At 55.2% G+C, this 56,400-nt stretch carries 55 protein-coding genes and 1 tRNA gene; 37 read left to right on the top strand and 19 right to left on the bottom strand.

Annotation, left to right across the window (positions count from 1 at the left end; genetic code table 11):
• The first annotated feature begins 39 nt into the window (after positions 1-39).
• Positions 40-657 (top strand): trimeric intracellular cation channel family protein, encoded by a 618-nt coding sequence (locus N037_RS22685; protein ID WP_023334014.1) that lies wholly within the window; start codon positions 40-42, stop codon positions 655-657.
• A 2-nt stretch (positions 658-659) separates the two neighbouring features.
• Here N037_RS22685 and ligB read toward each other — a convergent pair whose 3' ends face one another.
• Complete coding sequence (gene ligB / locus N037_RS22680) at positions 660-2,330, bottom strand: NAD-dependent DNA ligase LigB (RefSeq protein WP_032643720.1); 1,671 nt, start codon at positions 2,328-2,330, stop codon at positions 660-662.
• Positions 2,331-2,581: 251 nt separating this feature from the next.
• Between ligB and gmk the strand changes: the two genes are divergently transcribed.
• From gmk to recG, 5 genes are read left to right on the top strand one after another with little or no spacing between them, the layout of a single operon-like run.
• A complete protein-coding gene (gene gmk, locus N037_RS22675; protein WP_008502674.1) occupies positions 2,582-3,205 on the top strand; it encodes a guanylate kinase in 624 nt (207 codons plus the stop codon).
• Positions 3,206-3,259: 54 nt separating this feature from the next.
• Positions 3,260-3,535: a DNA-directed RNA polymerase subunit omega gene (gene rpoZ, locus N037_RS22670; protein ID WP_000135058.1), complete on the top strand. Its 276-nt coding sequence runs from the start codon at positions 3,260-3,262 to the stop codon at positions 3,533-3,535.
• Positions 3,536-3,554: 19 nt separating this feature from the next.
• Complete coding sequence (gene spoT / locus N037_RS22665; RefSeq protein ID WP_023309883.1) at positions 3,555-5,669, top strand: bifunctional GTP diphosphokinase/guanosine-3',5'-bis pyrophosphate 3'-pyrophosphohydrolase; 2,115 nt, start codon at positions 3,555-3,557, stop codon at positions 5,667-5,669.
• A 4-nt stretch (positions 5,670-5,673) separates the two neighbouring features.
• On the top strand, positions 5,674-6,363 hold the full coding sequence (gene trmH, locus N037_RS25005; protein WP_032643719.1) for a tRNA (guanosine(18)-2'-O)-methyltransferase TrmH: 690 nt from the start codon (positions 5,674-5,676) through the stop codon (positions 6,361-6,363).
• Positions 6,364-6,366: 3 nt separating this feature from the next.
• The gene (recG, locus tag N037_RS22655; RefSeq protein ID WP_032643718.1) at positions 6,367-8,448 is read left to right on the top strand and encodes an ATP-dependent DNA helicase RecG; all 2,082 of its coding nucleotides are present in this window, start codon (positions 6,367-6,369) and stop codon (positions 8,446-8,448) included.
• A 2-nt stretch (positions 8,449-8,450) separates the two neighbouring features.
• Here recG and gltS read toward each other — a convergent pair whose 3' ends face one another.
• Positions 8,451-9,653 carry a sodium/glutamate symporter gene (gene gltS / locus N037_RS22650; RefSeq protein WP_023334010.1) on the bottom strand — a complete coding sequence of 401 codons (1,203 nt, stop codon included), beginning with the start codon at positions 9,651-9,653 and terminating at the stop codon, positions 8,451-8,453.
• Positions 9,654-9,878: 225 nt separating this feature from the next.
• On the opposite strand from gltS, the gene xanP reads away from it, so the two are divergent.
• Entirely contained in the window at positions 9,879-11,270 is a 1,392-nt protein-coding gene (gene xanP / locus N037_RS22645; protein ID WP_032643717.1) for a xanthine/proton symporter XanP, read from the top strand.
• Between the two features lie 119 nt (positions 11,271-11,389).
• A complete protein-coding gene (locus tag N037_RS22640; protein ID WP_032643715.1) occupies positions 11,390-13,078 on the top strand; it encodes an AsmA family protein in 1,689 nt (562 codons plus the stop codon).
• 142 nt (positions 13,079-13,220) lie between these two features.
• Here N037_RS22640 and yicI read toward each other — a convergent pair whose 3' ends face one another.
• Positions 13,221-15,539 carry an alpha-xylosidase gene (yicI, locus tag N037_RS22635; RefSeq protein ID WP_032643713.1) on the bottom strand — a complete coding sequence of 773 codons (2,319 nt, stop codon included), beginning with the start codon at positions 15,537-15,539 and terminating at the stop codon, positions 13,221-13,223.
• Between the two features lie 12 nt (positions 15,540-15,551).
• Positions 15,552-16,943, bottom strand: coding sequence for a glycoside-pentoside-hexuronide family transporter (locus N037_RS22630; RefSeq protein WP_032643711.1), 1,392 nt, complete (start codon positions 16,941-16,943; stop codon positions 15,552-15,554).
• Positions 16,944-17,231: 288 nt separating this feature from the next.
• On the opposite strand from N037_RS22630, the gene N037_RS22625 reads away from it, so the two are divergent.
• The 4 genes from N037_RS22625 to N037_RS24490 all read left to right on the top strand — a co-directional run bounded on the left by N037_RS22625 (position 17,232) and on the right by N037_RS24490 (position 20,995).
• A tRNA-Sec gene (locus tag N037_RS22625) sits at positions 17,232-17,326 on the top strand.
• Positions 17,327-17,488: 162 nt separating this feature from the next.
• Entirely contained in the window at positions 17,489-18,664 is a 1,176-nt protein-coding gene (locus N037_RS22620; RefSeq protein WP_032643709.1) for a tyrosine-type recombinase/integrase, read from the top strand.
• A 117-nt stretch (positions 18,665-18,781) separates the two neighbouring features.
• Complete coding sequence (locus N037_RS22610; RefSeq protein WP_156369751.1) at positions 18,782-19,510, top strand: hypothetical protein; 729 nt, start codon at positions 18,782-18,784, stop codon at positions 19,508-19,510.
• Positions 19,511-20,995 (top strand): reverse transcriptase domain-containing protein, encoded by a 1,485-nt coding sequence (locus N037_RS24490; protein WP_072164046.1) that lies wholly within the window; start codon positions 19,511-19,513, stop codon positions 20,993-20,995. It abuts the gene before it with no gap.
• A gap of 203 nt (positions 20,996-21,198) precedes the next feature.
• Here the strand turns inward: N037_RS24490 and N037_RS22605 are convergent, their stop codons facing one another.
• Genes N037_RS22605 through N037_RS22595 form a run of 3 tightly spaced genes read right to left on the bottom strand, consistent with a single transcriptional unit; the run spans position 21,199 to position 22,755 of the window.
• Positions 21,199-21,762 carry a phage polarity suppression protein gene (locus N037_RS22605; protein WP_032643704.1) on the bottom strand — a complete coding sequence of 188 codons (564 nt, stop codon included), beginning with the start codon at positions 21,760-21,762 and terminating at the stop codon, positions 21,199-21,201.
• A 28-nt stretch (positions 21,763-21,790) separates the two neighbouring features.
• A complete protein-coding gene (locus N037_RS22600) occupies positions 21,791-22,009 on the bottom strand; it encodes an ogr/Delta-like zinc finger family protein (protein ID WP_032643703.1) in 219 nt (72 codons plus the stop codon).
• A gap of 2 nt (positions 22,010-22,011) precedes the next feature.
• Complete coding sequence (locus N037_RS22595) at positions 22,012-22,755, bottom strand: hypothetical protein (protein WP_032643702.1); 744 nt, start codon at positions 22,753-22,755, stop codon at positions 22,012-22,014.
• A gap of 537 nt (positions 22,756-23,292) precedes the next feature.
• Between N037_RS22595 and N037_RS22590 the strand changes: the two genes are divergently transcribed.
• The 6 genes from N037_RS22590 (at position 23,293) to N037_RS22565 (ending at position 28,070) form a co-directional block, all read left to right on the top strand.
• Positions 23,293-23,559, top strand: a complete 267-nt coding sequence (locus N037_RS22590) for a helix-turn-helix transcriptional regulator (protein ID WP_032643701.1) — start codon at positions 23,293-23,295, stop codon at positions 23,557-23,559.
• Complete coding sequence (locus N037_RS24475) at positions 23,556-24,104, top strand: host cell division inhibitor Icd-like protein (protein WP_082440910.1); 549 nt, start codon at positions 23,556-23,558, stop codon at positions 24,102-24,104. The genes N037_RS22590 and N037_RS24475 overlap by 4 nt, the downstream gene beginning before the upstream one ends.
• On the top strand, positions 24,101-24,328 hold the full coding sequence (locus N037_RS22580; RefSeq protein WP_032643700.1) for a hypothetical protein: 228 nt from the start codon (positions 24,101-24,103) through the stop codon (positions 24,326-24,328). The genes N037_RS24475 and N037_RS22580 overlap by 4 nt, the downstream gene beginning before the upstream one ends.
• Positions 24,325-24,645 carry a DUF5375 domain-containing protein gene (locus N037_RS22575; protein WP_001472077.1) on the top strand — a complete coding sequence of 107 codons (321 nt, stop codon included), beginning with the start codon at positions 24,325-24,327 and terminating at the stop codon, positions 24,643-24,645. The genes N037_RS22580 and N037_RS22575 overlap by 4 nt, the downstream gene beginning before the upstream one ends.
• Positions 24,646-24,659: 14 nt before the next feature.
• A complete protein-coding gene (locus tag N037_RS22570; RefSeq protein ID WP_032643699.1) occupies positions 24,660-26,993 on the top strand; it encodes a primase-helicase zinc-binding domain-containing protein in 2,334 nt (777 codons plus the stop codon).
• 378 nt (positions 26,994-27,371) lie between these two features.
• Entirely contained in the window at positions 27,372-28,070 is a 699-nt protein-coding gene (locus tag N037_RS22565; protein ID WP_032643698.1) for a hypothetical protein, read from the top strand.
• A gap of 166 nt (positions 28,071-28,236) precedes the next feature.
• On the opposite strand, the gene N037_RS25315 is transcribed toward N037_RS22565, so the two are convergent.
• The 3 genes from N037_RS25315 to N037_RS24465 form a co-directional block, all read right to left on the bottom strand.
• Complete coding sequence (locus N037_RS25315; protein WP_231686713.1) at positions 28,237-28,809, bottom strand: helix-hairpin-helix domain-containing protein; 573 nt, start codon at positions 28,807-28,809, stop codon at positions 28,237-28,239.
• Positions 28,810-29,048: 239 nt separating this feature from the next.
• Positions 29,049-29,420 (bottom strand): hypothetical protein, encoded by a 372-nt coding sequence (locus N037_RS25310; protein ID WP_231686712.1) that lies wholly within the window; start codon positions 29,418-29,420, stop codon positions 29,049-29,051.
• A gap of 33 nt (positions 29,421-29,453) precedes the next feature.
• On the bottom strand, positions 29,454-29,618 hold the full coding sequence (locus N037_RS24465) for a YlcI/YnfO family protein (protein ID WP_072164045.1): 165 nt from the start codon (positions 29,616-29,618) through the stop codon (positions 29,454-29,456).
• A 128-nt stretch (positions 29,619-29,746) separates the two neighbouring features.
• Here N037_RS24465 and N037_RS22555 point away from each other — a divergent pair, with 128 nt between their 5' ends.
• The 4 genes from N037_RS22555 (at position 29,747) to N037_RS22545 (ending at position 31,862) form a co-directional block, all read left to right on the top strand.
• Entirely contained in the window at positions 29,747-30,043 is a 297-nt protein-coding gene (locus N037_RS22555) for a SymE family type I addiction module toxin (protein ID WP_032643697.1), read from the top strand.
• A 374-nt stretch (positions 30,044-30,417) separates the two neighbouring features.
• Entirely contained in the window at positions 30,418-30,903 is a 486-nt protein-coding gene (gene tssD / locus N037_RS22550; RefSeq protein WP_032643696.1) for a type VI secretion system tube protein TssD, read from the top strand.
• A gap of 9 nt (positions 30,904-30,912) precedes the next feature.
• A complete protein-coding gene (locus tag N037_RS24460; RefSeq protein ID WP_072051083.1) occupies positions 30,913-31,278 on the top strand; it encodes a tlde1 domain-containing protein in 366 nt (121 codons plus the stop codon).
• Complete coding sequence (locus N037_RS22545; protein WP_231686711.1) at positions 31,275-31,862, top strand: hypothetical protein; 588 nt, start codon at positions 31,275-31,277, stop codon at positions 31,860-31,862. The genes N037_RS24460 and N037_RS22545 overlap by 4 nt, the downstream gene beginning before the upstream one ends.
• A gap of 32 nt (positions 31,863-31,894) precedes the next feature.
• Here N037_RS22545 and N037_RS22540 read toward each other — a convergent pair whose 3' ends face one another.
• The 3 genes from N037_RS22540 to N037_RS22530 all read right to left on the bottom strand — a co-directional run bounded on the left by N037_RS22540 (position 31,895) and on the right by N037_RS22530 (position 34,067).
• On the bottom strand, positions 31,895-32,338 hold the full coding sequence (locus tag N037_RS22540) for an acetyltransferase (protein ID WP_032643694.1): 444 nt from the start codon (positions 32,336-32,338) through the stop codon (positions 31,895-31,897).
• Between the two features lie 127 nt (positions 32,339-32,465).
• Entirely contained in the window at positions 32,466-33,464 is a 999-nt protein-coding gene (locus N037_RS22535) for a class I SAM-dependent methyltransferase (RefSeq protein ID WP_023333999.1), read from the bottom strand.
• Positions 33,465-33,542: 78 nt separating this feature from the next.
• A complete protein-coding gene (locus N037_RS22530) occupies positions 33,543-34,067 on the bottom strand; it encodes a lipocalin family protein (RefSeq protein WP_023333998.1) in 525 nt (174 codons plus the stop codon).
• A gap of 117 nt (positions 34,068-34,184) precedes the next feature.
• Here N037_RS22530 and N037_RS22525 point away from each other — a divergent pair, with 117 nt between their 5' ends.
• The 4 genes from N037_RS22525 (at position 34,185) to N037_RS22510 (ending at position 37,717) form a co-directional block, all read left to right on the top strand.
• Positions 34,185-34,910: a MerR family transcriptional regulator gene (locus N037_RS22525; RefSeq protein WP_029740778.1), complete on the top strand. Its 726-nt coding sequence runs from the start codon at positions 34,185-34,187 to the stop codon at positions 34,908-34,910.
• Between the two features lie 99 nt (positions 34,911-35,009).
• Positions 35,010-35,420: a hydroxyisourate hydrolase gene (gene uraH / locus N037_RS22520; protein ID WP_023333996.1), complete on the top strand. Its 411-nt coding sequence runs from the start codon at positions 35,010-35,012 to the stop codon at positions 35,418-35,420.
• Between the two features lie 102 nt (positions 35,421-35,522).
• Positions 35,523-36,482 (top strand): YbgA family protein, encoded by a 960-nt coding sequence (locus N037_RS22515; protein WP_023333995.1) that lies wholly within the window; start codon positions 35,523-35,525, stop codon positions 36,480-36,482.
• 146 nt (positions 36,483-36,628) lie between these two features.
• A complete protein-coding gene (locus N037_RS22510) occupies positions 36,629-37,717 on the top strand; it encodes an AAA family ATPase (RefSeq protein ID WP_023333994.1) in 1,089 nt (362 codons plus the stop codon).
• A gap of 28 nt (positions 37,718-37,745) precedes the next feature.
• Here the strand turns inward: N037_RS22510 and N037_RS22505 are convergent, their stop codons facing one another.
• From N037_RS22505 to N037_RS22490, 4 genes are all read right to left on the bottom strand, one after another.
• Complete coding sequence (locus N037_RS22505) at positions 37,746-38,699, bottom strand: GlxA family transcriptional regulator (RefSeq protein WP_032643691.1); 954 nt, start codon at positions 38,697-38,699, stop codon at positions 37,746-37,748.
• A gap of 26 nt (positions 38,700-38,725) precedes the next feature.
• Positions 38,726-39,505 (bottom strand): MBL fold metallo-hydrolase, encoded by a 780-nt coding sequence (locus N037_RS22500; RefSeq protein WP_032643689.1) that lies wholly within the window; start codon positions 39,503-39,505, stop codon positions 38,726-38,728.
• Positions 39,506-39,628: 123 nt separating this feature from the next.
• Positions 39,629-40,432 (bottom strand): lipoprotein NlpA, encoded by an 804-nt coding sequence (gene nlpA, locus N037_RS22495; protein ID WP_032643687.1) that lies wholly within the window; start codon positions 40,430-40,432, stop codon positions 39,629-39,631.
• A gap of 188 nt (positions 40,433-40,620) precedes the next feature.
• A complete protein-coding gene (locus N037_RS22490; protein ID WP_032643685.1) occupies positions 40,621-42,120 on the bottom strand; it encodes an MDR family MFS transporter in 1,500 nt (499 codons plus the stop codon).
• 78 nt (positions 42,121-42,198) lie between these two features.
• On the opposite strand from N037_RS22490, the gene N037_RS22485 reads away from it, so the two are divergent.
• Positions 42,199-42,846, top strand: coding sequence for a TetR/AcrR family transcriptional regulator (locus tag N037_RS22485; protein WP_032643683.1), 648 nt, complete (start codon positions 42,199-42,201; stop codon positions 42,844-42,846).
• Here N037_RS22485 and N037_RS22480 read toward each other — a convergent pair.
• On the bottom strand, positions 42,843-43,262 hold the full coding sequence (locus N037_RS22480; protein WP_023333988.1) for a GNAT family N-acetyltransferase: 420 nt from the start codon (positions 43,260-43,262) through the stop codon (positions 42,843-42,845). The genes N037_RS22485 and N037_RS22480 overlap by 4 nt on opposite strands.
• 186 nt (positions 43,263-43,448) lie before the next feature.
• Here N037_RS22480 and N037_RS22475 point away from each other — a divergent pair, with 186 nt between their 5' ends.
• The 5 genes from N037_RS22475 (at position 43,449) to N037_RS22455 (ending at position 50,180) form a co-directional block, all read left to right on the top strand.
• Entirely contained in the window at positions 43,449-44,018 is a 570-nt protein-coding gene (locus tag N037_RS22475) for a TetR/AcrR family transcriptional regulator (RefSeq protein ID WP_023333987.1), read from the top strand.
• 148 nt (positions 44,019-44,166) lie between these two features.
• A complete protein-coding gene (locus N037_RS22470) occupies positions 44,167-45,288 on the top strand; it encodes an efflux RND transporter periplasmic adaptor subunit (RefSeq protein WP_032643681.1) in 1,122 nt (373 codons plus the stop codon).
• The gene (locus N037_RS22465; protein ID WP_032643679.1) at positions 45,288-48,398 is read left to right on the top strand and encodes an efflux RND transporter permease subunit; all 3,111 of its coding nucleotides are present in this window, start codon (positions 45,288-45,290) and stop codon (positions 48,396-48,398) included. Before N037_RS22470 ends, N037_RS22465 begins: the two co-directional genes overlap by 1 nt.
• Entirely contained in the window at positions 48,398-49,762 is a 1,365-nt protein-coding gene (locus N037_RS22460) for an efflux transporter outer membrane subunit (RefSeq protein ID WP_032643677.1), read from the top strand. Before N037_RS22465 ends, N037_RS22460 begins: the two co-directional genes overlap by 1 nt.
• Before the next feature lie 121 nt (positions 49,763-49,883).
• The gene (locus N037_RS22455) at positions 49,884-50,180 is read left to right on the top strand and encodes a YicS family protein (RefSeq protein WP_023333976.1); all 297 of its coding nucleotides are present in this window, start codon (positions 49,884-49,886) and stop codon (positions 50,178-50,180) included.
• Between the two features lie 48 nt (positions 50,181-50,228).
• On the opposite strand, the gene N037_RS22450 is transcribed toward N037_RS22455, so the two are convergent.
• Positions 50,229-51,179, bottom strand: a complete 951-nt coding sequence (locus N037_RS22450) for a LacI family DNA-binding transcriptional regulator (protein WP_032643675.1) — start codon at positions 51,177-51,179, stop codon at positions 50,229-50,231.
• A gap of 293 nt (positions 51,180-51,472) precedes the next feature.
• On the opposite strand from N037_RS22450, the gene N037_RS22445 reads away from it, so the two are divergent.
• The 5 genes from N037_RS22445 (at position 51,473) to N037_RS22425 (ending at position 56,343) form a co-directional block, all read left to right on the top strand.
• Positions 51,473-51,787, top strand: coding sequence for a PTS sugar transporter subunit IIB (locus N037_RS22445; RefSeq protein ID WP_023333974.1), 315 nt, complete (start codon positions 51,473-51,475; stop codon positions 51,785-51,787).
• Positions 51,788-51,798: 11 nt separating this feature from the next.
• Entirely contained in the window at positions 51,799-53,124 is a 1,326-nt protein-coding gene (locus tag N037_RS22440) for a PTS cellobiose transporter subunit IIC (protein WP_010426512.1), read from the top strand.
• A 17-nt stretch (positions 53,125-53,141) separates the two neighbouring features.
• Positions 53,142-54,518, top strand: coding sequence for a glycoside hydrolase family 1 protein (locus tag N037_RS22435; protein WP_032643672.1), 1,377 nt, complete (start codon positions 53,142-53,144; stop codon positions 54,516-54,518).
• A 5-nt stretch (positions 54,519-54,523) separates the two neighbouring features.
• A complete protein-coding gene (locus N037_RS22430; RefSeq protein ID WP_010426515.1) occupies positions 54,524-54,826 on the top strand; it encodes a PTS lactose/cellobiose transporter subunit IIA in 303 nt (100 codons plus the stop codon).
• A 137-nt stretch (positions 54,827-54,963) separates the two neighbouring features.
• The gene (locus tag N037_RS22425; protein WP_032643670.1) at positions 54,964-56,343 is read left to right on the top strand and encodes a carbohydrate porin; all 1,380 of its coding nucleotides are present in this window, start codon (positions 54,964-54,966) and stop codon (positions 56,341-56,343) included.
• Positions 56,344-56,400 lie beyond the last annotated feature (57 nt).

Here is a 56,400-nt window from a genome sequence, read left to right as displayed (position 1 = left end):
CAAATCGCTAACCTCCCCCGCGTTCACACCGGAGGGTATATGCTGCTTCACATCCTTTATCTCATTGGCATCACCGCAGAAGCCATGACCGGCGCGCTTGCCGCCGGACGTCGTCGTATGGACACCTTCGGCGTGATCATTATTGCTACCGCGACCGCGCTGGGCGGCGGTTCCGTGCGGGATATCCTGCTTGGTCATTATCCACTCGGCTGGGTTAAACACCCTGAATACGTGATTATCGTGGCGACGGCTGCTGTATTAACCACCATCGTGGCGCCCGTTATGCCCCATCTTCGCCGCCTGTTCCTGGTGCTTGATGCGCTGGGGCTGATCGTCTTTTCGATCATCGGCGCGCAAATCGCGCTCGATATGGGGGAAGGACCGGTTATCGCCACTATTGCTGCCGTGGTCACGGGCGTATTCGGCGGTGTGCTGCGCGATATGTTCTGCAAACGCATCCCCCTGGTCTTTCAAAAAGAGCTGTATGCCGGCATCTCCTTTGCGGCAGCGGTGCTTTATATCGCGCTGCAGCATTACGTTTCGAACCATGATGTGGTGGTTATCTCCACGCTGCTGTTTGGCTTTACGGCCCGCATGCTGGCGCTGCGTCTGAAGCTCGGGCTACCCGTTTTTCATTACAAACACAGCGCGCACTAGCTTCAGAACCCGTTGATGTGCTGTTCAGCGAGCCATTTCGCCAGCACATCAATCTGAGGCGCGTGCATCCAGTTAACGATTTGTCGCGCTTTCTCCTCGCCCGTTCCCGGCAGGGTTTGCCAGTCCTTTGCGTTGCGCCCGCTCATCTCCTGCCATGATATGTTACCCATCGCCTTCAGCGAAGCCTGCGTCATTGGCACACCCAATGCCATGAGCCAGCGGATAAACGGCTTCTCGCGCACCAGATTAAATCGGTGCCAGAGCGCCAGCCCGCGAGCTGAGGAAAACCCCGGTGTAGACTGCAGCTGCGCCTGAGTTAATAACAGCCATGAAAAGAGATGTTCAAAACGATGCGCCTGCCAGAGGGTCCGCCAGCCTGACTCGCCTAATCCTTCAATATCGAATACCTGCTTTGAGCTGAGCCACGTCAGCCTGGCAAAGAACTGCTCCATACACTCCGGCGAAGCATAGAAGCAGCTAAGAGCATGATAGCGCGGGGCCGGAGGCTCTGGTTTATGTCTGTCCGTCCCGCGCCAGAGCACCTTATCAAACCGGGGGATACCCTGACCGGCCAGGCTGACCTGTATCTGATCCCCCGGGGCAATATCCAGCCTCTGCCAGCGCCCAACCGAGCCCAGACTCACCCGCTGCACCTGTTTATCATCCAGTTGCACGGGTTCCAGCGCTGCTACAACGGAAATTTTGCCCGTTCGCCCCACGGAAAAATGAATATCCCTCACCTCAGCGACCTGGGCTGCAGGAGAATATTTCCACGCGACAACCCAGCTACCTTCTCCCGGTAACCAGCTTTCGCCCGCGGGTTCATCCTGCGAACGCACCACAATGCCATCCGTGGCAAAGGGTAGTGCGGTCACGTGCCAGGCCGCGCGCTGTTTCTCGACGGCATCAACAGATTCGGCGGGAAGCGTGTACCGTGCCGACAGCGTAAAACCGGCCTGGGACAGTTCAGCTAAAGAGGTCTGCATATCTTTCGGTCCGTCCGGCCAGGCCCAGATGAATACGCCGATGTTGCTCAATAGCGCGTTATCCTTTTGCCGCATCATCGTCCCCGCCACCTTTGCGCGAGCGTTCATTCCGCCCATCTGCTGCTGAATGTGGTTGTCACGCAACCAGAAAAGCTCGCCCTGTAAGACGCTATTCGCCAGCGCGCCGGTGAGCTTTTGCGGAACAGTCGGGATTAAACGTACCTTCCCGGTCCAGTCTTCCCCTTTCAGGCCATCACCGCGACTGATAGCCTGGGCTAACTTTCCGTCACGATAGACCAGCGTCACCGCCACACCGTCAACTTTGGGTTGCAGCCACAGATGCTGTCGGGCACGCATCCACTGTCTCAGTTCCTCTTTGCTGGCCACTTTATGTACGCCCGTATGGGCAACAGGGTGTTTTACGCCCCCCGTCAGCGCCGGGAGTTTCTCTTCTGAAGGCTCACTGCCAAAACAGCGCTGCCACTGCGTTAACCGCCCGTGAAGCTGGTCGTAAGCCTCATCGTTGATCTCGCTCACGCCCTGCTTCCAGTAAGCCTCATCCCAGCGTTTGATTTGTGCGCTTAACGACGCCATCTCTTGCTCTGCTTTTGCCTGCGACCACACCGGGCACACCGCCGCGCCATAGCCACACCACAACAGCATTAACCCGCTTATCCATCGCCACATCGCTACCCCTCCTTTGCATTGCAGGAGGTATACCCGGATGCCTGAAACAACGCTAATGGCAACGTTTCACAATGCGAGACGCTATCCGGTATTTCTTTTGGTTGCTGAAAACCCCAGATAAAACCTGAAAACGGCACGCAAAATTCAATAATCCAGGGGAAAAAGTGTGACAAAGGCTACGTCACACAGCGGTGACGTGTATAATAAGCCCGTATGTAGGACTTCTTCGTTAACACATACAAAAGACTCTCATGGCTCAAGGCACGCTTTATATTGTTTCTGCCCCTAGTGGCGCGGGTAAATCCAGCCTTATTCAGGCACTGTTAAAAACCCAACCGTTGTACGACACACAGGTTTCTGTTTCTCACACCACGCGCCAGCCGCGTCCGGGTGAAGTGCACGGTGAACACTATTTCTTTGTGGATCACGACGAATTCAGAGCGATGATCGGCAGAGACGCGTTTCTTGAACACGCTGAAGTATTCGGTAATTACTACGGTACCTCGCGTGAAACCATTGAGCAGGTTCTGGCCACGGGCGTGAATGTGTTCCTGGATATCGACTGGCAGGGCGCACAGCAAATTCGCAAGAAAATGCCTGACTCGCGCAGTATCTTTATTTTACCGCCATCGAAAGATGAGCTCGATCGCCGCCTGCGTGGCCGCGGTCAGGACAGCGAAGAAGTGATCGCAAAGCGAATGGAACAGGCTGTTGCAGAAATGAGCCATTACGCGGAATATGATTACCTTATTGTGAATGATGATTTTGATGCCGCACTGAGCGATCTCAAAACCATTCTTCGTGCAGAACGTCTGCGTATGAGCCGCCAGAAGCAGCGACATGACGCATTAATCACCAAACTGTTGGCAGACTGAACCCACTTTCAGTATCATGCCCAGTCATTTCTTCACCTGTGGAGCATTTTAAGTATGGCACGCGTAACTGTTCAGGACGCTGTAGAGAAAATTGGTAACCGTTTTGACCTGGTGCTGGTCGCCGCGCGTCGCGCTCGTCAGATGCAGGTAGGCGGTAAAGATCCGCTGGTACCGGAAGAAAACGATAAAACCACCGTTATTGCACTTCGCGAAATCGAAGAAGGTCTGATCAACAACCAGATCCTCGACGTGCGTGAGCGCCAGGAGCAGCAAGAGCAGGAAGCCGCAGAACTGCAGGCCGTAACCGCTATTGCTGAAGGTCGTCGTTAATTAAACCTGCGGGTCGCCCTTGTATCTGTTTGAAAGCCTGAATCAACTGATTCAAACCTACCTGCCTGAAGACCAGATTAAGCGTCTTCAGCAGGCGTATCTCGTTGCACGTGACGCTCACGAGGGCCAGACACGTTCAAGCGGTGAACCCTATATCACGCACCCGGTTGCGGTGGCCTGTATTCTGGCCGAGATGAAACTCGACTACGAAACGCTGATGGCCGCTCTGCTGCACGACGTGATCGAAGATACCCCTGCCACCTATCAGGATATGGAACAGCTGTTTGGCAAAAGCGTTGCCGAACTGGTGGAAGGGGTCTCTAAGCTTGATAAGCTGAATTTCCGCGACAAGAAAGAGGCGCAAGCCGAAAACTTCCGCAAGATGATTATGGCGATGGTGCAGGATATCCGCGTCATTCTCATCAAACTCGCTGACCGTACCCACAACATGCGCACGCTGGGCTCACTTCGCCCGGATAAACGTCGCCGCATTGCCCGTGAAACCCTCGAAATCTACAGTCCGCTGGCGCACCGTTTAGGTATTCACCACATTAAAACCGAGCTGGAAGAGCTGGGTTTTGAAGCGTTGTACCCGAACCGCTATCGCGTGATTAAAGAGGTGGTGAAAGCCGCACGCGGTAACCGTAAAGAGATGATTCAAAAGATTCTCTCTGAAATCGAAGGGCGCTTACAGGAAGCGGGGATCCCGTGCCGCGTCAGCGGTCGCGAGAAACACCTGTACTCCATCTACTGCAAAATGGTGCTCAAAGAGCAGCGTTTTCACTCGATCATGGATATCTACGCCTTTCGCGTCATTGTCCATGACTCGGACACCTGCTATCGCGTGCTGGGGCAGATGCACAGCCTCTACAAACCGCGTCCGGGTCGCATGAAAGATTACATCGCCATTCCAAAAGCGAACGGCTATCAATCTTTGCACACCTCGATGATCGGGCCACACGGCGTGCCTGTTGAGGTGCAAATTCGCACCGAAGACATGGACCAGATGGCAGAGATGGGGGTTGCCGCTCACTGGGCGTATAAAGAGCACGGTGGCGAAAGCAGCACGACCGCACAAATCCGCGCCCAGCGCTGGATGCAGAGCCTGCTGGAGCTTCAGCAGAGTGCGGGTAGCTCGTTTGAATTTATCGAGAGCGTTAAATCCGATCTCTTCCCGGATGAGATTTACGTTTTCACCCCAGAAGGTCGCATTGTCGAACTGCCTGCGGGCGCAACGCCGGTCGACTTCGCTTACGCCGTGCATACCGACATCGGGCATGCCTGCGTCGGCGCGCGTGTCGACAGACAACCTTATCCGCTGTCTCAGCCGCTCTCCAGCGGCCAGACGGTAGAAATTATTACCGCGCCGGGCGCACGTCCAAACGCGGCCTGGCTGAACTTTGTCGTGAGCTCCAAAGCACGCGCCAAAATTCGCCAGCTGCTGAAAAACCTCAAGCGTGATGATTCCGTCAGCCTGGGGCGTCGTCTGCTCAACCACGCGTTGGGCGGCAGCCGTAAGCTGGCTGAAATTCCGCAGGAGAACGTCCAGCGCGAGCTGGAGCGCATGAAGCTCGCGTCGCTTGATGATCTGCTGGCAGAGATTGGCCTCGGCAACGCCATGAGCGTGGTGGTGGCGAAGAACCTGCAGCAAGGCGACACGACAGCTGTGCCGGCAACCACGCAAAGCCACGGACACCTGCCGATTAAAGGCGCGGACGGGGTGCTGATCACCTTCGCAAAATGCTGTCGTCCAATTCCTGGCGACCCGATTATTGCGCACGTCAGCCCGGGCAAAGGGCTGGTTATCCACCACGAGTCCTGTCGTAACATTCGCGGCTACCAGAAAGAAGCCGAGAAGTTTATGGCGGTCGAGTGGGATAAAGAGACCGCGCAGGAATTTATCACCGAAATTAAGGTGGATATGTTCAACCACCAGGGTGCCCTGGCGAACCTGACGGCAGCGATCAACACGGCTTCTTCCAACATTCAGAGCCTGAATACGGAAGAAAAAGATGGCCGCGTGTATAGCGCCTTTATTCGTCTGACCGCCCGCGACCGCGTGCATCTGGCGAATATTATGCGCAAGATCCGCGTCATGCCGGACGTGATTAAAGTCACCCGAAACCGAAACTAGGTTTATGAATTCACAACGTTATGCACGTATCTGCGAAATGCTCGCCAGGCGTCAGCCTGACCTGACGGTCTGCATGGAGCAGGTGCATAAACCTCATAACGTCTCTGCTATCGTTCGTACCGCAGATGCCGTCGGTGTGCATGAAGTGCACGCCGTCTGGCCGGATGGCCGCATGCGCAATACGGTCTCGGCGGCGGCAGGCAGCAACAGCTGGGTGTCTGTCAAAAATCATCGCACTATTGGTGAAGCCGTATCACACCTGAAAGGGCGCGGGATGCAGATCCTGGCCACTAACCTGTCCGCTAAAGCCGTAGATTTCCGCGAGATCGACTACACCCGTCCGACCTGCATTTTGATGGGTCAGGAGAAAACCGGGATCACCCGCGAAGCGCTGGATCTGGCAGATCGGGACATCATCATTCCGATGATCGGCATGGTGCAGTCTTTGAACGTCTCCGTGGCGTCCGCACTCATTCTGTATGAAGCGCAGCGTCAGCGTCAGAACGCCGGGATGTACGAGCGCAGCAACAGCATGCTGCCGGAAGATGAACAGCAGCGCCTGCTGTTTGAAGGTGGCTATCCGGTGCTGGCTCGCGTTGCGAAGCAGAAAAAATTGCCTTACCCCCACGTCAACGCGCAGGGCGAAATTGAAGCCGATGCCGAGTGGTGGGCCACCATGCAGTACGCCGGGTAAGCGATGAAAGGCCGCCTGCTGGATGCCATCCCGCTTAACAGCCTGACGGGCGTGGGCGCGGCGCAAAGCAATAAGCTGGCAAAAATTGGCCTGCACACCGTGCAGGATCTCCTGCTTCACCTCCCCCTGCGTTACGAAGACCGCACCCAGCTCTACAAGATTGGCGATCTCCTTCCCGCCATTTACGCCACCGTTGAAGGCGAAGTCCTGAACTGCAACATCACCTTCGGCGGACGCCGGATGATGACCTGCCAGATCAGCGACGGCACCGGCATTCTCACCATGCGTTTTTTCAACTTCAGCGCGGCGATGAAAAACAGCCTGGCGACGGGCCGCAGGGTGCTGGCCTATGGCGAAGCCAAACGCGGTAAATACGGCGCAGAGATGATCCACCCGGAGTACCGCGTGCAGGGCGATCTCAGCACGCCGGAAATGCAGGAGACGCTCACTCCGGTTTACCCAACGACCGAAGGCATCAAGCAGGCGACGTTGCGCAAGCTCACCGATCAGGCGCTGGAGCTGCTGGATACCTGCGCCATCACCGAGCTGCTGCCGCCCGAGCTGGCGCAGGGCATGATGAGCCTGCCCGAGGCGCTGCGCACCCTGCACCGCCCGCCGCCAACGCTACAGCTCAGCGATTTAGAAAGCGGCAAACACCCCGCCCAACGGCGTCTTATCCTTGAGGAATTACTGGCGCATAACCTGAGCATGCTGGCACTTCGCGCTGGCGCACAGCGTTTCCATGCCCAAGCATTAAGCCAGAATGATGAACTCAAAGATAAGCTGCTGGCCTCGCTGCCGTTTAAACCCACCGGCGCGCAAGCGCGCGTCACCGCCGAGATTGAACGCGATATGGCACTCGACGTGCCGATGATGCGCCTGGTGCAGGGCGACGTGGGTTCCGGCAAAACGCTGGTTGCCGCCCTGGCGGCCCTGCGCGCGATTGCCCACGGCAAGCAGGTGGCGCTGATGGCACCGACCGAACTGCTGGCTGAACAGCACGCCAACAATTTCCGCGCCTGGTTCGCGCCGCTGGGCATTGAAGTGGGCTGGCTGGCCGGGAAGCAAAAAGGCAAAGCGCGCCTTGCGCAACAGGAGGCTATTGCCAGCGGGCAGGTGCAGATGATTGTCGGCACGCACGCCATCTTCCAGGAGCAGGTGCAGTTTAACGGTCTTGCGCTGGTGATTATCGACGAGCAGCACCGCTTCGGCGTGCATCAGCGTCTGGCATTATGGGAAAAAGGCCTGAAGCAGGGCTTCCACCCGCATCAGCTGATCATGACCGCCACGCCGATCCCGCGTACCCTGGCGATGACCGCCTACGCCGATCTGGATACCTCCACCATCGACGAACTGCCGCCGGGCCGTACGCCGGTCACAACGGTCGCCATTCCTGACACGCGCCGCAGCGATATCATCGACCGCGTGCGCAACGCCTGCACCCACGAAGGGCGTCAGGCCTACTGGGTCTGTACGCTGATTGAAGAGTCTGAACTGCTGGAAGCGCAGGCTGCCGAAGCAACGTGGGAAGAGCTTAAGCTGGCGCTGCCGGAGCTGAACGTGGGTCTGGTTCACGGACGCATGAAGCCCGCCGAAAAACAGGCGGTGATGCAGTCGTTCAAGCAGGGTGATTTACATCTGCTGATCGCCACCACGGTGATCGAAGTCGGCGTGGACGTCCCCAATTCCAGCCTGATGATCATCGAAAACCCGGAACGTCTCGGCCTTGCCCAGCTCCACCAGCTGCGCGGGCGCGTTGGCCGTGGCGCGGTAGCGTCCCACTGCGTACTGCTCTACAAAGCGCCTCTTTCCAAAACCGCCCAGATGCGTCTGCAGGTGCTGCGTGACAGCAACGACGGTTTTGTGATTGCGCAAAAAGACCTGGAGATCCGCGGCCCGGGCGAACTGCTGGGCACGCGTCAGACGGGGAACGCGGAATTCAAAGTAGCGGATTTACTGCGCGATCAGGCCATGATCCCAGAAGTTCAGCGCCTGGCCCGCCATATTCACGAACGCTACCCCGAACAGGCGGCAGCGTTAATTGAGCGCTGGATGCCGGAAACCGAACGCTACTCCAACGCCTGATTTCAGCCAAACATCGGCAGCATCAGGTACAGCTTGATCACCAGCGCGTTGACGATATCAATAAAGAACGCCCCGACCATCGGGACCACCAGAAACGCCATGTGAGATGGCCCGAATCGTTCGGTGATCGCCTGCATGTTGGCGATAGCCGTAGGGGTTGCCCCCAGACCAAACCCACAGTGACCCGCCGCCAGCACCGCCGCATCGTAATTTTTACCCATCATGCGCCAGGTGACGAACATGGCATAGAGCGCCATAAACAGGGCCTGCACCGCCAGAATCGCCACCATCGGCAGCGCCAGCGAGGCCAGCTCCCACAGCTTGAGGCTCATCAGCGCCATCGCCAGGAACAGCGACAGGCAGACGTTGCCGAGCACCGATACCGCCCGTTCAAACACGCGGTAGAAGCCCATCAGCGCCAGACCGTTGCTCAGGATCACCCCGATAAACAGCACGCAGACAAACGTCGGCAGTTCAAATGCGGAACCCGCCAGCCATTGCGCAACCACTTTGCCCACGGTCAGGCAGATGGCAATCATCGCGATGGTTTCAATCAGCACCAGCGAGGTGATGCTGCGCCCAACGTCCGGCTTTTCGAACGCGGTCGGCACCAGCTCATCGTCAGGTCTGCCGTTCGGCGTGGTGGAGTGCTTAACCAGATATCGCGCCACCGGACCGCCAATCAGGCCGCCCAGCACCAGGCCAAAGGTCGCACAGGCCATCGCCACTTCCGTCGCGTTTTCAAAACCGTAGCGCTCGACGAACAATTTACTCCACGCCGCCCCGGTACCGTGACCGCCTGACAGCGTAATCGACCCTGCCAGCAGCCCCATCAGCGGATCCAGCCCCAGCAGCGTTGCCATGCCGATGCCAATGGCGTTTTGCATCAGCAGCAGCCCCACCACCACAATCAGGAATACGCCGAGCACCTTACCGCCCGAGCGCAGGCTCGCCAGATTGGCGTTCAGGCCGATAGTGGCAAAGAAGGCCAGCATCAGCGGGTCTTTCAGGGACATATCAAAATCGATTTCCCAGCCCATGCTTTTTTTCAGTATCAGCAGGGCCAGCGCCACCAGCAGGCCGCCGGCGACAGGTTCAGGAATGGTGTATTTCTTCAGAAGGGAAACGCTGTGGACCAGCTTGCGACCAAGCAGAAGAACCAGCGTTGCGGCAACAAGGGTCGACAACGTATCGAGATGAATCATAAAAGGCTCCTGTTATGCGCGTGTTCCATACACACGCGGCGTTATCCTGGGCCGGGTTGCGCTCTTCATGAGCCCCCGGCGCAAAAAGTGTAATTTTTTTTCCCCACGCGTTGTAGAAAACCTGCTCACATCGGCAGATTTTCTTCCCTTTTTTTGCTGGCAATCGTTTGCTTTTACCAGGTGGTCAGATAAAATGCCCGCTTTTCCACCGTGGGATTGCCGCCGATGTCCGTTAACACCATAGAGTCGCCTGATGCGCAACCGATTGCGCAGAAGCACAATAGCGAACTGATTTACCGCCTTGAAGACCGCCCGCCGCTGCCGCAAACGCTTTTCGCCGCCTGCCAGCATCTTCTGGCGATGTTTGTTGCGGTGATCACCCCGGCGCTGCTGATTTGCCAGGCGCTCGGTTTACCGGCGCAGGACACGCAGCACATTATCAGCATGTCTCTCTTCGCCTCCGGCGTGGCCTCGATTATACAAATTAAAGCATGGGGTCCGGTGGGATCGGGTTTATTGTCGATTCAGGGCACCAGCTTTAACTTCGTGGCACCGCTGATCATGGGCGGTACGGCGCTGAAAACCGGCGGTGCGGATGTCCCAACCATGATGGCGGCGCTGTTCGGCACGCTGATGCTGGCCAGCTGCACGGAGATGGTGATCTCCCGCGTTCTGCATCTGGCTCGCCGCGTCATCACCCCGCTGGTTTCCGGCGTGGTCGTAATGATTATCGGCCTGTCGCTGATCCAGGTGGGCCTGACCTCCATCGGCGGCGGCTATGCCGCCATGAGCGACCACACCTTCGGCGCGCCGAAAAACCTGCTGCTGGCGGGCGTGGTACTGGCGATCATTATTCTGCTTAATCGTCAGCGTAACCCTTACCTGCGCGTCGCCTCGCTGGTGATCGCCATGGCGGCGGGCTATCTGCTGGCGTGGGCGCTGGGCATGCTGCCGGAAAACACCGCGCCGACCAACAGCGCGCTGATCGTCGTCCCCACGCCGCTCTACTACGGCCTGGGCATTGACTGGGGTCTGCTCCTGCCGCTGATGCTGGTGTTTATGATCACCTCTCTGGAGACCATCGGCGACATCACCGCTACCTCGGACGTCTCCGAGCAGCCGGTGTCCGGCCCGCTGTACATGAAGCGCCTGAAAGGCGGCGTGCTGGCGAACGGCCTGAACTCGTTTGTCTCTGCGGTATTCAACACCTTCCCGAACTCCTGCTTCGGCCAGAACAACGGCGTGATCCAGCTGACCGGCGTGGCCAGCCGCTACGTGGGTTTCGTGGTGGCGCTGATGCTGATCGTCCTCGGCCTGTTCCCGGCGGTCAGCGGCTTTGTGCAGCATATCCCCGAGCCGGTGCTGGGCGGCGCAACGCTGGTGATGTTCGGGACTATCGCGGCCTCCGGCGTGCGTATCGTCTCCCGCGAGCCGCTGAACCGCCGCGCGATCATGATTATCGCCCTGTCGCTGGCGGTCGGTCTGGGGGTTTCCCAGCAGCCGCTGATCCTGCAGTTTGCGCCAGACTGGGTGAAAAACCTGCTCTCTTCCGGCATTGCCGCGGGCGGTATTACCGCTATCGTTCTGAACCTCGTTTTCCCGCCTGAGAAAAATTGATTTCTCTCACGGCAGGCAGTCAATGCCTGCCGTGACATCTCATTACACCATTCCCGCCTTGAGGATTGCGCATAAATCGTGCATAACTCCCTTATGTGCGTTTTGCGGGATGGAAGACCATGAAATTTATTGGAAAGCTCCTTATCTATCTTCTGGTAGCCCTGCTCATTGTGCTGCTGGCGTTCTACATTCTGCTCCAGACCCGCTGGGGCGCGTCTCAGGTCAGCAGCTGGGTGACGGTGAATACCGACTACGAACTCAGTTTCGACAAGATGAATCACCGCTTTTCGTCGCCTTCCCACATCATTCTGGAAAACGTTACCTTCGGTCGGGACGGTAAACCCGCCACGCTGGTTGCCAAAAAAGTCGATATCGGCCTGAGCAGCCGCCAGATAACCGATCCGCTGCATATGGACACCATCACCCTGTTCGACGGCACGCTGAATCTGTCGCCCCAGACGGCACCGCTGCCTTTTCAGGCGGATCGCCTGCAGCTAAATAACATGGCGTTTAACAGCCCAAATACCGAATGGGACCTGAGCGCGCAGAAGGTCACGGGCGGCGTCAGCCCGTGGCAGCCGGAAGCGGGCAACGTGCTGGGGAACAACGCGCAGATTCAGATGAGCGCAGGCTCGCTGACCCTGAACGGCGTGCCGGCCACCAACGTGCTGATCGAGGGCCAGCTTAACGGCAAGGAAGTGGTGCTGAACACCATTGGTGCCGACATGGCCCGTGGCTCACTCACCGGATCCGCCCTGCGCAATGCCGACGGGAGCTGGATTATCGACACCATGCGCCTGAACGAAATTCGCCTGCAGAGCGATAAAACGCTTATGGCGTTCTTCGCGCCGCTGGCCACCATCCCCTCTCTGCAGATTGGCCGTCTGGACGTGACCGACGCCCGGCTTCAGGGCCCGGACTGGGCGGTGACCGATCTCGACTTAAGCCTGCGCAACCTGACGTTAAGCAAGGGCGACTGGCAGAGCCAGGAAGGCCGCCTGTCCATGAACGCCAGCGAGTTTATCTACGGCTCGCTGCATCTTTTCGACCCTATCCTGAACGCGGAGTTTTCCCCGCAGGGCATGGCGCTGCGTCAGTTCACCTCTCGGTGGGAAGGCGGCATGGTACGCACTTCCGGTAACTGGCTGCGCGACGGTAAAGCGCTGGTGCTGGACGATGTCGCTATCGCCGGGCTGGAATACACCCTGCCTGAAAACTGGAAAACGCTGTGGATGGAGCCTCTGCCGGAATGGCTGAACAGCGTCACGATGCAAAAATTCGGCCTGAGCCGCAACCTGGTGATCGACATCGATCCTGCTTTCCCGTGGCAGATCACCTCTCTGGACGGCTATGGCGCAAACCTGCAGCTGGTGAAAGATCGCCAGTGGGGCGTCTGGGGCGGCAACGCAACCCTCAACGGCGCGGCGGCGACCTTTAACCGCGTGGACGTGCGCCGTCCGTCGCTGGCGCTGAATGCGAACGCCGCCACGGTGAACATTACCGACCTGAGCGCCTTTACCGAGAAAGGTATTCTTGAAGCCACGGCGACGGTTTCACAGCTGCCGCAGCGGCAGACCACGGTGAGCCTGAACGGGCGCGGCGTGCCGCTCAACGTGCTGCAGCAGTGGGGCTGGCCTGCGCTGCCGATTACGGGCGACGGCAATATTCAGCTCACCGCCAGCGGTAGCGTGCAGGCGAATGCCCCGTTGAAGCCGACGGTGAATGCAAAGCTGAGCGCGGTAAATATGGATAAACAGCAGGTGCAGCAGACGATGGCGGGCGGTGTAGTTTCAACACCGGTGCAATAAACAAGCCGGGTGGCGGCTACGCCTTACCCGGCCTACGAGGTTTTGGTTCCCTCTCCCTGTGGGAGAGGGCCAGGGTGAGGGCATCAGACCGCATTATTATCGTAGGCCCGGTAAGCGAAGCGCCACCGGGCATTTTTGCGGCTCAGAAGTGAACCACCACCTCATTCCCCTCCGCTTTCACCACCACACCCCACTCGCTGCCTACATGTGAACCGCCTTTTACGCCGCCGACCTTCTGCACGTTGCGCAAGCACACCGACCAGTTTTGCGCGTCTCCCGCGCCGGTAAAGGTCACGATGTCGCCCCGACGTGACGCCTTCAGCGTAAACGCAACCGAACCGTCCGCCGCAGGCACTTCGCTCACCGCCGTGGCGCCGTCGTCCAGGTTAAACAGCTGGAAGGCCGTCCCCGCGTTCCACGCGTAGTCCGGCTTCTGGTTATTGTTACCCAGCGCCAGCAGCGTGTTGTCGCGCACGTAGACCGGCAGGCTCTGGAAATCGTGCTGCTGCTTATGCCAGCGGCTACCCTCGATTTCATCGTTGTGCCACAGGTGCGTCCAGCGCCCTTCCGGCAGGTAGAACTGCACGTCGCCCGCCTCGGAGAACACCGGCGCCACCATCATTGAATCCCCCAACATGTACTGGCGGTCGAGGTAATCGCACGCCGGATCGTCCGGGAACTCCAGCATCATCGCCCGCAGCATCGGCGTGCCGAACTCGCGGGCCAGCGCCGCCTGACGATACAGGTACGGCATCAGCTGACATTTCAGCTGCGTGAAGTGGCGCACCACATCGCAGGACTCGTCATCGTACGCCCACGGCACGCGGTAGGATTTGCTGCCGTGCAGGCGGCTGTGGCTGGAGAACAGCCCGAACGCGCACCAGCGTTTGTAGACGTGCGCCGGAGCGGTGTTTTCGAACCCGCCGATATCGTGGCTCCAGAACCCGAAGCCGGACAGGCCAATCGACAGCCCGCCGCGCAGGCTTTCGGCCATCGACTCATAGTTGGCGTAGCAGTCGCCACCCCAGTGTACCGGGAACTGTTGCGCACCCACGGAGGCAGAACGGGCAAACAGCACCGCCTCTTCTTCTCCCACCGTCTCTTTCAGCACGTTCCACACCAGTTCGTTGTAGATGTAGGCGTAATGGTTGTGCATCTTCTGCGGATCGGAACCGTCAAACCACTGGACGTCCGTCGGGATACGCTCGCCGAAGTCGGTCTTGAAGCAGTCGACGCCGATCTCCACCAGGCCTTTCAGTTTGTCCGCATACCACCTGCACGCGTCCGGGTTGGTGAAGTCATAGATCGCCAGCCCCGGCTGCCATTTGTCCCACTGCCACAGGGAGCCGTCCGGGCGCTTCAGCAGGTAGCCCTTCTCTTTCAACTCCCGGAAGATCGGCGATTTCTGGCCGATATACGGATTGATCCACACGCAGACCTTCAGCCCTTTCTCTTTCAGGCGGCGGATCATGCCTTCCGGATCCGGGAAGGTCACCGGGTCCCACTCGAAGTCGCACCACTGGAAGGCCTTCATCCAGAAGCAGTCGAAGTGGAACACGTGCAGCGGCAGGTTGCGCTCGGCCATGCCGTCGATAAAGCTGTTTACCGTCGCTTCGTCGTAGTTGGTGGTGAACGAGGTGGTCAGCCACAGGCCGAACGACCACGCAGGCGGCAGCGCCGGACGGCCGGTGAAGCGGGTATAGCGGTTCAGCACTTCTTTCGGCGTCGGGCCGTCGATCACGAAGTACTCGAGATATTCCCCTTCCACGCTGAACTGCACTTTGGAGACCTTCTCGGAGCCGACTTCAAACGAGACGTTCTCGGGGTGATTCACCAGCACGCCGTAGCCGCGGTTGGTCAGGTAGAATGGGATGTTTTTGTAGGACTGCTCGGTGCTGGTACCGCCGTCGCGGTTCCAGGTTTCGACCGTCTGGCCGTTGCGCACCAGCGCGGTAAAGCGCTCGCCCAGACCGTAGACCGTTTCGCCCACGCCCAGATCCAGACGTTCGAACACGTAATTGCGGTCGGTATTGCTGTCCTGCACGTAGCCGTTGTTTTTCAGCTGGCTGCCGGTAATGCGCTGGCCGTTACGCAGGAAATCCAGCGCCCAGAACTCGCCTTTGGCGACGCGCACGCTGACGCTGCCGCTTTTCAGCTCGGCAAAATCGGCGTTGTTTTCAATCTCTACCTTCACGTCTTTTAATACGTTGAGCGGATAGTGCGGGCCGTTATTCAGCGCGCCCTGGAAATGCTCGATACGCACCCCGACAATTCCCTCCTGCGGGGCAAACAGGCGCACCGTGAACATCAACGTGTCGAGCTGCCAGGTGCGTTCGCGCACGTCACGCGGCGCAACAAACACCACCAGGTCATTGCCCTGCTGCTCCACGTCGAACACCTGCACCGGATACGTCACGTTCAGGCCCGGTTGAATAAGCCAGTTTCCATCACTGATTTTCATACTCTCGTCCTCTTAGTTCTGTAATTCTTTGCTGACCGGCAGGTTTTCAAACTCCTGCTGATTGCGGCGCGCGCCCTGCGCCAGCTCGCTCATGATTTTGGTCAGGAAAGGGGTTTTCAGCGTGTAGTAGCGTTTGGCGATGATGGCGCTCAGCACGTAGCAGACCGCCGGGGCCAGGGTAAACAGGCCGATAATGATGCTGATGGTCGCGCTGTTCTGGGTTTTGGCTGCCGCGTCGTAGCCGCCGCCTGCCAGCATCCAGCCGATCATCGCCCCGCCCAGCGCCAGGCCGAGCTTCAGCACGAACAGCGTGCCCGCAAAGCTGATGCCGGTCAGGCGTTTGCCGTTGGTCCATTCGCCGTAGTCGACGGTATCGGACATCATCACCCACTGGATCGGCGTCACCAGCTGGTGCAGCATGCCGATGACGAAGATAAAGGCGAACATCAGCACGGTGGCATGCATCGGGACGAAGAACATCGCCACGCTGACCACCGCCAGCGCGGCGTTGGTCCACCAGAAGATGCTGACCTTGCACTTCCAGTCGGTGAGCGGTTTCGCCAGCGCGGAGCCGATCAGGTTGCCGACGCAGTAGGTGGTGAGGAACGCGACGAACACCTCCGGCGAGCCCATGATCCAGGTGCAGTAGTACATCATCGCGCCGCCGCGCACGCAGACGGCTAGGATGTTGAGGATGGTGAGCACGCCGACGATGCGCCACTGGTCGTTGTGCCAGATGTCGCGCAGGTCTTCCCGCATAGAGGTGGTGCTCGGCGGCACCTCTATGCGCTCTTTGGTGGTAAAGAAGCAGAACGCCAGCATCAGGAACGCGACCACCGACAGCACGGCGATCCCGCCCTGGAAGCCGAACGCCTTATCGTCGCCGCCAATCAGGTTCACCAGCGGCATCATCAGCACCGTGGAGAGCATGCCGCCCGCCGTCGCCAGCACGAAGCGCCAGGACTGAAGGGAGATACGCTGCGTCGGGTCGTTGGTGATCACGCCACCGAGCGCGCAGTACGGGATGTTGACCACGGTATAGAGCAGGGTCAGCAGGGTGTAAGTAACGGCGGCGTAAATCATTTTGCCGTTGAGGCTGAGGTCCGGCGTGGTGTAGGCCAGCACGCAGACGATGCCGAACGGGATAGCGCCAAACAAAATCCACGGACGGAACTTGCCCCAGCGGCTGCGGGTGCGGTCGGCAATCAGGCCCATGCACGGGTCGGAAATCGCATCCAGCGCGCGCGCCAGCAGGAACATGGTGCCGACAAACCCGGCGGGAATGCCGAAAATATCGGTGTAGAAAAACATCATGTACAACATGACGTTATCAAAAATGATGTGGCTGGCGGCGTCTCCCATGCCGTAGCCAATCTTCTCTTTTACTGACAATACTTCGCTCATCTTTTTTATCCTTCACGCTGTAGGGGGCGCTGAGACCGGTTGCATTGGTTTTAAACCATTGTTTCAAAGGCGGGTATTGCGTTTTCTGGTTAGCAGATTACGTTTCTTGTTTTTTGTGATCGCGGTAAATGTTGAGAGCACGAAGGGCTAACATGAGGATTTTCTTAGGAATTAACTGAAACAGGGGTGTACAGGTTAAAAGAGAGGTGAAAAAAGTGTGTCGGGGTATGTGGTAAATGCCTGAAAGTAGCTATAATGCGCCCCGCCTCCATGTAGCAATCGAGGCGCGGAAGATCGTCATCTCCGGTGAGGTGGCTGGACTTCAAATCCAGTTGGGGACGCCAGCGTTCCCGGGCAGGTTCGACTCCTGTGATCTTCCGCCAAAGTTCCTCCTCACCCATCCGAGAAAGTCTTAAAAACCCTTTATTTTCAATCACCATTGTAGATTAATCATCCGTAGCAGTCCGACAAGTTCTCCCTGAATCCATGAAAAATATGTATAGTGATGTGTATAGATTTTTTATACACATTTTTGGCTTATACACATGGCACTTACAGACATACAAATCAAACGAGCAAAGCCCCAAGACAAGCCATACACATTGAACGACGGGCAAGGCCTGTCATTGCTTATCAATCCCGATGGCTCGAAAGGCTGGCGTTTCCGTTTCCGCTTTGCCGGGAAAGCACGGCTAATGTCATTTGGCAGCTACGACCTTGTGAGCCTCGCAGAAGCACGTGAGAAACGCGATACAGCTCGTAAGCAGGTAGCAAACGGCATAGACCCAGTGGAAGAACGTAAAGCCCAAAAGCTTGCACAGCAGCTCTCAACAGAAAACTCATTCGAAGCGATATGTCGGGAGTGGCATTCTAGTAAAGCCGATCGCTGGACACTGGCCTACCGCGAAGAAATCATTAAAACATTTGAGCAAGATGTGTTCCCGTTGATTGGGAAACGTCCTATCAGTGAAATCAAACCGTTAGAACTGCTTGAAGTATTGCGCCGAATAGAGAAGCGTGGGGCACTTGAGAAAACACGTAAGGTGCGTCAGAGGTGCGGTGAGGTTTATCGCTATGCAATCATAACTGGCCGCGCTGAATACAATCCTGCGCCTGATTTAGCCATCGCTCTGGCCGTTCCGAAGCAAAAGCACCATCCTTTTCTATCTGCCGAAGAGCTGCCTCATTTCATTCGGGATTTGGAAGCATACACCGGCAGCATCATCACCAAAAATGCTACAAAGATAGTCATGCTAACTGGTGTAAGAACGCAGGAGATGCGCTTTGCTACATGGGAAGAAGTTGACTTGGATAAAGGTATATGGGAGATACCAGCAGAACGGATGAAAATGCGCAGACCACATATTGTACCTTTGTCTACTCAGGTGGTAGACCTCTTTAAACAGCTCAAGCCTATCACTGGTCATTATCCCTACATTTTTATTGGTAGAAACAATCGAAGCAAGCCTATTTCTAAAGAAAGTGTGTCACAAGTGATTGAGCTACTTGGCTACAAAGGACGTGCTACGGGTCACGGTTTTAGACATACAATGTCGACAATATTGCATGAACAAGGGTTTGATAGTGCTTGGATTGAATTGCAGCTAGCGCACGTCGATAAGAATAGTATTCGCGGTGTGTACAATCATGCTAATTATGAGCGAAATAGAAAAAAAATGTTACAATGGTATGCTGATTATATTTTAACTGGAGATGTCTGATGCAAGAGAAACTTCAATGGGTATTGGATAATAAAGAATGGTTATTCTCAGGTGCCGGCTTATTGATTGTCACATTTATCATATTTATCGCTAAATTATTCTTTCGGTCGGAAAAAGATGGGAACAAATCTAACAAACAAAAGTCTTGCATGTTTACAATTGGGTCGAACAATAAAGCAAAAAATACTCAGAAGAATGAGCAATAATAACTCTCAAAAATCAACAATAAACGTTATTGGCTCAAATAATGATGCCAAGGTTAATCAATACAATATTTCAATTTACGCCAATGATGTTCTATCAATCCCTAACGAAATTAGAGAGGGAATAGTTGATGCTTTAGAGAATGAACTAGTTCATTCTGAGCTTAATATTTTTTTATGCTACCCCAATAAATTACAAGACAAGCATTTCGACTCATGTATTAAAAACTTAAAGACCGAACTTATTAAAATAGATGCTGTGGTATATGAGGGAGGAGGGAAACAGCCCTTACCTGAGACTGAAAGTCTATATACGCATATAGCAGAACTGGATTTCATCAAGAAAAAATGCGACAGCATCATAATATTTGTTTTGGATGAATTAACTCTATCTCAAATAACTTTAATTAGTTATTATAAAGTTACAAAGGATATAAAAAAACTAGATTTAATAGTCATTTTTAATGATAAAATCAAAAACCTTGATAAATTTTTCTCATTGGGAGTCATTCAGTACTGCGACGATAATAGTATAAAAATATTTAACATAACTGATATAGAAAATGAGAAAATCGATAACATTATCAGACGAATCAGAAATAAAAAACTAATCTCTAAGGATAAAGGGCTTTTAGGAGGGTAAATGTCTAACTCTATAAACTTTCGCTTACTATTATGGGCAAATTCAATTATCCAACCTGCGTCACCATCAGAGACACTGAATTATCTTAAATTATTATTAGCAGACGGTGAGACATTACCTGACATTGAATCTATAAGGCTATACTTTAGAGAGTTACAAAAAATTGGCTATCTGGAAGTAGTATCAATTAAAAACGAGCTTTATTCTGTAACTCCTGCAGGCGAAGATAAACTTACCGCAAATTTAAAAAAACTAAGAGACAAACTACGTATTTTTCTTCTTGACAAATGTCACGAATCTACTAAATTGGAAACGCTAGCCTCTACTGATACAAAGAATATGGGCGGCGAATCGCCGTCTTTGCAGTTAAGGCCATACATAAAAGAGGTTCCGCACCCAAGCCTGTCTTGGGCGTCCGGGACCTTGCCCAGTCGCCCAAGACAGGCTTGGGTGCGGATCTTTGAGCAATTACGAATTGGTTCAATGTCCAGTAGTAAGGCTAGCTCTTTTTCAAATAGCATTGAATTTTTAAACACCGAAAAAAAACATATAGCTGCTCCCCTTTTCTATTCATACAAATCATTAAATAATCCTCTTTTCGAAAATAACGGCATTTTGACAATTGCATCTTGTTTAGGGCTTACTCCTCGACTTATTAGTTCAATGATAAAAAACCCTGAGAAATATTATCGTTTTTATGAAATGAATAAAAAAAACGGTGGAGTCCGCAAAATATCAGCTCCGAGAAAATTTCTAAAAGTCACACAGTATTGGATTAATGATTACTTTTTGAATAGATTAAAAATTCACTCTTCATGTTTCTCATATAGAAAAGGCGTTAGCATTCATGATAATGCATATCCACACCAAGATAGTAAATTTATCGCGAACATTGATATCGAGAATTATTTTGATTCCATAAATAAAACCATGATAAAAAACTGTCTTCTCAGATGCAATATATCTGAGCACCTAGTTAATGCCATATCTGGCTTAACAACTCTATATGGTACCTTACCTCAAGGCGCACCAACCAGTCCTAGTATATCAAATGCTATATTGCATGACTTTGATGAAGCGATGACAAATCAGGCGCTAGTACGAAACTGTGTATATACCAGATATTCGGATGATATAACAATAAGTGGAAATAAAAGATATTTAGTGGAGGAATTGGTTGGTCTTGCAAGGAATAAAATTAACAATCTTGGATTTACTTTAAACAATTCAAAGTATAGGTTGCTCTCATATAATAACAGGCAAGCTGTTACTGGTATTTTAGTTAACGGTCCCCTTAGACCAACTCGTGCATATCGTAGAAAAGTCAGGGCAATTTTTGATCAGGCGCTAAAGTCAAATGATCGAAACCCATTAACGTTAAGCACACTGAAGGGGCATTTCAATTATCTAAAATCCTTCAAAAAATTCGGTTTTAGCTTCGAAGAGGACAAGTACTTATCTATCCTTGATAAATTATCAAAATAGTTTTAGCGCGCAATGCTCTCCCCGCCCCGCCTGCCCGCTTAAGGGGGCGCTTTTAATGCAGGTGCATGATTGGTCTCAGGGCGCGCCAGTGCTGGCGCTGGCGGGGAATTCAGTGTCGTTAAAACGCATGCAAAACCATGCACCTATGCATGCATGGCTTTTGTACGTAAAAATGGCGGGATTTTCGGGGATTTTTAAGCGGACTACTGCACGGCCAGTTCTGTACGGCGGCGGGTGTAATTCAGGTTCTGTGCAGGCGTGAATTTTTCACGATTATCATCGCGCGAAGCCGCGTCAGGCCTGAACCCTATGGCCGTTAAAATGTCATTATCCTGCACCGAATAATTAATTTTTTCACCCGCGGACAGCCAGAGCTGTAACGCCTCCCGCAGACAGTCGAGTGAGTGCTGCATGGCGCAGCGCTGAACGGCGGAATGCTGCCCGGAATAATTCATCAGCTCGGGGGCAAGGGCGGCGGCCAGCTCCGCGCCGTGCACCTGCATAAAATCATTTAAACGGTCGCGGATGCTGATGCGCTGCACCTCCTCATGCAAGCGGATATAACGCCCGGCAGCCTGATTTATTTCCCACTTTTTCACGTCAATAATCTCGCGCAGCGTTTGCAGGCTCCGGCCGCTGTGGCCGTTACCGGCAAGCTGTTCGCGGTATGCCTGTTCGGCCTGCTTCAGTTCATCCCTGCGTTGCAGCCAGGCGGATTTATTTGCCTGACAGGCCTCAAAGGCTTTCTGTAGCATCAGTGTGGTCACGTAAGTTTCTCCTGATGACTGGTCGTGTTTAAGCGCCCGCACGGTTAACGGTGGCTGCCGGTTCGGACGCAGGAATGACCGGCTCTGTCGGCGGCGGACAGATAATCCCGTCAACGGATTCAAGCGTGCGGAAAGTTGCCGAGCACTCGATATTCACGCACTGGTGATAGCGCTGTTTAACGTTCTCTGACAGATAACGACTGGTGCGGGCGTGTGCACTGGTTTTGCAGAACGGACAGTGAAACATACTTATGCCTCCACCTTAGTGCCGTCATTTTCAGACAGCTTTCTGGCGAGCATCATTCTCTTCGCCGGGCTGCGTAACAACTCCATATCCACACCGGTAATCTGTGGCCGGTGCATGCCCGTCACGGACAATACCGGCTCCTGCTTCATATCGAACTGATACAGGCTGCCCTGACGGCTCAGCGCATCGCGCAGCTCGCCGATGGCCACGGACTGCGGTGCGCTGTCACCCTTCATTTCGAGGGCACGAATGCGCAGCAGGAAAGCACGAATGAGCGCGGCGGGGAGCGTGTTGACCGCCTGAGCCCATTCCGCACCGGCATAAGTGGTAAAGGCATCATCATGCGCTGACAGGTATTTATTGCCGGTGGAGCAGGCATTCAGCATGGCGCGTGTCCGGTCAGTCTCCAGCTCCGCAATCAGGCCGGTGAACTCGTCGGCCAGCTCGCGACTGGCGATACGCTTGCTGTGCTCAGCTTTCATTTCAGGGGTGAGATTGCCGCGCAGGGTGCGGAAGCGGCTGCGCCAGTCCTGCTCCGCCTCTGCACTCTCACTGAGGGCGGTCTGCCGCTCCTGCTTACAGCGTTCAATGGACGTATCAATCTCTTTCAGTTCCTGCATGCTGGCCGCGTGCGTGTCTCTGGCCGCAGTGAATGCGCTCAGCTTATATGTGATGCGCTGGCTGCTCTCTGCAGACTGTTGGGCGGCTACATTCTGCAGGGCGGTGATGACTGTTTCGGGTTTCATGTTCAGGCTCTCCGTGTGTTCAACCTGAAATGATTCTGCCCTTCATCACACAACATCTCGATTCATTGCAGTTGTGGCAGTTCTGGCACAAATAGCACTTAAAACCCGGCTTGCCAGAGAAAGGTCTCAGCAAAACCTTTCTCTCAATTTTTTTTTTTACTTATAACTATTCACCACTGTTCACCTTAAATAAAAATATAAGAAATACAGTAAGATAAAGGGTGAACAGTTGACGGCATGACTGTTCACCGTCTGTTCACCACTGTTCACCCTCCTGTTTTGCTCTGTCTATACCACTTAGACTTTATTTCGATTAAAAATGAAAAACGTATAACTAAAAGTAATAGAAATTGCTGCATTGTAATGCAGTGATTTGCATATGTTTGCCAGCGTTTTCCTTTGTTTGCCATAGCGAAAAGTCAATGTTTGTTTCCCCAAAAATCTCACATGACCTGAGGAAAAATATAGACATAATAAGGAGCTACCCGAAGCCGGACGGACATGACCGGCACTGTATGGACATTATGAGGTAGCCCGATGCACACCGCTTTTTCTTCCCCGTCTTCTGCCCCTGCCGCGCCGCTGATGCCGGTTTCTGATACCGTTCACGAGCGCTTTATCCGTCTCCCCGAAGTGATGCATCTGTGCGGCCTGTCCCGCTCGACTATTTACGACCTCATCAGCCGGGAGGCTTTTCCGAAGCAAATATCCCTCGGCGGAAATAATGTGGCGTGGGCTCAGTCTGAAATCACTGCATGGATGGCGGATCGCATTGCCGAACGTAACCGGGACTATGACGCATGATGATGACCGTTCAGCAAACAGCCCCTTTTTCTGGCTTGCTTCTTTTCGCCGTTTCCAGGTATAGTTTTCCCGCTGTCGCAAAATCGGCAGCCGGGCGTGAGAACCCGAGTTACTCAGTGGCGACACCGGACGCGCCATGCGTCTTTTTTTGTGTCTATGCCTATGTGCACCTGTTGTTTACGCATCGGTTCTTAAGCCGTTGCTGTATCTGCGTAATGGTGGCTCAGGCGGGGCAGCCTTCGGGCTGGCCGGTACCCATTGAGGCCGGTTTCTCACCCCCGTCTGGGCTACCACCCGAGCGTGAGAACTCCGGTGGTAGCAGTAACCGCTACTCAATGGAGGCTGCCATCATGGCTACGACCCTAACCCCGTCACACCCGCAGTTTGTCTTTGTGTTTGCCGCTGTTCGTCGCACAGACCGTAAACCCCGTATCTGTATGCTCCGCACCGTTGCCGGTGATGAGCACGCCGCACGTCTTTCCCTCGCTCGCGATTACGTCCTCTCGTTTGCCGGTCGTCTGCCGGTTGCGGAGGTGCGCGCATGAGACACACCACCATTACCGCCCGCGACCTCGAATGCCTTGAGCACATGCGCAATGTCGGCCAGCTCGTCAATGAGCTGATGCAGGTGCAGGACTGTACGTCCGTTCGTCGTGACCCTGCGCAGCAGTTACAGCTTACCTCCGTGATTTACCTCATGACCGCCCAGCTCGACGGCGTGGTCGAACGCTGCAATCAGCAGTGGCTGACCGAAGAGGGTAACGTATGAAAAAGCCATTACCTCCCGTATTACGCGCCGCGCTGTATCGCCGCGCCGTGGCCTGTGCATGGCTGACCCTGTGCGAACGCCAGCACCGCTATCCGCACCTCACCCTTGACGCGCTGGAAAGCGCCATTGCCGCCGAGCTGGAGGGCTTCTACCTGCGCCAGCACGGCGAGGAAAAAGGCCGCCAGATTGCCTGTGCACTGCTGGAAGATTTAATGGAAGCCGGACCACTCAAAGCTGCCCCCTCGCTGTCCTTCCTCGGGCTGGCCGTGATGGATGAGCTTTGCGCCCGTCATATCACCGCACCGGTACTGCACTGAGGGAGAAAACAACGATGAAAATGAACGTAACAGAGACGGTAAAACAGGCGTGCGGCCACTGGCCGCGCATTCTCCCGGCGCTGGGTGTTAAGGTCATTAAAAACCGGCATCAGGCCTGTCCGGTGTGCGGCGGCTCTGACCGTTTCCGCTTTGACGATAAAGAGGGGCGCGGGACGTGGTTCTGCAACCAGTGTGGCGCAGGTGACGGGCTTAAGCTGGTAGAGAAAGTGTTTGGCGTGACCCCGTCAGAAGCTGCCGGGAAGGTGAACGCCGTGACCGGCAACCTGCCGCCGGTTGCCCCGGAAGTGATTGCGGCCGCAGAGGCTGAAACGGAGGCCGACCGCAAAGCGGCGGCCGCGCTGGCCGCCAGGCTCATGGAGAAAACCCGACCGGCCACCGGCAATGCCTACCTCACCCGCAAGGGTTTCCCCGCTCTGGAATGTCTGACGCTCACCGTCATGCATAAAACCGGCGGCGTGACGTTCCGCACCGGTGATGTGGTTGTCCCGCTGTATGACGATACCGGCGCACTGGTTAACCTTCAGCTTATCAATGCTGACGGTCTCAAACGCACCCTGAAAGGCGGTCAGGTCAAAGGGGCATGTCATGTCATCGAAGGGAAAAAACAGGCCGGAAAACGCCTGTGGATTGCGGAGGGTTATGCGACCGCACTCACCGTGCATCACCTGACCGGCGAAACCGTCATGGTGGCGCTGTCGTCCGTGAACCTCCTTTCTCTGGCGAGCCTTGCCCGTCAGAAACACCCGGCCTGTCAGATTGTGCTCGCCGCCGACCGCGACCTGAGCGGCGACGGCCAGAACAAAGCCGCAGCGGCCGCAGACGCCTGTGAGGGCATTGTCGCCCTGCCGCCGGTGTTCGGTGACTGGAATGATGCGTTTGTGCAGAATGGCGGGGAGGCCACGCGGAAAGCCATTTATGACGCCATCCGGCCACCGGTACAAAGTCCGTTCGACACCATGAGCGAGGCGGAATTTACCGCCATGAGCGCCAGCGACAAGGCTCTGCGGGTGCATGAGCATTACGGCGAAGCGCTGGCAGTGGATGCGAACGGCCAGCTCCTGTCCCGTTATGAAGCAGGGATATGGAAAGTCGTTCAGCCGTCCAATTTCGAACGCGACGTAGCCGGGCTTTTCCAGCGCCTGCGCGCCCCGTTCTCGTCGGGGAGAATCACCTCAGTGGTGGAGACGCTGAAGCTGATTATTCCTCAGCAGGCCGCACCGGCACGCCGTCTGATTGGTTTTCGCAACGGGGTACTCGATACCCGGAGCGGCCTGTTCAGCCCGCACAGCAAATCGCACTGGCTGCGCACGCTGTGCGACGTGGATTTTACCCCGCCTGTTGAGGGGGAAACGCTGGAGACCCATGCCCCGAATTTCTGGCGCTGGCTCGACCGTGCTGCCGGTAAAAATCCACAAAAGCGCAACGTGATACTGGCCGCGTTGTTCATGGTGCTTGCGAACCGCTACGACTGGCAGCTCTTTCTCGAAGTCACCGGTCCGGGTGGCAGCGGCAAAAGTATTCTGGCCGAAATCGCGACCCTGCTCGCCGGGGAAGATAACGCCACGTCGGCCGACATCGACACGCTGGAAGACCCGCGCAAGCGAGCCTCCCTGATTGGCTTCTCGCTTATCCGTCTGCCTGACCAGGAAAAATGGAGCGGTGACGGCGCAGGATTAAAGGCCATCACCGGCGGCGATGCGGTCTCGGTTGACCCGAAATACCAGAACCCGTATTCAACGCATATTCCGGCGGTCATTCTGGCCGTGAACAATAACCCGATGCGCTTCACCGACCGCAGCGGCGGTGTGTCACGTCGCCGGGTGATTATTCATTTCCCGGAGCAGATTGCGCCGGAAGAACGCGACCCGCAGCTCAGGGATAAAATTGCGCGCGAGCTGGCCGTTATCGTGCGCCAGCTTATGCAGAAATTCAGCGACCCGATGACCGCGCGCGCACTGCTCCAGTCGCAGCAGAACTCCGACGAGGCGCTCAGTATCAAGCGTGATGCTGACCCGACGTTTGATTTTTGTGGCTATCTGGAAATGCTGCCGCAGACCAGCGGGATGTTTATGGGTAATGCCAGCATCGTCCCGCGTAATTACCGTAAGTATCTCTATCACGCGTATCTGGCCTATATGGAGGCTAACGGGTACAGGAACGTGCTCAGCCTGAAAATGTTCGGACTGGGGCTGCCCATGATGCTAAAAGAGTACGGCCTGAATTATGAGAAGCGGCACACAAAGCAGGGGATACAGACCAACCTGTCGCTGAAAGAAGAAAGCTACGGCGACTGGCTGCCGAAATGTGACGAACCCGCAGCGACATAACCCACTCCAGACCGGCTACAGCCGGTCTTTTTCTTTCCGGCAATTGTCATAAGGTGAACAATCCACCGTTCACCCTTCGCCGTATATTCACCCTGTATCAGCATGAAATTATTGATAAAAAAGCAATGGTGAATAGTGTGAACAGTAAAACCGGAAAAAACTTTTTATCCCCCCGTGTATCGCCTGACCGGGCGCCCCCAGAACGAGCAAAACGAACAAAGGTGAAGAGTCGACTGTTCACCCTTCACCAACTCATCACCACTTAACTGCATGATATAAAATGAGAAATAACCGAGGTGAACAGTGTGAACAGTTAAATGCAAAAAAAGTTTTTTTGCGTATGATGTCGGTATGAGGCTTCACAAGAGAAATTGAATAATGGATAAGACTAGAGACTTTATTCTTGGAGGGCTTTCTCGCTTTGGCTTGGCTGATTTGCCCGGCAGACCTTACGATTCTGCTTTTGAATTAATAGCCTCCCCACCTATACGCAAACGCCTCATTGTGATGGGCTTCAATGGTTCGTCAGCTGATTCTCATATGACCAACAGCCAGTCTATTATTCAGGATCATTCAAAGCCTCTTGTCTCGAATGTCCATTTAGGGACGCAAGGGGAATGGGGAATTACTCGCCTAGCTAAGCGACTACAACAGTTACCTATCAGCCTCGGTTACAGATGGGAAGACGTAGTATTTACGAATGCTCTAATGATGTGCTCAACCAATGCCTCAGAACTCAAACAAGAGGCGAGCCGACACAAACTAACTGTCGAACAACTCATAAAATACTCAACAAGATTTTTTGAGAATGTCACAATCCCTCTGTGTAAGCCTGAACTGATTATCGCTTATAGCAACAGTCTACAATCCCTTTCAGCAGCAAATATTTTGCTAAAAAACTTCGGTGATCCAAGCACTCTCATCTATACGCAGCAGAAGGGTTATTACACAACTTTCTCTTTCTCAGCCGTACTAAATGATGTGAAAATCCCTGTAATATGTGTCCGTCATATGTCTAGATTTAAACCTTCAGAAGAGTTAATTGAAACAACTCTAGAGACGATGAGGAGGCTTTAGCTTTATCCGTCAGATTGAACCATACGCTTGGAGCAATGTGTATAGCGATGTGTATAACAAAAACACCACCTTAAAATAAAATACAACAAAAACAGCAAGTTAAGTAATAATAAGAACTCCTGTGATCTTCCGCCAAAAATTTTGGTGTGTATTCTTATGAAAAATTTTAAATATCAAATTCAGCTTGAATTTTTGACAGTATTTTGGGTCCCACTCCGGGGATATCTTTTATGAGTTGAAGAGTTAAAACCCCATTTTCTATTCTTTTTTTCACTATATTTTTGGCAATACCCCTTTTAACATCAAGCATAACCTCCAATTCATCAATGGACGCTTCGTTAATATTTTTCTTCCCATTACTATGTTTTTCTAAATTTATATACTCAAGGATATCAGAAATCATTAAATATGTATGAAATACGGCTTTTGTTGCTTCTATTTGAGTTAACTCTGAATGAACTCCTTTATTTGTAAGCTTATAAGAACCTTGCAACCATGCACCTAAGTAATCAACATGAGACTTAGCTAAATCCTTATTACTGGAAGATGTTATTGAATCATCCATAAAAGCCCACAATCTATTTATGTACTGCCCTTTACCCAAAGCTCTCCCATTTCTTTTCTCCTCGCTGGGCGGATATAACTCATCAGCTAAACCTTCTATTAAGCGGCGACAAGATGTCAAAGCATGTGACCATTCTTCGGGTTTATCTGAAGAAAGAGCTTTGAAGGCTAGCATTAACTGCTCACCTAACTCTTCTTTTATTTCAAGTAATCTATCATCTACAGCATCTTTTAGAGTATCAAAACAACTTTTAACTGTTCCTGAAAACTTTAATCTTTTGAATAACTCTTTATCATATTCATGTGCTAGCTTCCTAACATAGCTTAAATGTTTATAGAGATCATTTTTATAATAAGTTCCATCATTTCCATCTTTGAGCCTTACCAGATCAAAATATCTTTCTTCTAAAAAACCTATTCCAACATACCCCCTCCAGATTCATTATATTTTGAATTTAATTCTTCAGAGTTGAAATGTTTCTTATTAAGACCTAATTTCTTCAAATCTTCGTATTGAGCGGTTATTTTAGTAGAAAGTTCATCATAGATTTTTGTTCCTTTTTTCTTACCATGTATTTCTCTATAAAGATTTAAAAGCTTCCCTAAAGGATCAGTATATTTTTGATCAGCCAATTGTATTGCACACCACTTTTTAACATCTTCATCTTCAACTAAATCAGCGGCCCTATATAATTTTTGAATTGCCGATAAAATTGTTCCTTGGGGGGACTCTAAATCATTTAAAGTCGATTCAAGCAGTTTTAATGCCTCTGATTGTATTAACATACTATTCTCCATTAAGGTTATCTTGATAAGAACTTAGTTATTTTTAGTTAACCTCAGCCTACAAGCCTCTTTCACCCACTTACTAAAATTCCCTTTACCCGCAGCCTTCTCAATCTGTTCCAAAAGCTCGTCCTCAAACCGAATGTTCTTCATCGTGCTCTTAGTGCGGTCAAAATTTGGTTTCTTTTTTTCTTGCATGGTAGGTACCACTTCGGTTAATTTATCTGCATGTGGTACCTACCACACGGATTCGAAATTCTAACAACGCCCAGGAGTGTTGGAGCACTAAAGGGCGTCTAACCTCACCAACTATCAAGGAGTTGATTATGGCTGATTCGCATTCTACCCCAGACACCGACCAATCCGGAACCGAGCGTTCGTTAATTGTGGGATACCGCCCGAATGTTTTCGACAAATCCACGCCGAAAATCATCCTTTCAGGCAAGTGGCTGCGCGCCGCGGGTTTTGATACCGGACAGCAGGTCACGATTAAAGTGATGAAAGGGTGCATCGTTCTGGTGGCGTATAACGAGCAGGAACAAAGGATTCTGGACGATTACAAACGCACTAAAGCAAAGTTATGCCAGATCGAGAACACGCTGGCGAGCCTGCCATTATCATAACTGTTCCCGCTGTTATCCAGTTGGCTGCTGAGCATGCAGCCAACATAAAAAAATATGGAATGCCAGATTTCTTACATAACATCCAAAAAGCAATCGAACCCAACATGTAATGCTAACTTACAAGTTCAATATTTGATGACATTAATCATTTCAATACCTGATGCTATTTTAACTTAGCATTTATCTTACGATGGCAACGAAATCATAATTCAACGTTATAATTTTTAAAAATCCATCTGAGAAACTAATACATCGCAAAGAGCAATTTTAAGCCCCCCTTCCATATTTTATTTTCTTTTCTATTTTTAAATGAAAGTCACAATTTAAATTCATAATGGAGAGTAGTTTCCCTCAGTCTATAAAAGGAGATTGAGATGGCTATACCTGTTTACTTATGGCTCGAGGATGATTCAGGCCGCAAGATTAATGGATCTGTCGATATAATAGATCGCGAAGGTTCAATAGAAGTAATAGAATTTATGCATTCTATAGAACAACCGATAGATAAACTCTCCGGAAAAATCACAGCAAAACGCATTTGTAGTACCTATGCATTCATGAAAGAGATTGATTCATCATCCTCTTATCTTTACAAAGCCTTGTGCACTGGGCAAACCCTAAAAAAAGCAGAATTTATATTCTACAGGATCAACTATAACGGACTAGAAGAAGCTTACTTCAAGACAACTTTAGAAAACGCAAGAGTTGCTCAAATTGAACCTATCATGTTTGATATTAAACATCCGCAAAACGAACGCTATACACACCATGAATATGTAGATCTAACATATGAAAAAATCACATGGCACTACATTGATGGAAACATCATTCACTCTGATACCTGGAAAGAACGCGCTTAAGGAGAAAGTATGTCCTGGGAATATGATGTAAAAGAGCATAAATTTTATCTGGATGGTGTCTACCAATTTGATGCAGATTACGCAGGTGCTAGTGGTTACAAAAACGATCCGTCACAAGAATGTGTAAAAAACAGCGGACCGCTGCCACGAGGTACCTACACTATTGGGTCCCCTCATAATTCAGCCCATACTGGGAAATATACTCTCAGCCTCACGCCCTACTCGACAAATGATATGTGTGGTAGGGACTCATTTAAAATACATGGTAAAAGCAGTTTGCACCCCGACGACTCTTCAGAAGGCTGCATCATTGCTCCTCTGAGTGCCAGAAGGAGTATCTGGAAAAGCAACGATACGGTATTGATTGTCAAATGAAGCGTTTATTTTGTTTATTGCCATTACTCGTTGCAGTCAGTTCGCACGTCTCAGCAACGGGAATGACCGGCTTTGCGGCCCAGTATTACGATGAAGACGGCTCGCTGACGGAAATTTCTACAACAGTGCCCCTTACCCCAATCATCACCATCGGTAAGAAAACCGTGCAAATGGAGGTTACTCACCTGTCAGATATCACCAGCACACCAGTTAACAAAGACAGTACCGCACGCTGGGTCTGCCTTCACGACAACGATAGCACGAATTACTGGTTCATTTCTGATAACGAAATGGGTGCAGGATTACTAACTGCGCTAGCTATAGCCAGGGATGGCATCCATAACGAGTGTGCTAAAACAACGGAACCTGTCAGCGTCTCAGTCGCTAATGTTCCATTATTAAATGCGAAGCATGGGAATTTAGTCGCATTGTTCGGCAAGAAAGAGATCGCCAAAAAGAAAGCGATGCTTTTGTATCAGGAGACGCCTGTACAGAATGGATTCATCCAGAGTAATACGGTCTCTTATTACTTCGATGGCGAAAAAGTGCGTGGCGTAATCATCGGGCAAATTACCAGTAACTAGCTTGCAGACTCCCTCTCCATAGGGAGAGGGCGTTAAACCTTCCCACCCAACCGCATATGCAACAACGGAAACGGATTCCCCTGCCCGTCCAGTTCCGAGCGTCCGACCTGCTCAAACCCCATATGGCGATAAAATCCCACGCCCTGCGGATTCTGCTCATTCACGTCCACCTCGTTCGCGCCGTATTCTGCAATAGCGTGTTGCAGCAGCAATTTCCCGACGCCCTTCCCCCGGCTCGCATCGTCAACAAACAGCATTTCAATGCGGTTTTCATCCACGCCTAAAAAGCCGTGAATAACGCCTGCGTCATCGCGAGCAATCACAACCTTGAGGTTTGGCAGATAGGCGTTAAGCAATAACGAGCGCAGCGCCGCAATATCGCTTTCCTGTAAAAAGTGATGGGTGGCGCGGACGGAGGATTCCCAGATCGCGACCAGACGTTCGAAGTGTGTGGGGAGTGCGGTTTCAATTTTCATTGAGGGATCATGTTGGGAAAATCCTACTAATGCAAGTCACTCTGTGCGCCCTGCTCCCCCTCACCCTAGCCCTCTCCCTCAGGGAGAGGGAACCGATTGTGCGGTTTGTCCCCCCACACAGCTCGCGCTAAACCCTGATCTCCATCACCGCATACACCCCGTCCTTCGGCACCACCACGGTGACGTTTTCCACCGGCACGCCCGCCGCGAGGTGAATATCCTGCAGCTGCTGTAACGTCCTCGGGTAAATATCCTCCCAGCCGATCCCCCGCAGCACAAAGTCAATTTGCGGGCTGCTGGTGAGCATGTTCGACACTATCACCGCGCCGCCGGGCTTTACCAGCCGCAGCGCGCGCTGTAGAAAAATCACCGCATCGGTATCGTTGAAGTATTCGAAGATCCCCAGCGCGTCGACCAGTTCGGCCTGGTGCTCGCCCAGCTCCAGCAGCAGGTCCTCGTTACGCACCAGCGTATGGAGCAGGTTGCGCCTGAGCAGCGTCAGCTGTTCGCCCACCACAATGCCTTCCTGCGCGGCCATGGTTTCGGCCCAGCTCAGCGCCACCGGGTCTTTGTCCACCAGCGTGAGATACACCTGCTGGCCGTCGAGCTTTGCTTCGCGCAGCGCCTCCAGCACCGGGATGGCGGCGCCGCTCGCCAGGCTGACCCAGTTGTTCTCGCTTTCATTGTGAATGTACTTATCCACCAGCGCGGCCAGCACCCTGGCGCGGGAACGCACGCCTACCGCATCGTTCGCGTGGATAAACCACTGGCGGCTGTCGCTGTCCATTTTGGTTCCGTCGGGCAGGCGATCTTCCAGCGGGTTTTGCACCACAAACAGCGCCAGCGCGGAGGGCACCAGCCGGGTGCGCCACGCGGTGAGCGCCGGGCGGTTGCGGAAGGCCTGTTCGGAATAGCGGTTCTGGGGAACAAGCACGGCTTGCCCCCCTTCTTCGTATTCCACCCTGGGTGGCCGAAGCGCTGGCTCGGCTTTCAGGGCACGGTCAAGGGAGGCGATCTCACGGGCAGCATCGTCTTTCATCGGCCACTGGTCGCTGACGTCGGGAAATGACGCGCTGAAAATAGTCATATTTTCCGGCGCATCGCCGCGAAAAGGCTGCCAGTTCATGTCGTCTTCCCTCCGTTGGGCTTTTAACGGAAGTCTATCCAGGCGAGCCAGTAATGCCCCAGGAAGAAAGCACGATTTTTACTGCTTCACCCACACCAGCTGGTCAACCCGGAAGCCCAGACTGCGCGCGGTGTTCAGGTAATCCTGCTTCACCGCATCCGGGATGGTCGGCGTGCGCGACAGGATCCACAGGTAATCGCGGTTCGGGCCGCTGACCAGCGCATACTGGTACTTATCGTCGAGCCTGATCACGTTATAGCCGCCGTAGAACGGGCCGAAGAACGACACCTTCAGCGCGGCGGTGGTCGGCTCGCCGGTAAAGTACGCTTTTCCTTCGCTCTCATTCCACTTGCTCTTCACCGGATCGTAGCCCCGGTTAAGCACGCTAATACCGCCGTCGCTGCGCTTGCCGTAGGTGGCGGTTACCTTCTCCAGCCCGCGTTCAAAGCGGTTTTCCAGACGGGCGACCTCATACCATTTGCCAAGATAGCGGCTGGCGTCAAAACCAGAAATCGGCTGCACGCCCTTCGGTGGCGTGGGGGATTTACAGGCGACCAGCGTCAGCGCAATGGCAACACCGGTCACAACAGGCCATAGCTTCATGAGAATTCCTTTCATTTGCACGGTTGGATGTTAAGTGTAGTGCACCGTTTCGGCGCTTCATCCCGTTCGGGAAAATTCGTAGTATATTGAGAGTATTCCTCCACTCTGGACACGGACATGGCTTACTCCATCGGCGAATTCGCCAGACTCAGCGGCATTACCGCCACCACCCTGCGGGCGTGGCAGCGTCGCTATGGTTTACTCAAGCCACAGCGCACGGAAGGCGGCCATCGCCAGTACAGCGACGAGGACGTCCAGCAGGCGCTAAAAATTCTCGACTGGGTAAAAAAAGGCGTCCCGATTGGTCAGGTCAAACCGCTGCTGGAGCGCCCGACGCCGGGGCGGACCAACAACTGGCAAACCCTGCAGCAGAACATGCTGCAACGCCTGCAGGACGGCAAAGTCGAGTCCCTGCGCCAGATGATTTACGACGCCGGACGCGAGTACCCAAGGCCGGAGCTGGTCGCGAACGTGCTGCGCCCGCTGCGCAGCCAGGTCTCGGCCAACGTCGCCGCCGCCATGACCCTGCGCGCGATCCTCGACGGCATCATCATCGCCTACACCTCGTTTTGTCTCGAAGGTGACAAAAAAGCGCCGGGCGATAACATTCTGCTCAGCGGCTGGCACCTGAATGACCCGTGCGAGATCTGGCTCGAAGCCTTAACGCGCACCGGGCAGGGCCACCGCATCGACATCCTGCCGGTTCCGCCTGACGCGCTGGCCCCGGAAATTTTCCCGGAGCGTAAATGGCTTCTGGTCACCAGCGGCAAGCTCACCGCCGGGCGGAAAAAGCAGGTTGAGCAGTGGCAGCAGCAGGTATCGCTTGAAGTCATTATCCTCTGATAATTTTCTCCTGCGGGAATCTTCACGAAAAGTTGAATATTTTCCCGCGCCGCAGATGCTAACGTTTTCCTGTGACGAATAACTCAACAGGAAAACACCATGAAAAAAACTGCCCCTCTGCTGATCCTGGCCTCGATGGCCTTTGCCCCTGCCGCCTTTAGCGCCCCTGCCGGCACGCTGAGCGTCCACATTCTCGACCAGCAAACCGGGATGCCGCCATCAGACGTTACCGTTACGCTGGAGAAGCAGCAGCAGGACAAATGGACTCCGGTTGCCAGCGGCAAGACCGACCAGGACGGACGTATCAAATCGCTCTATCCGCAGGATCAGGACATGCAGCCTGGCGTGTATAAAGTGACCTTCAAAACCGCAGATTACTTCCACGGCAAAAAGCTGGACTCCTTCTTCCCAGAGATCCCGGTGCTGTTTACCGTGACCCGCACCAACGAAAAGCTGCACATCCCGCTTCTGCTGAGCCAGTACGGTTACTCGACCTACAAGGGCAGTTAAGACGCGTTGATTTTAAAGGATTATAAAAAATAGTTTCGCGAATACTTGGACAAATTAGTCATGTTGTGTAAGTTTTAGTTATATGAACGGGAGGACCACACCATGACAACGAAACCTGTACTCGGTATTAGCGGATGTTTGACCGGTTCCGCCGTTCGCTTTGACGGCGGACACAAGCGTATGGGCTTCGTCATGGATGAGCTGGCCCAGTGGGTGAATTTCAGGCCCGTCTGCCCGGAAATGGCTATCGGTCTGCCGACCCCTCGCCCGGCCATACGCCTGACGCTGACGGACAGCGGCGAGACGCAGCTCCGTTTCAGCAAGCCGCCTCATGATGACCTCACGCAGAAAATGGCCGACTTTACGGCGGACTATCTGCCAAAAATCGGCGATCTTTCGGGATTTATCGTCTGTGCAAAATCCCCAAGCTGCGGCCTGGAACGCGTGCGGCTGTACGATGAAAACGGCAACCGGGGCCGCAAGGAGGGCGTCGGGCTGTTCACCGCCGCCCTTCTTGAAACCTACCCGTGGCTGCCCGTCGAGGAAGATGGCCGGCTGCACGACCCTGTGCTGCGGGAAAACTTTATTGAGCGGGTATTTGCCCTGCACGAGCTAAACACGCTGCGCGCTAAAGGTCTGACGCGACGTGGGCTGCTGGATTTCCACAGCCGCTATAAATTGCAGCTGCTGGCGCACCATCAGGCGGGCTACCGTGAAATCGGCCCGTTCGTCGCCTCGCTGCACGAATGGGAAGACCTGGACGCCTTCTTTGTGGCGTACCGGGAAAAGCTGATGACCATCCTGAAAAAACCCGCCTCGCGGAAGAATCACACCAACGTACTGATGCATATCCAGGGGTATTTCCGTAACCAGCTGAACACCCGCCAGCGCGGCGAGCTGCGCGACGTGATCCTGCACTATCGCAACGGACAGTTGCCTATCCTCGCCCCGATCACGCTGCTGAAGCACTACCTGGCCGAATACCCTGACCGATATCTGATGACGCAAAACTACTTTGATCCCTATCCTGATGATTTGGGTCTGCGTCTGGCAGTCAAGTGATCATAAAAATGCGAAGGCCCCATTGACCCTTAGAGGCCCAAAGCAGTACCCCGTTTAGACGACATCCTCACTGTCGTCTCTTTTTTGCATTTCATCTCAAATACTGTGATTATATACAGGTTTATTCTGCATAAAGGGGCCTGCCTGTGATCAACACCCTGCACATTCAAAACTACCGCTCTATTCGCGATATGTCGCTGGAGCTGGAGCAGCTCAACATCGTCTTCGGACCGAACGGCACCGGGAAATCCAATATTTACAAGGCGATATATCTGATGCACAGCGCCGCTCAGGGGCAGTTTTCCCAGGCGCTGGCGAACGAGGGCGGCATTCTGAAGGTGTTCTGGGCAGGCAAAACCCGCAGCGACCAGCTGCGGCGGATGAATCTGGCCGTGGAAACAGAGACCTACGAATACGAGCTGCAGGTCGGGTTTGTGGAGAAGCTGCCTTACCCTTCGCAGTTTCAGCTCGATCCGGTGATCAAAGAGGAGTCCATCTGGCTGAGCGGTCAGCACCGTCGGCCTTCGTCACAGCTGATGAAGCGTAAGAACCAGGCGGTGTTTCTGAATAACGTGCATCACGAGAAAGTGACCCACAGCGGCACGCTGTATGAGAACGAATCGGTGTTCGGGCAGCTCGGCGAACCGCATCTTTACCCTGAAGTGTCGCAGATGCGCGAGTCCCTGCGTAACTGGCGCTTTTATCATGAGTTTTCCGTCTCATCCGGCTCGGCGATGCGCGCCCCGCAGGTCGGTTTCCGCTCCCCGGTGCTGGCCAGCGACGGTGCCAACCTGGCGGCGGCATTTCAGACCATCGTCGAGATTGGCGACGAGCTGCTGCTAATGCGTATTCTCGACCAGGCCTTCCCCGGCTGCGTGTTTTACAGCGACAACACCGGCGGACGTTTTCGCATGATGATGCAGCGCGAGGGGCTGAGCAGGCCGCTGGAACCGGCGGAGTTCTCCGACGGCACCCTGCGCTTCCTGTGCCTCGCGGTAGCGCTGCTAAGCCCGCGCCCACCGGCGTTTATCGCGTTAAACGAACCGGAAAACAGCCTGCACCCGCAGATGCTGCCCGCGCTGGCGAGCTTAATCGCCGAGGCCAGCCGCTACTCGCAGATTTGGCTCACCAGCCACTCGCCGGAGCTGGCGAAGTTGATTGAGAAGCAGAGGTCGTTTTCGCTTTATCAGCTGTCGATGGTGGAGGGGGAGACGAAGGTGGAGAGGCTGGGGTAAACGCCGGGTGGCGCTGCGCTTACCCGGCCTACAAATGAGTCCGAAAGGTCTTACGCCACTCCGCCGGGCTGACCCCAAAACGCGCCTTAAACTGCTGTCGCCAGGTGACGGCGGAATTAAATCCCACCAGCTCGGCCACGCGTTCAATCGGCATATTTCCGGCTTCAAGCAGGATCTGGCTGCGCCGCAGGCGTTCGGCGGTAAGCCAGTCGGCGACGCTCATTCCCGTGGCTTTAATAAAGTGACGGGTCAGCGTGCGGCGGCTCATCGAAACCACCTCCGCCAGCGAGTCCAGGCTATGCGGTTCGGTGATATGCTGCTGAAGGTAGTCGATCAGGCAGTTAATGCGTCCGTCCCGGGTATCTTTAGGTACCGGCTGGGCAATGAACTGCGCCTGCCCGCCCTCGCGGTGGGGCGGAACAATCATCCGACGGGCAATCTGGTTGGCGACCACGCTGCCAAAGCGCTGGCGAATGATATACAGGCAGCAGTCCAGCGCGGCGGCAGTGCCTGCGGAAGTGATGATATTGCCGTCATCCACGTAAAGGGCATTAATATCCAGCTGAACGTGCGGGAAAAGGGACTGAAACTGATGTTCAAACTCCCAGTGGGTGGCCACACGTTTACCGTCGAGGATCCCCGCATAGGCCAGCACAAACGACCCCAGACACAGCCCGACGATTTCCGCGCCGTTGTCTCTCGCCTGCACCAGGCTGTCGAGCAGCGTCTGGGGCGGGCGTTCAAGGACGTGCTGCCAGTAGGGAACGACGACTATATCGGCCCGACCAATGGCGGTGTAGTCCTGCGTGGCGTTGAGGGCGAACCCGTCTTTTGAGGTGAGGAACCCCGGCGTTTCGGCGCAGATCGTCACGTTAAAGCGCTTTTCGCCGGAGACCGAATCGCCAAACAGAATGCAGGGAACGGAGTAGTGGAACGGGCTGAACCCGTCTACCGCGACAATCGCGACGTTGATTAGCGACATCTGTCTCTCCTTTCCCTTTAACGCGTTCAGAATATAACGGTTTCGCCATCCTGGGGAATGCTCACTGCGTCACTCACCTGATTGGCTTCAACGTACTCACGCAGCGCGCTGCGGGTCAACAGGCAGTGGTTAATCGCCTCCATATGGCTCGCCACTATTTTGGCCTGTGGGAGCAGGAAATGAACGTTGAGCACATCCTCCTGCCCCATAATAATGGGGCCAAAACCAATGACGTGTGCATAGCCTGCGTTCAGTACCACCACGTCCGGCTGGTGCTTTTGCAGATCGGCCGCCACCGCGTCACGCCAGACGGTATCCCCGGCAAGATAGAGCGTCTTTTCATCGGGATGACGCAGCACCACGCCACAGGCTTCGCCCAGACGCTCCGCCAGCTCCGGCACGGCGTAGGCCCGGTCGGTACCGTGCTGCCCGCCGTGGGTTTTCGTAATCTGAATATCGCCGAAGAAGGTCGCGTCGGTCATGACCGTCAGGTTGCTAAACCCCTGGCTGCGCAGCAGCGCGGCGTCACGGTCGTTTTGCACGTAGATCGGCTTGTCTTTGGCGATCAGCTCCGCCGCGGTGCGATCCCAGTGATCGTCATGGGTATGGGTGACGATCACCGCGTCGGCGTTCAGCAGCGTGTTGACGTCAACGGGGAGTTCGACCGTCGGGTTACGGCGTTCGGCATGCGCCGTACCGGGAAAGCCCGGATAAGCGCCCTTCGGGGCCAGCATCGGGTCGATTAAAAGACGTTTACCGGCGTAGGTAATCAGCTGGGTGGCGTTGCGAATCTGGGTAATGTTCATGGGCTATCCTCCGATTGGTGTGATAAGGAGGATAGCCAGCCGTCGCCATTGGCGCTGTGGGCTAAAGGGCGATTACCGATGGAATCGGGCCAATTGAAGACACCGCGTTTTTTGCCGGTTTCTTTACCAGCCCGGCACCGCCCCGCCGTTAAAGATCGTCTCCGCCGCTTTCGCTACCTCAGGCGATTGATACGACTGGATAAATTCCTTCACGTTCTCCGCGTCCTTATTGTCTTCGCGCGTCACCACAATGTTCACGTAGGGCGAGTTTTTATCTTCAATAAAGACGCTGTCATGCACCGGCGACAGCCCGGTTTGCTGAATATAGGTAGTGCTGATGATGGCGACATCCACTTTCGGGTCGTCCAGCACGCGCGGCAGCTGTGCCCCTTCCAGCTCCATAATTTTCAGCTGTTTAGGGTTGGCGGTAATATCCAGCGCCGTCGGCAGCAGCCCGGTGTCCGGCTTCAGGGTAATGAGCTTCTCCTTTTGCAGCAGCAGCAGCGCGCGGCCAAGGTTGGTCGGATCGTTTGGAATAGCTATGGTCGCCCCGTCCTTCAGGTCAGACACGAATTTGATTTTGCGGGAGTAGCCGGCCATCGGGAAAACAAAGGTGTTCGCCACGGCCACCAGCTTGTACCCATGCGCCTTGTTATCTTCTGCAAGGAACGGGCGATGCTGGAAGACGTTGGCATCCAGTTCCCCCTGGTTAGTGGCATCATTAGGCAACAGCGAGCCGCTGAAGCCGACCAGCTCCACGTCCAGGCCATATTTCTCTTTTGCCACTTTTTTGGCGACTTCCGCCACGTCCTGTTCAGCGCCGTTGATGACGCCCACTTTTATGTGTTTGGCATCATTGCTGTTTTGGTCACAACCCGCGAGCAGCAGGCCAGTCATCAGGAGAAGCGCACCCAATCGAAGTTTCACGAGACAGATCCTTTTGATAAACGTTTAGAAGACTATATCGACAACGCAACGGCTCTCTAAAAACCGAAAAAGAATCAATAAGAAGGATACGTTATATGCGGTCTGTTGCCGGGTGGCGCTGCGCTTACCCGCCCTACGCGCGGAGGTGTTGTAGGCCCGGTAAGCAAAGCGCCACCGGGCGATGGGCATCACGCCTGCCGACGCAGCGGCGCTTCCCGTAAAAACCACGACAGCGCAAACGCCAGCACCATAATCCCTGCCGCCAGCAGGAATACCGCATGAATGGCCGAGCCGAAGGCATCGAGATAGTCCAGCCTCAGGGCGTCTGGCAAATGATGAATGGCGGTCGGGTTCAGCTCGCGCGGCAGTTCCGCCCCTTCAGGCAGCCTGTCGACCAGCCCTGACTGCAGAACATTCGTGAACACCGCGCCAAACAGCGCGACGCCAATGGCCCCGCCAATGGAACGGAAGAGCGTGACGCCCGAGGTGGCTACGCCGTATTGATCCGCCGACACGCTGTTTTGCACCGCCAGCACCAGCACCTGCATCACCAGTCCCAGCCCCATGCCCAGCACGCTGGTGAACAGATAAAGCTGCCAGGTTGGCGACGTGATTGAAATGCGCGTCAGTAAAAACATCCCCACCACGCCGAGCAGCGTGCCGAGGATCGGGAACAGGCGATATTTCCCGGTACGGCTGATGATCCGCCCGCTGATAATTGAGGTCAGCAGCAGCCCGCCCATCAGCGGGATGAGCTGCAGGCCAGCCTGCGTTGGCGTGGCGTCTTTCACCACCTGCAGGTACAGCGGCAGGAAAGTCACCGAGCCAAACAGCGACATGCCGATGATAAAGCCAATCAGGCTGCAGAGCAGGAAGCTGCGGTCGCGGAACAGCGACAGCGGGATGATTGGCTCCCACGCCAGCCGCTCCTCATAGATAAACCCGGCAATGCCCGTCAGGCCAAAGGCCAGAATGCACCACAGCTGCGGGTCGCTCCACTGGCGAACGGTGCCGCCTTCGGTGGTAAACAGGATGATGCACAGCAGCGCCATACTGAGGTAAATCGCCCCCAGATAGTCAATCTCGTGCCTGCTGCGCCGCGCGCTACCGTGGAACACCGCACCAATCACCAGCAGGGCAAACAGCCCCAGCGGCAGGTTGATGTAGAAAATCCAGCGCCAGGAGACGTGCTGGACGATAAACCCGCCGATCAGCGGCCCAATGACCGTCGCCAGCCCGAATACGCCGCCAAACAGCCCCTGATAGCGCCCGCGATCGGCAGGCGGGATCACGTCCGCGACGGCGGCCATGCTGATGACCATCAGGCCGCCGCCGCCCAGCCCCTGCAGGGCGCGCATCAACACCAGCTGGGTCATGTTTTGCGCCAGCCCGCACAGCGCGGAGCCCACGAGGAACAACACAATCGCGATTTGCAGGACGATTTTACGCCCAAACAGATCGCCAAACTTGCCGTACAGCGGTACCACGATGGTCGAACTGAGGATATAGGCCGTTACCACCCAGGAGAGCTTATCCAGCCCCCCAAGCTCGCCGACGATGGTCGGCAGCGCGGTAGAGACAATGGTCTGATCCAACGCCGAAAGCAGCATCACCAGCAGCAGCGCGCTGAACAGCAGCTTAATCGACAGCGCTTTTTGCGCAGGTTGAGTCATTACGTCGGACTCCATAAGACATCACTTGAAATTAATTAATCGTGTAATTAATATTTGTGTAAGTGATGAATAAGATCAAGAGATACTGCGACCATGTCAGCACATAAAGACAATTCTGAACCGCGCCGCCCGGGACGTCCGCGCGGCGGGAAGCGCGTCACCGCCAGCCGCGAACAGCTGCTGGATATCGCCCTTAACCTCTTTTCCCGTCAAGGGATCGCCAACACCTCACTCAACGCCATTGCCAAAGAGGCGGGCGTCACGCCCGCGATGCTGCACTATTACTTCAACTCCCGAGAGCAGCTGCTGGATGCGATGATTGAGGAGCGTTTTCTGCCGTTACGCGAGAGGATCGGGACGATTTTCGCCGATAACCGGGATTCGCCGGTGAACGCCCTGACGGAAATGGTTAAAGTGCTGGCCGAACTGGCGGAACAGTATCCCTGGTTTGCGCCGCTGTGGATGCAGGAGGTGATTGGCGAAATGCCGGTACTGCGCACCCATCTGCAGGCGCGGTTTGGTGACGAGAAGTATCAGGCGACGCTTGCCATCCTCAAAGGCTGGCAGCAGGACGGGAAGCTAAATCAGGCGCTGGCACCGGAGCTGCTGTTTACCACCTTACTGAGCCTGGTGCTGGTGCCGTTCTCACGCATGCGCAATGACGAGAGGCTAAAATCCCTCTCGCCGGAAATCATTGTCCGTCATGCGCTTGCCGTAATCGGCACCGGGATCGGCGGTTAAAGCGCTTTCGCCAGATAGTGCCGCTGCATGCCCTCATACGGATAGTCCTGCAAAGACATCTGCAGCTGATACCCCTGTTTTTCATAGAACGGGCGCGCCTGGAAGCTGGCCGTATCCACCAGCGCGTGCTTGCAGCCTTTGCGTCGGGCTTCGTCTTCTGCGGTTTTGATAAGCTGGCTGCCGACGCCGGATCCGCGCACGGTGTCGCTGACCCACAGAAAATCAATATTCAGCCAGTCGCCTTTACGCACCCCAATTAGCCCGCCGAGCATGACGCCGTTTTCGTCACGCACGTAAACGCCAATATCCCCGCTGAAGGTCGCCAGATCTAAAAACTGCCCGTTATACGATCTCAGCCCCGTTAATAGCTCTTCTTTTTCTTCAGGCGTAACTTTTTCAGTGATGCTCAACTGCATTTTGTTCTCCTTATTTTCAGCGCAATCTGAATATCTCACAGCTTCACCTTCATAAAAACTCCTTATTTCCTCCATTGTTTAACCCTGGAAATATTCATTCAATATGTAAATAAAAAAAGCCTTTCCAATACGCACCTAAAACGTATACTGAGAACGATCATTCTCACTTTTACACGGTAGCCGACGATGAGTACGAAACTGGAAGAAAGACAAAAACAACGTCAGGACGAGATCATCATCGCCGCGCGCCGCTGCTTTCGCGCCAGCGGATTTCACGCCGCCAGCATGTCGCAGATTGCCAGCGAGGCGAAGCTTAGCGTCGGGCAAATTTACCGTTATTTCAGCAACAAAGACGCGATTATCGAAGAGATGATCCGCCGCATCATCGACTCGCGCATCGAGGAGATGCAGGGTAAAACCCTGGTGGAAGGGATGCCGCAGGCGCTCGCCTGGCGACAGACCCTCAACGAAGATGATGATGCGCTGATGCTGGAAATGTCCGCTGAGGCCACGCGCAATCCGCAGGTGGCAGCGATGCTGATCGAAGCCGAATCGCGCATGTTCGCCAACGCCTGCGCGCACCTGAAAAAGCAGTTTCCCCACCTGAGCGACGAGCATATTCGCTGCTGCGTGGAGATTACCGCCGTGATGATTGAGGGGACGATTTATCGTCGATTAACCCCCTTAAAAGTCCCGTCAGAACAATTAGAACCCCTTTATCAGGATATTTTAAATATGCTTTTCTCTGCGAAGTAATCGCATATGAATAATTAGCGGGAATAAGTAATTCCCCATTTTTACATTTCTGGCTCAGCCAGAGATGCGGTATCGCTGTGCCTTTAAATAGCCCTCCTCCCTGTTAAGCGATTAACAGGGCAGGCATCGTTCACCCTGGAAAAAGATTATGAAAACCATAACAACCTCCATCGCGGCATTACTCCTCCTGACAGGGTGCGATAATGCGCAAACATCTGCTCCCCAGCGTCCTCTTCCGGATGTGGGAATTGTCACCCTCATGAGCCAGCCGGTGTCCGTCGTCAGTGAACTGACCGGCCGCACCACGGCTGCCATGAGTGCCGAAGTGCGCCCGCAGGTGGGCGGGATTATTCAGAAGCGGCTGTTCACCGAAGGCGATACGGTCAAGGCCGGACAGGCACTGTATCAAATTGACCCTTCCAGCTACCGCGCCGCCTACGATGAAGCCTCCGCGGCGCTAAAGCAGGCGCAGGCGCTGGTACAGGCCGACTGCCAGAAAGCCCAGCGCTATGCGCAGCTGGTGAAAGACGACGGCGTGTCGCGTCAGGACGCAGAGGACGCGAAGTCCACCTGCGCACAGGATAAGGCCAGCGTTGAGTCAAAGAAGGCCGCGCAGGAGAGCGCGCGCATTAACCTCAACTGGACCACCGTTACCGCACCGATTGCCGGACGTATCGGCATCTCCTCTGTAACCCCCGGCGCGCTGGTGACCGCGCAGCAGGATACCGCGCTCGCCACCATTCGCGGGCTGGACAGTATGTACGTCGATTTAACCCGTTCCAGCGCCGATCTGCTGCGTTTACGCAAGCAAACCCTTGCCACCAATAGCGATACGCTAAGCGTGTCGTTAATCCTCGAAGACGGCAGCACCTACAGCGAGAAAGGCCGTCTGGCGTTAACCGAAGTGGCGGTGGATGAATCAACCGGCTCGGTCACCCTGCGCGCCGTCTTCCCGAACCCGCAGCATCAGCTCCTGCCGGGCATGTTCGTTCGCGCCAGAGTGGATGAAGGCGTCATGAGCGACGCGATCCTCGCCCCGCAGCAGGGCATCACCCGCGATGCCAAAGGCACCGCCACCGCGCTGGTGGTGAACGCCAGCAACAAGGTCGAGCAGCGTCAGCTGGAGACGGGCGACACCTACGGCGACAAATGGCTGGTGCTGAGCGGCCTGAAGGCGGGCGATAAGCTGATTGTGGAAGGCACCGACAAAGTGACCGCCGGGCAGGAAGTGAAAACCGAAGAGATGAAAGCCAGCGGAGGAAACGCCTGATGTTCTCCCGTTTCTTCGTGCGACGCCCGGTGTTTGCCTGGGTTATCGCCATTCTCATCATGCTCGCCGGGATGCTGGCGATCCGCACGCTGCCGGTCGCGCAATATCCGGACGTTGCCCCGCCGTCGATCAAGATCTCCGCTACCTACACCGGCGCCTCCGCGCAGACGCTGGAAAACAGCGTGACGCAGGTGATCGAGCAGCAGCTCACCGGGCTGGATAACCTGCTCTACTTCACCTCCACCAGCAGCTCGGACGGGTCGGTGAGTATTAACGTCACCTTCGAGCAGGGAACCGATCCGGATACCGCCCAGGTGCAGGTGCAGAACAAGGTTCAGCAGGCGGAATCGCGCCTGCCGACCGAGGTGCAGCAGTCCGGCATTACCGTCGAGAAATCGCAGAGCAACTTCCTGCTGATCATGGGCGTGTACGATAAAACCGACGCCGCCAGCAGCTCGGATATCGCCGACTGGCTGGTGAGCAATATGCAGGACCCGCTGGCGCGCGTGGAGGGCGTTGGCAGCCTGCAGGTGTTTGGAGCGGAATACGCGATGCGCATCTGGCTCGACCCGGCGAAGCTGGCGTCCTACTCGCTGATGCCGTCCGACGTGCAGAGCGCGATTGAAGCCCAGAACGTGCAGGTTTCCGCCGGTAAAATCGGCGCGCTGCCCTCGTCGAACGCCCAGCAGCTGACCGCCACCGTCCGCGCCCAGTCGCGCCTGCAGACGGTCGATCAGTTTAAAAATATCATCGTGAAGAGCCAGTCCAGCGGCGCGCTGGTGCGCATCAGCGACGTCGCCCGCGTGGAGATGGGCAGCGAAGATTACACCGCCACCGCGAAGCTCAACGGCCACCCGGCGGCGGGTATGGCGGTCATGCTTTCACCGGGTGCGAACGCGCTCAACACTGCCACGGCGGTGAAAGACAAGATTGCCGAGTTCAAAAAGTCGATGCCGGAAGGCTACGACGTGGCCTACCCGAAAGACAGCACCGAGTTCATCAAGATCTCCGTTGAGGACGTGATTCAGACCCTGTTCGAAGCCATTATCCTCGTGGTGGTGGTGATGTACCTGTTCCTGCAAAACATTCGCGCCACGCTGATCCCGGCGCTGGCGGTACCTGTCGTTCTGCTGGGCACCTTCGGCGTGCTGGCGCTGTTCGGCTACTCCATCAATACCCTGACGCTGTTTGCGATGGTGCTGGCGATTGGGCTTTTGGTGGATGACGCCATCGTGGTGGTGGAAAACGTCGAGCGTATTATGCGCGACGAGGGGCTGCCCGCCCGGGAAGCCACTGAGAAATCAATGGGCGAAATCTCCGGCGCGCTGATCGCCATCGCGCTGGTGCTCTCTGCGGTATTCCTGCCGATGGCCTTCTTTGGCGGCTCCACCGGGGTGATTTACCGTCAGTTCTCGGTCACCATCATTTCAGCGATGTTCCTCTCCGTGGTAGTGGCGTTGACCCTGACGCCCGCGCTGTGCGGCTCGATCCTGAGCCATACGGCGCCGCACAAAAAGGGTTTCTTCGGCGCGTTTAACCGCTTCTACAGCAGGACCGAGCGCGGCTATCAGAACAAGGTGCTGCGCGCTCTGCGCCGTTCCGGCGGGATGCTGGTCATCTACGCCCTGCTCTGCGGCGCGATGGGCTTCGCCATGCTTAAGCTGCCGGGCAGCTTCCTGCCGACGGAAGACCAGGGCGAAATCATGGTGCAGTACACCCTGCCAGCCGGTGCGACGACGGTGCGTACCGCCGAAGTCAGCCGCCAGGTGCGCGAATGGTTCCTCACCAAAGAGAAAGCCAACACCAACGTGATCTTCACCATCGAGGGCTTCAGCTTCAGCGGCAGCGGCCAGAACGCCGGGATGGCGTTTGTCTCCCTGAAAAACTGGTCAGAGCGTAAAGGCGATGAGAATACCGCTCAGGCCATTGCCCTTCGCGCCACGCAGGAGCTGAGCACCATCCGCGATGCGACCATCTTTGCGATGACGCCCCCGGCGGTGGACGGCCTCGGCCAGAGCAACGGCTTTACCTTTGAGCTGATGGCCAGCGGCGGCACCGACCGCGACGCGCTGCTGAAGCTGCGTAACCAGCTGATTGGTCAAGCCAACCAGGACAGTTCGCTGCACGCCGTGCGCGCCAACGATCTGCCTCAGATGCCGCAGCTTCAGGTGGATATCGACAACAACAAGGCCGTGTCGCTGGGGCTGTCCCTGAGCGACGTTACCGATACCCTCTCCAGCGCCTGGGGCGGGACCTACGTGAACGACTTTATCGATCGCGGCCGCGTGAAAAAGGTCTACATCCAGGGCGACAGCGACTATCGCGCCGTGCCGTCGGATCTCAACAAATGGTATGTGCGCGGCAGCGACAGCACCATGACTCCGTTTTCCGCCTTCGCCACCACCCGCTGGGAGTACGGCCCGGAAAGCCTGGTGCGCTACAACGGCTCGGCGGCGTATGAGATTCAGGGCGAAAACGCCAGCGGCGCGAGCTCCGGCACGGCGATGAGCAAAATGGAGCAGCTGGCAAACAGCCTGCCGTCCGGCAGCACCTGGGCGTGGAGCGGTTTGTCGTTGCAGGAAAAACTGGCGAGCGGCCAGGCGATGAGCCTCTATGCCCTCTCCATCCTGGTCGTGTTCCTGTGCCTGGCGGCGCTGTATGAGAGCTGGTCGGTGCCGATTTCGGTCATTCTAGTGATCCCGCTTGGCGTGCTGGGCGCGGCCGTCGCCGCCTCCCTGCGCGGGCTGAACAACGACGTCTATTTCCAGGTGGCGCTGCTGACCACCATCGGTCTGTCGTCGAAGAACGCCATCCTGATTGTCGAGTTTGCTGAAGCCAAAGTCGCGGAAGGGTACTCCCTGACGCGCGCCGCCCTGCGTGCCGCTCAGACGCGTCTGCGTCCGATCATCATGACCTCGCTGGCGTTTATCGCAGGGGTGACGCCGCTGGCCGTGGCAACCGGTGCAGGTGCCAACAGCCGCGTGGCGATCGGTACCGGCATTATCGGCGGGACGCTGGCCGCGACGCTGCTGGCGATCTTCTTCGTCCCCTTATTCTTTGTACTGGTGAAACGTCTGTTCTCCGGTAAACACGCGAACCGGAGGTCATAATGTTTCGTGTCACTGTATTAGCGTTAGCCCTGCTGAGCGCAGGCTGCGTGTCGTTAGACCCGACGTATCAACGCCCGGACGCCCCCGTCCCGGCAACCTTGCCCGGCGCGCACGGCGAAGCCGCCGCCGCGGTGAGCCAGTGGCAGCAGGTGATGAACGACGGGCGGCTGAAAAGCGTGGTGACGATGGCGCTGAACAGCAACCGCGACGTGCAAAAAGCGATTGCCGATATCGACGCCGCCCGTGCCCAGTACGGTGAAACGCGCTCGTCCCTGTTCCCGACGGTGGACGCCGAGCTGAGCCACACCCGCAGCCGCACGCTGGCGAGCGGCGTGGCCACCAGCGACGAAGCCAACGGCGCGGTCTCCAGCTTCGAGCTGGATCTGTTTGGACGCAACCAGAGCCTCTCCCGCGCCGCGCGTGAAACCTGGCTTGCCAGCGAATTCACCGCGCAGAACACGCGCCTGACGATGGTTAGCGAGCTGACCACGGCCTGGGTGACGCTGGCGGCGGATAACAGCAATCTGGCGCTGGCGAAGTCCACCCTGGAGAGCGCCGCAAACTCACTCAAGATTGTGAAGCGCCAGCAGGACGTGGGCGTGGCGGCCGCCACGGACGTCAGCTCGGCAATGGCGGTGTACCAGCAGGCGCGCGCCAGCGTGGCGAGCTACCGGACGCAGGTAATGCAGGACAAAAACGCCCTCAATCTGCTGGCGGGCAATACGGTGCCGGAGAACCTGCTGCCCGGCACGCTGGAGAGCCTGAACGATAACGCCATCACGCTGATCCCGGCGGGCGTCAGCTCCAGCGCGCTGCTGCGTCGCCCGGACATTCAGGAAGCGGAGCATAACCTGCTGAGCGCCAACGCCAACATCGGCGCGGCGCGCGCCAACTTCTTCCCGACCATTTCGCTGACCGCCAGCGCGGGCGTCGGCAGCGACTCGCTCTCCTCCCTGTTCAGCCACGGGATGAAGGTCTGGTCGTTCGCGCCGTCCATCACCCTGCCGCTGTTTAGCGGCGGGAACAACCTGGCGCAGCTGCGCTACGCGGAAGCGGAGAAGAAGGGGCTGATCGCCACCTACGAGAAAGCCATCCAGAGCGCGTTTAAGGACGTGGCCGACGCCCTTGCACGCCGTGAAACGCTGAGCGAGCAGCTCGACGCCCAGCGCGAATACGTGGCGGCGGAGCAAAAAACGCTGGACGTGGCGACGCGAAGCTACAGGGCGGGCGCGGGAGATTATCTGACGGTACTGACCGCGCAGCGGTCGCTGTGGTCGGCGCAGGAATCGCTGATTGCGCTGCAGCAAACCGACCTGGAAAACCGCATCACGCTGTGGCAGTCGCTGGGCGGGGGGATCCAGTAACCTTATCAGTGGGCGATTCTCACGCGCAGAAAAGAGAAAATCATACTTTCGGCTGGAATCGCTACACTGAATGTAACGATATATTTCATGGGAAGCATGTGACTTTTAAAGGGGGTTGTTGATGAAAGCTGCGCACCTGGTCTGCCTGCTGGTTTGTCTGCTCTTCGCCGCGTTTGTCCATGCTCAGGAAAAGGAGGACCCGGCGAAAGAGGCGCAAATAAAGCAGCAGGTCCTGAAAGATATTAAGAAAACCTGTACGCCACAGAAAAAGCAGAGCGATAAGGCCTGGCAGGAGATGATTTTGTCGTCCGAGGCCAATCAGCTGCTGATCAAAAACGCCATCACCGCCGTGAAGCGCGACAACCTGGACGCCTACTGGGCGGCGATTGGTCAGGTGGATTGTATGGAAGATTATTGAGAGCTGCTTGCCGGGTGGCGCTGCGCTTACCCGGCCTACCTGATCCGTTTAACGCTTACGCATGTCCGGAATAATGAGATCCCCGCGCAGCACGTACGACCCCAGCATCTGCGTTTTTTCCGTTAGCCAGCTCACAATGCGCGCCGCCATGGCGTCCATGGAATATTCAATCGCCGGGATCACCGGAATACCCGGCAAGTGCAGCGATCCGGCCAGGCTAAAGACCATAATGTCGTCCGGCACCGATTTATTAAACGCCTGCAGCTGCGGGATCACCCGCTGGGCTTCCTGCTCGTCCGCCACCAGCAGCGCGTTGAAGTTTAGCGTGCTGGCATTATTAAGCAGCTCCTGCAGCGCAACGGACGAGGAGGTGACGTCCATAAAGACCAGGTTGCGATTAAAGGGCAGGAAATTTTTCTCCAGCGCGTGCTTGTAGCCGAGCAGCACCTGGTCGGCAAAACCGCTGCCGTGCGGGTGGATCAGCGCAATCTGGCGGCGACCCTGGCTGGTGAGGTAGTTACAGGCGGTTTCGGCGGCAAAGGCGTGATCGAACTGGATGCTGTTGGAATTATCAGACTCCATGCAGTCCACCAGAATGACGTTTTCCATATCCACGTCCAGCGGGAAACGCGCGCCAATCACCAGGATATCATCACAAAGCCCGCAGGAGAGTTCTTCAAGGGCGTGCATCACTTCCGCTTTGCTGTGCGCAAAGCGCAGCAGGAGGTGTTTTTGATGCTGGCTGAGCTGTTTTTCCAGCGCGTACAGATAACCGGTGGTCTGGTTAATGTTTTCCTGCGCGCAAATGACCCCGATACAGCCCGTCGACTGGCTCAGCAGCGACTGGGCAATCACGTTAGGCCGGTAGTTCAGCTCATCCACCGCTTTCAGTACGGCCTGACGGCTGGCTTCCTTTACGCCACGCGACCCGCTCAACACTCGCGATACCGTGGCTTTAGACACCCCGGCAAGACGTGATACATCATTGATTGTCGACATCTTTTTCCCCTGACAGGCTTACCTCGTGCCTGCAAATTCCATGACCGCTTCGGCTCACATTATAGCCAGAACGGAGTATATCCGTTTCCGTTTTTCATGGAAACCGATTTTCCGTTTCCACTCAAAATGATGTCAAAACAGCCAAATTATGTGATGTACATCCGGTTAATTAGCCTCATAAGTAAGGGATCTTGATGGGTATCACACTTCTGTCTTTTATAAATGGAAACCGGTTTCCGTATAATGTCCAATCATCCTCGCAATAACTTTTTACATTTAGAGGATGGTTGTCGATGTTCAAGATTATGCTGTGCTGCTCTGCCGGGATGTCCACCAGCCTGTTGGTCAGCAAAATGGTCGATGTCGCGAAAGAACGTGGTTTGCCGGTGAAGATTGATGCGTACGGTGTTTCCGAATTTGATACGCAGTTTCCGCAATACCAGGTTGTCCTTCTCGGACCGCAAGTGAAATACATGTTACAGACACTCTCAGACAAGGCGGCGACGCAAGGCATTCCGGTCCAGCCCATCGACATGATGGACTACGGCATGCAGCGTGGCGATAAAGTACTGGACTATGCTCTGTCGCTCATCGAAGCGGCACACTAAAAGGTGTTCACATGAGTTCGTTATATCAATCCATGGTCGCGGTGATTGAGCAGTCAATTACCCCGCTGGCCGCAAAGCTGGGTCAGCAAAAGTATGTGATTGCCATCCGCGACGGCTTTACCGCCGCGCTGCCGTTTATGATCATCGGCTCGTTTATGCTGGTGTTCATTTTTCCGCCTTTCTCGGCGGATACCACCAACAGCTTCGCCCGCGGCTGGCTGGATTTCTCCCAGACCTACCGCGAGCAGCTGATGCTGCCGTTTAACCTCAGCATGGGCGTGATGACCTTCTTCATCTCGGTGGGGATAGGGGCGAGCCTGGGGCGTCAGTTCAACCTCGACCCGGTGATGTCCGGCCTGCTGGCCTTTATGGCCTTCCTGCTGGTCGCAGCACCCTATGCCGACGGCAAGATCTCCACGCAGTACCTTTCTGGTCAGGGCATCTTTACCGCGCTGATCACCGCGATTTACGCCACCCGCGTTTACGCGTGGCTGAAGCAGAACAACGTGACCATTCGCCTGCCGAAGGAAGTCCCGACCGGCGTGGCGCGTTCGTTTGAGATCCTGATCCCGGTGATGGTGGTGATCGGCACCCTGCACCCGCTGAACCTGTTTATCGAAGCGCAAACGGGAATGATTATTCCGCAGGCAATCATGCACCTGCTGGAGCCGCTGGTGTCGGCGTCTGACTCCCTGCCCGCGATTCTGCTCTCCGTGCTGCTGTGCCAGATCTTCTGGTTTGCCGGTATTCACGGCTCGCTTATCGTCACCGGCATCATGAACCCGTTCTGGATGGCAAACCTCTCGGCAAACCAGGCGGCACTGGCGGCCGGCGCGGCGCTGCCGCACGTCTACCTGCAGGGCTTCTGGGATCACTACCTGCTGATTGGCGGCGTAGGCTCCACGCTGCCGCTGGCGTTCCTGCTGCTGCGCAGCCGCGTGACCCACCTGCGCACCATCGGCAAAATGGGCGTTGTGCCAAGCTTCTTTAACATCAACGAACCGATTCTGTTCGGCGCGCCGATCATCATGAACCCGATGCTGTTCATCCCGTTCGTGTTCGTTCCGCTGGTCAACGCCTGCCTGGCGTACGGCGCAACCAAACTCGGCTGGCTGGCACAGGTTGTGTCGTTGACCCCGTGGACCACGCCTGCACCGATTGGTGCCTCGTGGGCGGCAAACTGGGCGCTGAGCCCGGTGGTGATGTGCCTGGTTTGTATGGTGATGTCGGCGCTGATGTACCTGCCGTTCCTGCGCGCCTATGAGCGTACGCTCATCAAAAACGAAGAGCAGAAAGCCCAGGCGACCGTTGGTAACGCTGAAGCCGCCAGCAATTAAGTCAAAGAGGAAGCGTCATGAAATATACATTTCCCGATAACTTCTGGTGGGGCAGCGCAAGCTCCGCTCTCCAGACCGAAGGGGCAAGAGAGGGGGAAACCACGTGGGATTACTGGTTTGCCCGCGAGCCGAACCGTTTTCACAACGGCGTGGGGCCGCAGCAGACCTCCACGTTCTATCAGCACTGGAAAACGGATATTCAGCTGTTAAAGCAGCTGAACCACAACAGCTTTCGCACCTCGATTAGCTGGGCGCGCCTGATCCCCGACGGTATCGGTGAAGTGAACCCGGAAGCGGTCGATTTTTACAATCAGGTCATTGATGAACTGAATGAACAGGGCATCACGCCGTTTATCACCCTGTTCCACTTCGACATGCCGATGGCGATGCAGGAGATCGGCGGCTGGGAAAGCCGCGACGTGGTGGACGCCTACGCCCGCTATGCGCAGATCTGCTTCGAGCTGTTTGGCGATCGCGTGCTGCACTGGTTTACCTTCAACGAGCCGATCGTGCCGGTGGAAGGCGGCTATCTTTACGATTTCCACTATCCGAACGTGGTGGATTTTCGTCGGGCGGCCACCGTGGCGTATCACACCGTGCTGGCCCATGCGAAGGCGGTGCAGGCTTACCGCGCCGGGCATTACGCGGGGGAGATTGGCATCGTGCTGAACCTGACGCCGTCATACCCGCGTTCGCAGAATCCGGCAGACGTGAAGGCGGCGCACATCACAGACCTGATGTTTAACCGCAGCTTCCTTGACCCGGTCCTGCGCGGGGAATACCCGGCGGACCTGGTGGCGCTGCTGAAATCCTACGATCAATTACCCGCCTGTAAACCGGAAGACGGTTTCCTGATTGCGGAAGGGAAAATCGACCTGCTCGGCGTGAACTACTATCAGCCGCGTCGCGTGAAGAGTCGCGACAGTGCGGTGAACCCGCAGGCGCCGTTTATGCCGGAGTGGTTCTTTGATAGCTACGAGATGCCGGGCCGCAAGATGAACCCGTACCGCGGCTGGGAAATCTACGAGCCGGGTATTTACGATATTCTGGTTAACCTGCGCGACAATTACGGCAACCCACGCTGCTTTATTTCTGAAAACGGCATGGGCGTCGAAAATGAGCAGCGCTTTATTGAAAATGGCCAGATTAACGATCAATACCGCATCGAGTTTATTTCCGAACATTTAGCCTGGCTGCATAAGGGTATTAGCGAAGGGTGCAATTGTCTTGGTTACCATATGTGGACGTTTATTGATAACTGGTCGTGGTGTAACGCGTATAAAAATCGCTACGGATTTATCCAGCTCGATTTAGAAACGCAGGAACGCACCATCAAGAAAAGCGGAGAGTGGTTTGCCGCCACCGCCTTAAATAATAGCTTTGATAAAGAGTAATGATGATGATCGCACTAGAAGAAGCCGTAATGGAAATTATCGTCAACGCCGGGCAGTCCCGCAGCCTGTGCTTTGAAGCACTGCACGCGGCGCGTCAGGGCAATATTGACGAGGCCAAAAGCCTGCTGCGCGAAGCCGACGGCTATTCGCGCCAGGCGCACAAGATGCAGACCAAACTGATCGAGCAGGATGCGGGCGAAGGACGTCAGCCGATGACGTTAATCATGGTGCACGCGCAGGATCATTTAATGAATTCCTTATTAGCGCGTGAATTATCCGAAGAAATTATTCATTTATATCAGAGATAGTCTATGGCCAAATAAATTACTGTAATACCTCTGTACCTTAAATAGAATTCCACTTGTTCTGATGATAGCGACATACTCTGTCAGATCGGAGCGGGATGGTTATTGTCTGAATAAAATTAAACTATATTGAGATAACCATGAATACGATTAAAAAACTTCCATTAACCATGGCGGTTATCGCCGCGCTTTGCCCAATTTCCGTGCTCGCACAGGAATTCACGCAGGAGCAAATCGACGCCATTGTGGCGAAAGCGGTGGATAAAGCCCTGGCCGAGCGTCAGGCCAAAATGGATGCGGCGGTCGCGAAAAAAGCGGACGTGGTGACCGAGCCGCAAAGCGCGGCACAATCTCCCGATATGGCGATACCGTTCGGGATTAAATTTACCGGCTACGCCCGCTACGGCGCGCACTTCCAGGCCGCCGATCAGAAATACGTGGCGGTGGACGGCTCCTACAACGGCGCGTCCGCCATTGGTCGTCTGGGCAACGAAGGCAACGGCGGGGAATTTCAGCTCTCCAAGGCCTTCAAGGGTGAAAACGGCGCCATCTGGGACGTTAACGTGATGATCGACCACTGGGGCGACGAAGTTAACCTGAAAAAAGCCTACGCCGGGGTGACCAACATTATGGCCTCCAATCCGAACGCCTATTTCTGGGCCGGTCGTGACTTCCACCAGCGTCCACAGCAGGGCATCAACGATTATTTCTGGATGAACCACGACGGCCAGGGCGCCGGGGTGAAGAACTTCGACATCGGCGGCGTGCAGTTCGACGTGGCCGCCGTGGCGGCGGTGGAATCCTGTAGCCCGGAAGTGATGGAAGATGAGGCCAACCCGTCGCGCATCACCTGTACCGGCGGTTCCGGCACGGGCGACAAAGGCAACTACGCCGCGACCTCAAAAATCCACGGCATGAAGCTCGGCCCGATCGACATGGAGCTGTACGCCAACTACGGCTTTGACTCCAAGGCGGTGGAGAGCGACGAACGTCTGAACGCCTGGCAGGGCGGCCTGGTGCTGAGCCACACCAACGACAGCGGCGTGAACAAGGTGATTGCCCGCTACTCCGATAACGCGGACAACAGCGTGTTCAACAAAACCGAGGATCTGACCACGGTTTACGCCAGCTTCGAAGGGCTGTACAAATTCACCCCGGCGACGCAGGTGGAGTACATCCTCGCCTTCCACGACTACGACAACAGCCGCGATAAGACCGACAACCGCAAGAACTACAACGCCATCGTGCGCCCAATGCACTGGTGGAACGACGTTCACTCCACCTGGCTGGAAGCGGGCTGGCAGCACGTGGATTACGACAACGGCGGCGACAACAAGGGCTGGAAGCTGACCCTGTCGCAGAACATGTCTATCGCCATGGGGCCGGAGTTCCGCCCGATGCTGCGCTTCTACGTGACCGGCGGCAAAGTGGATAACGCACGCACCGCGCGCGTAAACGGCACCAAAGACGAAACGCTCGACGACTTCAACGTCGGCGCGATGTGGGAGGCGTGGTTCTAGTACAGCGCCGTTTGTTTCGCCCGGCGGCGCTGCGCTTGCACGGGCCTACAAAACCTT

Source organism: Enterobacter sp. EGD-HP1 (genome assembly GCF_000733275.2).
Classification (GTDB): domain Bacteria; phylum Pseudomonadota; class Gammaproteobacteria; order Enterobacterales; family Enterobacteriaceae; genus Enterobacter.
Note: the sequence above shows the minus strand (reverse complement) of the source record. Positions and strands in the feature narration are given on the sequence as shown.

What these genes read in the sequence shown, in the direction of transcription:
- N037_RS22505 (WP_032643691.1), bottom strand. Translation starts at nt 38,699, where the DNA reads ATGTCGCTAATCAACGTCGCGATTGTCGCGGTAGACGGGTTCAGCCCG.
- N037_RS22460 (WP_032643677.1), top strand. Translation starts at nt 48,398, where the DNA reads ATGTTTCGTGTCACTGTATTAGCGTTAGCCCTGCTGAGCGCAGGCTGC.
- rpoZ (WP_000135058.1), top strand. Translation starts at nt 3,260, where the DNA reads ATGGCACGCGTAACTGTTCAGGACGCTGTAGAGAAAATTGGTAACCGT.
- recG (WP_032643718.1), top strand. Translation starts at nt 6,367, where the DNA reads ATGAAAGGCCGCCTGCTGGATGCCATCCCGCTTAACAGCCTGACGGGC.
- N037_RS22450 (WP_032643675.1), bottom strand. Translation starts at nt 51,179, where the DNA reads ATGTCGACAATCAATGATGTATCACGTCTTGCCGGGGTGTCTAAAGCC.
- N037_RS22620 (WP_032643709.1), top strand. Translation starts at nt 17,489, where the DNA reads ATGGCACTTACAGACATACAAATCAAACGAGCAAAGCCCCAAGACAAG.
- trmH (WP_032643719.1), top strand. Translation starts at nt 5,674, where the DNA reads ATGAATTCACAACGTTATGCACGTATCTGCGAAATGCTCGCCAGGCGT.
- tssD (WP_032643696.1), top strand. Translation starts at nt 30,418, where the DNA reads ATGGCTATACCTGTTTACTTATGGCTCGAGGATGATTCAGGCCGCAAG.
- N037_RS22565 (WP_032643698.1), top strand. Translation starts at nt 27,372, where the DNA reads ATGGATAAGACTAGAGACTTTATTCTTGGAGGGCTTTCTCGCTTTGGC.
- N037_RS22545 (WP_231686711.1), top strand. Translation starts at nt 31,275, where the DNA reads ATGAAGCGTTTATTTTGTTTATTGCCATTACTCGTTGCAGTCAGTTCG.
- N037_RS22525 (WP_029740778.1), top strand. Translation starts at nt 34,185, where the DNA reads ATGGCTTACTCCATCGGCGAATTCGCCAGACTCAGCGGCATTACCGCC.
- N037_RS22430 (WP_010426515.1), top strand. Translation starts at nt 54,524, where the DNA reads ATGATCGCACTAGAAGAAGCCGTAATGGAAATTATCGTCAACGCCGGG.
- N037_RS24490 (WP_072164046.1), top strand. Translation starts at nt 19,511, where the DNA reads ATGTCTAACTCTATAAACTTTCGCTTACTATTATGGGCAAATTCAATT.
- N037_RS22630 (WP_032643711.1), bottom strand. Translation starts at nt 16,943, where the DNA reads ATGAGCGAAGTATTGTCAGTAAAAGAGAAGATTGGCTACGGCATGGGA.
- yicI (WP_032643713.1), bottom strand. Translation starts at nt 15,539, where the DNA reads ATGAAAATCAGTGATGGAAACTGGCTTATTCAACCGGGCCTGAACGTG.
- N037_RS24475 (WP_082440910.1), top strand. Translation starts at nt 23,556, where the DNA reads ATGATGATGACCGTTCAGCAAACAGCCCCTTTTTCTGGCTTGCTTCTT.
- N037_RS22640 (WP_032643715.1), top strand. Translation starts at nt 11,390, where the DNA reads ATGAAATTTATTGGAAAGCTCCTTATCTATCTTCTGGTAGCCCTGCTC.
- N037_RS24460 (WP_072051083.1), top strand. Translation starts at nt 30,913, where the DNA reads ATGTCCTGGGAATATGATGTAAAAGAGCATAAATTTTATCTGGATGGT.
- N037_RS22595 (WP_032643702.1), bottom strand. Translation starts at nt 22,755, where the DNA reads ATGAAACCCGAAACAGTCATCACCGCCCTGCAGAATGTAGCCGCCCAA.
- N037_RS22425 (WP_032643670.1), top strand. Translation starts at nt 54,964, where the DNA reads ATGAATACGATTAAAAAACTTCCATTAACCATGGCGGTTATCGCCGCG.
- N037_RS25310 (WP_231686712.1), bottom strand. Translation starts at nt 29,420, where the DNA reads ATGTTAATACAATCAGAGGCATTAAAACTGCTTGAATCGACTTTAAAT.
- N037_RS22575 (WP_001472077.1), top strand. Translation starts at nt 24,325, where the DNA reads ATGAAAAAGCCATTACCTCCCGTATTACGCGCCGCGCTGTATCGCCGC.
- N037_RS22610 (WP_156369751.1), top strand. Translation starts at nt 18,782, where the DNA reads ATGGGAACAAATCTAACAAACAAAAGTCTTGCATGTTTACAATTGGGT.
- gltS (WP_023334010.1), bottom strand. Translation starts at nt 9,653, where the DNA reads ATGATTCATCTCGATACGTTGTCGACCCTTGTTGCCGCAACGCTGGTT.
- N037_RS22470 (WP_032643681.1), top strand. Translation starts at nt 44,167, where the DNA reads ATGAAAACCATAACAACCTCCATCGCGGCATTACTCCTCCTGACAGGG.
- N037_RS22540 (WP_032643694.1), bottom strand. Translation starts at nt 32,338, where the DNA reads ATGAAAATTGAAACCGCACTCCCCACACACTTCGAACGTCTGGTCGCG.
- N037_RS22435 (WP_032643672.1), top strand. Translation starts at nt 53,142, where the DNA reads ATGAAATATACATTTCCCGATAACTTCTGGTGGGGCAGCGCAAGCTCC.
- uraH (WP_023333996.1), top strand. Translation starts at nt 35,010, where the DNA reads ATGAAAAAAACTGCCCCTCTGCTGATCCTGGCCTCGATGGCCTTTGCC.
- N037_RS22570 (WP_032643699.1), top strand. Translation starts at nt 24,660, where the DNA reads ATGAAAATGAACGTAACAGAGACGGTAAAACAGGCGTGCGGCCACTGG.
- N037_RS22480 (WP_023333988.1), bottom strand. Translation starts at nt 43,262, where the DNA reads ATGCAGTTGAGCATCACTGAAAAAGTTACGCCTGAAGAAAAAGAAGAG.
- xanP (WP_032643717.1), top strand. Translation starts at nt 9,879, where the DNA reads ATGTCCGTTAACACCATAGAGTCGCCTGATGCGCAACCGATTGCGCAG.
- N037_RS22440 (WP_010426512.1), top strand. Translation starts at nt 51,799, where the DNA reads ATGAGTTCGTTATATCAATCCATGGTCGCGGTGATTGAGCAGTCAATT.
- N037_RS22455 (WP_023333976.1), top strand. Translation starts at nt 49,884, where the DNA reads ATGAAAGCTGCGCACCTGGTCTGCCTGCTGGTTTGTCTGCTCTTCGCC.
- N037_RS24465 (WP_072164045.1), bottom strand. Translation starts at nt 29,618, where the DNA reads ATGCAAGAAAAAAAGAAACCAAATTTTGACCGCACTAAGAGCACGATG.
- N037_RS22445 (WP_023333974.1), top strand. Translation starts at nt 51,473, where the DNA reads ATGTTCAAGATTATGCTGTGCTGCTCTGCCGGGATGTCCACCAGCCTG.
- N037_RS22500 (WP_032643689.1), bottom strand. Translation starts at nt 39,505, where the DNA reads ATGAACATTACCCAGATTCGCAACGCCACCCAGCTGATTACCTACGCC.
- N037_RS22475 (WP_023333987.1), top strand. Translation starts at nt 43,449, where the DNA reads ATGAGTACGAAACTGGAAGAAAGACAAAAACAACGTCAGGACGAGATC.
- gmk (WP_008502674.1), top strand. Translation starts at nt 2,582, where the DNA reads ATGGCTCAAGGCACGCTTTATATTGTTTCTGCCCCTAGTGGCGCGGGT.
- N037_RS22530 (WP_023333998.1), bottom strand. Translation starts at nt 34,067, where the DNA reads ATGAAGCTATGGCCTGTTGTGACCGGTGTTGCCATTGCGCTGACGCTG.
- N037_RS22535 (WP_023333999.1), bottom strand. Translation starts at nt 33,464, where the DNA reads ATGAACTGGCAGCCTTTTCGCGGCGATGCGCCGGAAAATATGACTATT.
- N037_RS22515 (WP_023333995.1), top strand. Translation starts at nt 35,523, where the DNA reads ATGACAACGAAACCTGTACTCGGTATTAGCGGATGTTTGACCGGTTCC.
- N037_RS22580 (WP_032643700.1), top strand. Translation starts at nt 24,101, where the DNA reads ATGAGACACACCACCATTACCGCCCGCGACCTCGAATGCCTTGAGCAC.
- N037_RS22465 (WP_032643679.1), top strand. Translation starts at nt 45,288, where the DNA reads ATGTTCTCCCGTTTCTTCGTGCGACGCCCGGTGTTTGCCTGGGTTATC.
- N037_RS22490 (WP_032643685.1), bottom strand. Translation starts at nt 42,120, where the DNA reads ATGGAGTCCGACGTAATGACTCAACCTGCGCAAAAAGCGCTGTCGATT.
- N037_RS22555 (WP_032643697.1), top strand. Translation starts at nt 29,747, where the DNA reads ATGGCTGATTCGCATTCTACCCCAGACACCGACCAATCCGGAACCGAG.
- N037_RS22485 (WP_032643683.1), top strand. Translation starts at nt 42,199, where the DNA reads ATGTCAGCACATAAAGACAATTCTGAACCGCGCCGCCCGGGACGTCCG.
- N037_RS22600 (WP_032643703.1), bottom strand. Translation starts at nt 22,009, where the DNA reads ATGTTTCACTGTCCGTTCTGCAAAACCAGTGCACACGCCCGCACCAGT.
- N037_RS25315 (WP_231686713.1), bottom strand. Translation starts at nt 28,809, where the DNA reads ATGCTAGCCTTCAAAGCTCTTTCTTCAGATAAACCCGAAGAATGGTCA.
- ligB (WP_032643720.1), bottom strand. Translation starts at nt 2,330, where the DNA reads ATGTGGCGATGGATAAGCGGGTTAATGCTGTTGTGGTGTGGCTATGGC.
- N037_RS22685 (WP_023334014.1), top strand. Translation starts at nt 40, where the DNA reads ATGCTGCTTCACATCCTTTATCTCATTGGCATCACCGCAGAAGCCATG.
- N037_RS22590 (WP_032643701.1), top strand. Translation starts at nt 23,293, where the DNA reads ATGCACACCGCTTTTTCTTCCCCGTCTTCTGCCCCTGCCGCGCCGCTG.